This window comes from Pedomonas sp. (assembly GCF_036515995.1).
Taxonomy (GTDB): domain Bacteria; phylum Pseudomonadota; class Alphaproteobacteria; order Sphingomonadales; family Sphingomonadaceae; genus Pedomonas.
This window is the reverse complement of the sequence record NZ_DATBUP010000145.1, coordinates 1-41796: the sequence shown is the minus strand read 5'-3', so window position 1 is coordinate 41796 and position 41796 is coordinate 1. Positions and strand designations below refer to the sequence as shown.

The following is a 41796-nucleotide window of genomic DNA, read 5'->3' as shown; positions in this document are numbered from 1 at the left end:
CCCGCCCCGCCCCAGATTGAGGCACGCCACCGCCGCCGACACATGCCGGGCGCAGAAAGCCGAGGCCCAGCCGCTCATGGAGGCCATGGTGGAATCCCCCACAAGGATGATCTTGTCAGGGTTCAGCGGCGGCTTGTCTTCACGGGCGGGCTCGGCCGCCTGCGCACCGGAAGCCGCCAGCAGCCCGGCAGCAAGGAACAGCGCCCTGCGCATCTTCCGCCTCATTTGCGGCTGCGCAGGTAGGCCAACAGTTCCTCCGGCCGGTCGGTCTGGATCATGGAGACGCCCATGTCGATCAGCCCGCCCCAGGTGGTCTTGGGGTCGACCAGCGCCCGCTCGTCATCCTTGCCGAGCGAGTTGACCCATACCCGCGTATTCTTCGCACGCGGCTGGGAGAGGGTTTTCTTCAGAAAGTCCCGGTTGTCGAAGAAGGAGACCTCATAGGCCACCGGCTTGAAGCGGGCGTAATCCTTAAGCGGGGCCCGCAACTGCGGCGTACAGCCCGGCATTTTCGCGGGCAGGCAGACGCCGACGATCGGCATGTAGTGGGTCTTGCCGTGGAAGGGGGCGTTGATGAGGCGGGCGTCCTGTGGCGTGTCATAGAGCTTCATCAGGATCTGCCCGTTCATGCCCAGCTTCTCGACGAGCGCGAACACCTCCGCCTCGTTCGCGACCTTGAGATCAAGGTTAACGAGGATGCGGTCCCTGGCGGCCAGCAGCGCCTCTTCCAACGTCGGCACGTGCGCGTCCACAACGGCAGCGCCCGGGCCGCCTGCACCTTGCCGCAGCTTCAGCGCCCGCAGGGCATCGAAGCTGATGTCGGACACCTTGCCGGCGCCGGTGGTGGTGCGGTCGATCGTGGTGTCATGCATCAGCACCAGCTTGCCATCGGCGGTGTTGCGGACGTCGATCTCCACCATGTCCGCCCCCAGCTTGATGCAGTTCTCGATGGCGGCGATGGAATTCTCCGGCGCTTCTGACCAGCAGCCACGGTGGGCAACGACCATGACCGGCGCATCCGCCGAGCCGTCCTGAAGTTTACGGGCAAGCGCCCCGGCATCCGCAAACGCCGGAAGCGGCTGCGTGCCTGCAACGGCGAACGCCAGAGCGAAGGGAGCAAGGAGCTTGTGCATGCCGAATAGTCCTTTGTGTTCTTATTTGCGGGCAAACAGCACAATGTGGTTGGCAACCGGGCGCTCTCGGCCCGGGATGCCGGTGTGAACGGGCGTGTTCAGCAGAACCGGCTTGCCGTCGGCTCCCTCCACTGCCAGCGTGGAGGAACCGCCGCCGTCAAGGTTCAGCGCGTCACTTGCGCCGAGGTCGGCGAACAACGCCGCCAGTTCGGGCAGGCTTGCGCCAACGGCATCCGGCTGGCGGCCATCCACCACCACCAGCCAGGCCCGCTTGCGATCGGCGGAGAGGCCGAGGGCCGTGCGCGGCGCAAGCGGTGCCGGAAGCTGCTCGATGCGCCCGCCGGTCAGCAGACGCGGCCCGGCCGCCACGCCATCGCTGAAACCCTTGGGGCACAGCTGCCCGTCCACGATCTCAACGCGGGGACCGGCAAAACACACCATGGCTTCGACCCGATCATCGATGTCCGTCTCGACGGGAGACACCACCTGCCCGCCGCTGAGGGCCGCACCGGAGACGTTCACCGGCTGGCCCTCGTGGGGGTAATAGTCACCCCCGCCCTTGCTGCCGCCTTTGAAGGGCAGGAAATAGTTGGCGTTGATGGCGACCTGCGCGCGGCTCTCGGCCAGCATGGCAGAAGTGCGGCGCGCCACATGCTCCATGCCCTGCGAAGGGTCGCCCGGCGTAACGCCGAAGGCGATGCCCTGCGCTTCAAGATCAACGCTGAGGATGTGGATGCGCTGCGGCGTCTCCCCCGCTTCCGTGCGCTGGACGTAGGAAACGCCGGGGAACAGGCTCTGGCCCGGACGTTCGACCGTGGCGCAACCGGAAAGAAGCACCGCGCCTGCAAGCCAGAGGGCCATACGGCGCAGGGAGACGCGGGGAAACATCACGCAGGCACTCACTGGACGCAAGTCAGAGGGAGTTGGCGTGCGGAGGAGAGGACTGCTCCGCACGCCGGGGTTTTCCGGTTAGAGCCGGAAAGAGGCACCGAGCCAGAAGGACCGGCCGTGATAATTGTGATCGCGGACCGCCGGATCATCGAGGTACTCGTAGTTCACACGCGCCTCGTCCGTGATGTTCTTGGCCTCGGCGATCAGTTCCACCTGCGGGTTGAGCTTGAAGCGAACCTGCGCGTCCAGCTGCTGGTCGGGCTTGTAGTAGCGATCGCCCTTCTCGGCGCTGCCGCCGGTGTTGATGGTGCCCAGGTACTTGGACTTGTAGGCGTAGGTGACGCGCGCCTGGAACGGGCCTTCCTTGTAGAAGACCGAGGCATTGAACAGTCGGCGCGGCTGCTCGCGCATGTAGTTCAGCTCGCGGATGGAGCCGTCGCCCATCACCACCTCGGTCTCGCCCTTCATGTAGGTGAAGTTGGTGGAGAGGCCGAAGTTCGCCAGCCTGCCCGGCAGGAAGTCCAGCCGGTTGAGAACCAGGTTGGCCTCAAGGCCGGTGACGTTCGCACCCGCCGCGTTGACCGCCTGCCTGTAAACTGCCGGCTCGCCGTTGAACTCGCCATCCACGGCAGAGGTGAAGATGTCGTCCTTCACGTCCTTGTGGAACACGCCGATGGAGGCTAGGCCCGAATTGTCAGGGAAGTAGTATTCCAGCGCAGCGCTGTAGTTGTCGGCAGTGCGCGCCTCCAGGTCGGGGTTGCCGCGCGAGATGGAGAGCAGGCCGTCTGTGCTGGTGCTGATGACTTCGCCCGAGGCCAGTTGGTTCGGGTTCGCGCGGCCCACCGCCTTGTAGTAGGAAGCGCGCAGGCGCAGGTTCTCGGTCAGATCGAAGTAGGACGTGACCGACGGCAGCCAGTTGTCATAGCTGGACTTGTGGTTGACGATGTCGATGAGGGTCTGCCCGCCGACGGTCTGGCTCTGCGGACGCTCCACCTTGGTGCGGGTGTGCTCGTAGCGCATGCCGAACACCACCTTCATGAAGTCGTTCTTGTAGGTGGCCGACGCATAGGCCGCCTTCACATTTTCCCGCATCCAGTAGTCGTTCAGGATGTTGTTCTCGACCGCCGAGAACAGGTCGCGATTGGCGGTGAAGAAGTCGTTGAACTTGTCGTAATCGACAATCGGTGCCGGATCGACGGCGTCCAGCGGCGTGTAGGTACCGCCGTAAGCGCCGGACAGATCGAGCGAGTTGCCCGCCAGCAGCTTGTAGGTGGTGTCGTCGTGATCCATGTCACGCGTGGTCTGGCGGAGCTTGGTGCCGACCTTGAAGCCCCAGCCGTCGTCGTCCTTGCCGACGTTCCAGCCGTAGTTCAGCTCGCCTTCCTTCACGGTTTCGACGGAGTCGTCGATGTACGGCTTGAAGTAGTCGAACTTGTAGTTGGCCGGGTTCGCGAAATAGCCCGGGTTGTGCATGGACAGGACCGGGTACTTGCCTGACACGTCGATGGTCGAGCCCAGGTTGGGATCGTTGTTCGGCGTGATGAACCGCACCTCGTTCGAGGTTTCGGTGAAGGCGGCTTCCGACCAGCTGGCGCGGGCGTCGAGGGTCGAGTCCTCGTCCACATCCCAGCGCACGTTGCCGTTGACGGTGGTCATCGGCTTCTCGATCGGGAAATCGTTGTACCGGGAGAAGGCCTGACCGGCAGCGGTGGACGCCGTCTCGCCGTTCTGGACGTTGGCCCCGCGGCGGTTGACCTGGCTGGTCAGGCGCAGCTCGTCCTCATCCTGCTGGAAGTGCGAGCCGGTCAGGGCGGCATAGAAGCTGTCGCTCGGGTTGTACTCCAGCTTCAGGAAGCCGCCGTAGCGCTTGGAGACCAGCGGATAGGCGCTGCTGGCCATGGTGTTGGGCGCGCGGATGCCGTCCAGATCCTGGAAGCTGCTGGGCTGGCTGCGTTCCTGATCGCGCTGGCGGCGCAGGAAGCTGCCGGCGGCCACGATGCCGAACTCGTCGTTGGAGCCAAAGGTGGTCGAGAAGGCGGCGCTGGCGCGGTAGGACAGGCCGTCAGAGCCCGGCGCTTCGTCGGAATCATAGTGACCAAGGAAAACGTTGCCGACCAGATAGGTGCCGTTGGTGTCAAACGCCGAGCGGGTGACGAGGTTGACGTAACCGCCAATGGCATTCCCTTCCATGTCCGGCGTGCGCGACTTGCGCACCACGGCCTGCTTCACCACCGTGGAGGGAATGGCCTCCATGTTGAGGCGGCGGTTGTTGCGCTCCGACGAGCCCATGGTCGCGCCGTCGATGGCACCGGAGGTGTAGTCCGGGTCCATGCCGCGGATGGCGACATAGCGGCCTTCGTCCTCATCGAAGATGGTGTCGACGCCCGGCAGGCGGCGCAGGCTGTCTGCAATGTTGTAGTCCGGCTGCTGGCCGGTCTCGTCGTTGGAGAGGAAGTCGGCTTCGATGTCCGTGCTGCGCTTCTCCAGAATGGAGAGGGCGTTCTGGCGCTGATAGCCGGTGACGATGATCTCATCCATTGCCGCCGTTGCGGCAGCGGCCTCATCGGCCCGAACCTCGGCGCTGCCCAAGGTCAGCGCGGCAACGGACGCACCACCAAGCAACAACCCGCGAGCAACCGTTCCAACAGCCTTGAAGCCGAGCACTTGCACAAACGCAGACATTTCGCTTCCCACAACTCGTTAAGACCAAAGTCGAGGGAGGATGTGCCTGCCGGGCGCGACACTTTCGTTACAGCAATGATAAGCTTTTGTTACATGGCCTTCATTCCCTGGATTTATCCACCCATCGGATAATAAACCGGTCGATCAGACAGTTCGCGAAACGCGGCTCGGGACCAGTCGCCCGAGCAGCGCCGAGAAGAAGCGGCGTGCCGCATCGCGCCGTTTTTCCGTGAGTTCCGCAAGAGCGAAGCAGACGGCCACAATTCCAAGGACGACACCGGTGAAGACGACCCAGTTTTCCCGCGTGTCCACTCCGGCCGCAACGAGGAAATGCGTCATGGGCCGGTGAAACAGGTAGAGGGAGAAGGTTGACCCCGCCATGAACCGCACCGGCCGCTCCATGGCGCGCAGCGCCCCCGTGAACCACCCCGCGCAGGCGTGGAAGCCGATGAAATTGGCCATGACCAGCAGGCCGAGCAGATAATCGGTGAGCACCTTTTCGGACGAAACCAGCCGCCACCAGCCGGGCACCGTGAAATGGAGCCAGGTCTTGAGGCCGTCATCCCAGTCCGCCATGCCGATCCACAGAATGACCGGCCATGTGGCAAGCACAAGAGCAAGGCCCAGCGTCGGACTACGCAGTCGCAGGCGCGGATCGAGCGCGATCCACACGCCCAGCGCCCACACCGGCGCGAGCGCCAGCACACGCGGCCCGGCCACCAATGCGAAGGCGATGAAGAACAGCCAGCGCCACACGCCGCGCCCGAACACGAGGCAGGCGAACAGGGCGTAGTAGAAGACCTCGTAACAAATGGACCAGTACGGGAAATTCCACGGCAGGATCATCCCCGAGTTCCAGCTTTCGTTGAGGAACAGCAGGGAGCCGAACAGGGTGGTGAGGGAATAGTTGGGGTCTTGCGCCCAGTCCGCATCGTTGATGCCGAGCCAGCCAGCCAGCCCATACAGGCCGAAGCTGAGAATGATGGCGGGGATGACGACCGGGTAGATGCGCGCCAGCCGGGCGATCGTGAAGCTGCGCAGGGACCGGCCCTGCCGCACGGTGGTGGAGGCGATCACCAGCCCGGAGAGGACGAAGAACACCATCACCGCTTCGTGGCCGAGGCCGTAAAGGAAGTAGCGGCCCTGATAGAGCCCATCATCCGCGGCGTGGCCGATCAGCACCGCCAGCGCCGCCATGAACCGGACAATGTCCAGATAGACCGAAACCGGTCTGGTCAGGAACCTGCCGTCACCCTCAACTGGTGGTTCGTTTTCCATGGGTCGCCCGCACCCTTTTGCAAGCGGAACGATGCAGCACAGGATTGGTTGCGCGGCCCGCTGCGCCAAATTCCGCAGAACAAGCGGGGGAGGCACAAATGCGCCTGCTCGGGCCTCCCCCAGACATCAGGCAGCCTGGCGGCGGCGCAGCCCGGCAACGCCGAGCAGCCCCATGCCCAACAGGCCAAGCGCCGCGGGCTCGGGTACGGCGGCGGCATCGGCAAGCATGCTGACGTTGTCCACGCCCACGTTCAGGAAGAATTCGGTCTCAACCTGCCCGAAGCGCAGGCGGTAGGTCTCGCCGGGTGTCAGGAAGGCGGTCAGATCAAAAGCGTAGTCGGTGTACTCGTTCGGGTCCTCGCCCTCATCAACACCCAGATAGAGGTTGGTGATGACGCCGTCCTCGGTATCGAAGGGGCTGGCGTCCGACGCCAGGATATCGACCCGGGCGTGCTGATTCGGGAAAACTTCCGGATCAAGGCCGGCAGGGTCCACAATCGGGCCGACGTTCGACCAGTCATTGACGAACATCTGGAACGTCAGTTGCACGCCCGTGGCATCGAAGGGAACGGTGAAGTCCTGAACGAGAACATGGGCGCCGGGATTGAGCATATCGGACACGGCATAGAATGCGCCTCCGGCCGGGTTGGCCGCCGTCGGGTTGTCCGAGAGCGGCGCGGTGCTGCCGGGCGTGTCGATGAACCATGTCCCGGCGCTGCCTTGCGCATCGTTGACGGACCAGCCGGAGAAATCTCCGGTTTCAAAGCCGCCATTCTCGATCAGTTCAACGGGAGCCGCGCGGAGGGGCGTGGCCGAGCCAAGCAGGGCAAGGGTCGCCAACAAAAGTCTCTGCATCAAATTTTCTCCTTTGCCTGCCGCCGGACACCGGAGAAGCAAGTTCCATGCCCGCCAAAGTTCTCAGCGACTTGGCTTCAGGAGGGTGCAGGTTTGTAAGGAATGCCGACTCTGTTGCCGGGAATCCGGCCGAGCACGCTGAATTGATTCGAGCATGCCCAGCCTGATTCGCATTTCAGTTGCGAATCACTGGCTTTCAAGATTCGGAGATCGCGGGGAGAGACCGGAGACTCTCGCGCGGCGCATGTCTGCAAGCTGAGAACCGCTCAAAACGGCCAAAACCGCAGGGTTTCGCTGATATAGGCTTGAGAAGTTTTCTGAAGGACCGCTGAGGGAGGAAGGTGGTGCCCGGGGACGGAATCGAACCGCCGACACAGGGATTTTCAATCCCTTGCTCTACCAACTGAGCTACCCGGGCGCCTAAGCGGTGGCGGGTCTATAGTCGATCTGAATCAGGGTTGTCCAGAGGTCTTTCAGCTTCATCGTCATTTACTTGGCCGGGAACCTTATAAGACTCGCCGAGCCAGTTCAAAAGGTCGCGATCCCGGCAGGGCGCCGAGCAGAACGGACGGAACTGGGGTACTGCGGGCTTGCCGCAGATGGGGCATTTAGACGGGCTGGACATGTACATGCCCATACCCCGGAACCTGCGGCTCCGCCAAGAGGTCGATTCGCGCACCCGCCGCCGTTGCTGCACGGGCCAGCAGTTCCGGCCAGCGATTGAGCACATCGATGACCTCGGGGTGCGCCACAATGCGCCGCACCCCTGCCCCGCGAGCGTGAATCACCTCGCGAATGAGCCGGAGCGCCACAGATTCAGCGGACCACTGGTTGCGCCGCGTCCCGCACAGCAGGTCAATGATGGAGGGGCCGGGGCGCGGGCGAATCACCTGCATCAGGCCATAGCCGTTGATGGCGGTGCGCTCGAAGGGCGTCGGGTCGTTTTGCGCGGCCGCGTCGAAGGCATCGGCCACCGTCACCCGGTCCGACTTGCTGCCGGAGGTGAGGAAGTCGATCATCACCGGCCCTCCGATGGCATAGAGCCGCAGCAAGCGCGCGACGGTGCGCGCCGCCGCCACGTTCACCTCGAGCGCAGGGCCGGAGCCGTCCACATCGATGACCAGCCCGGCGCGGGTACGCTCCAGCGTGAGCAGGCCGCCGGGGAACGCGACCTCGCCAGACACCGCCGCATCCAGCGCTTCATCCACCCCCAGTTCGGCCGGCAGACGCTGAACGTTCCGTGCCGGCGCACCGGCCGGCTGCCAGACGGGAGCGGGTGTGATGAGGCCCGCTTGGTCAGGCACCCGCCCTGTCTGCTCCGGCAATGCGGGGCGGCAATGGGGCAGCTTCATCTTGCCGGGCTCGGGCAAGGCGGGGCGGGTGATCTCCACCACCGCCAGCCGTCCTTCGCTGAGCCCCGCGGGGATGGGTTGGAGGAAAGCTTCCTGCCCGCCCAGATCAACGATCGCGCGGGTCGGGCTGACCTTGCGGCGCAGGCGCGCGGCGAAGATCGCCCCGGTCTGCACCGGGTCGGCCTCATCGCGCAGCAGGCGGATTTCCAGAAGCGTGTCGCCGTTCACAAGCGCCGCCCGCCGTTCACCCGGCAGCGCCTCGATCAGCCATTCAAGCGGCATTACCGGCCAGCGCCATTGGCAGATAAACCGCTGGCGCTCAGCAGCGCGTTCGTCTCGTAAAGCGGCAGACCGACCACGCCGGAGTAGGAACCGGCCATGGCCTTCACATAGGCCGCGAACCGTCCCTGAATGGCGTAGCCTCCCGCCTTGCCCTTCCACTCGCCCGAGGCGATGTAGGCGTTGATTTCCTCATCGGTCAGCCGCTTGACGGTCACGACGGTGTCGGACAGGCGCTCGCGCCGGGTGCCCGCCGCATCGATGACCGCCACCGCCGTATAGACGTGGTGCCTGCGGCCCGACATCAGCTTCAGGCAGGCCCGCGCTTCCGATTCGGTTTCCGCCTTGGGCAGAATGCGCCGACCAACGGCAACCACCGTATCGGCGGCCAGAACGATTGTATCAGGATGCTGGGAAGCCACGGCCTCAGCCTTTTCACGGGCGAGGCGGGCGGCGTAGGGACGTGGAAGCTCGGCCTTGCCGGGCGTTTCATCGATATCGCTGGGGACCACGCGGTCCGGCTGGATGTCCAGTTGGGCCAGCAGATCGAGGCGGCGCGGACTGGCGGAGGCGAGAACAAAAGCCACGTTATTTGAAACGGTACGTGACGCGACCCTTGGTCAGGTCATAGGGGGTAAGTTCCATAAGCACCTCATCTCCCACCAGCACGCGGATGCGGTTCTTTCGCATCTTGCCGGCGGTGTGGCCCAAAACTTCGTGGCCGTTTTCGAGTTTTACGCGGAACATGGCATTGGGAAGCAGCTCGACAACCTGCCCCCGCATTTCAATCAGTTCTTCCTTTGCCATTCGCTTGCCCTGGCAGTTTGGCTCCGAAATGGCGGTCAGATGATCTATTAGCGGGTCAAATGCAAGAGGAAGCGAAAGCCGAATCAAAACATCCTGCATATGAAAGCAGTGTGTTTGGGCGCTCTTTGGCTTTCTTCCGCGAGCTTCACCAGAATAATGCCCCCCATCAGCCGGTTACGGCATGGACGCGGGAGCGCTGCCGCCTTATGAACGGCCCCGCCCGTACATGTGGATGGAATGAAGAAATGACGACCGAAGGACTGGTCATGGCCCTGCCCAAGGGCCGCATCCTGAAGGAAGTAATGCCCGTGCTGCGCGCGGCCGGAATCGAACCGGAAGCCGCGTTTCACGACGACAGCAGCCGGGCGCTCCATTTCGCCACCAACATTCCGGGCCTCTCAATCATTCGCGTGCGCTCGTTCGACGTGGCGACCTTCGTCGCCTTCGGCGCGGCCCAGCTGGGCGTTGCCGGCAACGACGTGCTGATGGAGTTCGACTACCCCGAGATCTACGCGCCGGTTGACCTCGGCATTGGCAAGTGCCGCCTGTCGGTCGCCGAGCCTACCGATCTCAGTGAGGAAGATGATCCGCGCACGTGGAGCCACATTCGCGTCGCCACCAAGTATCCCGGCGTCACCCGCCGCTACTTTGCAGCCAAGGGCGTGCAGGCCGAATGCATCAAGCTGAACGGCGCGATGGAACTGGCTCCGACACTGGGCCTGTGCCGCCGCATCGTCGATCTGGTCTCGACAGGCCGCACGCTGGTGGAAAACGGCCTGACGGAAGTGGAGACGATTGCCGAGGTCAGCTCGCGTCTCATCGTCAACCGCGCGGCGTACAAGACGCGCGGACCTGAACTGATGCCGTGGATCGAGAAGATCCGCGCACTGGTTGAGGAGCAGAAGTAATGCCGTTGCGTCTGAACAGCCGGGATGCCGGCTTCGAGTCCGCCTTCGCCGCGCTGGTCGATGATCGCCGCGAAGCCCCGACGGATGTGCGTGATGTAGTGGCCGGTATCATTGCCGACGTGCGTCAGCGGGGCGATGCCGCCCTTCAGGAGATCACGCAGAAGTTCGACCGCATCGACCTGAACGCGCTTGGCATGCGCGTCACGCCCGAAGAAATCGAGGCCGCCAAGGCCGCGTGCGAGCCCCAGGTGCTGGCCGCCTTGAAACTGGCTGCCGAGCGCATTGCCGCCTTCCACGCCATCCAGAAGCCGGAAGACAAGGAAGTGACCGACGCGGCAGGCGTGACCGCCGGGTTCCGCTGGTCCGCCATCGACGCCGTTGGCCTCTACGTGCCGGGCGGCCTCGCCAGCTATCCGTCTTCCGTGCTGATGAACGCCGTGCCCGCCAAGGTGGCGGGCGTCGAGCGGCTGGTGATGGTGACGCCGACGCCGGACGGCCGCCTCAATCCGCTGGTGCTGGCCGCTGCCGATCTGGCGGGCGTCGATGAGATCTACCGCATCGGCGGCGCACAGGCCGTGGCCGCGCTGGCATACGGCACCCAGACCATCAGGCCGGTGGACAAGATCGTCGGCCCCGGCAATGCCTTCGTGGCGGAAGCCAAGCGGCAGGTGTTCGGCCTCGTGGGCATCGACATGATTGCGGGCCCCTCCGAAATCCTCGTGGTGGCGGACGGCAAGAACAATCCCCTGCACACCGCCGCCGACCTGCTGAGCCAGGCCGAGCATGACGTGACGGCCCAGTCCATCCTCATCACCGATGACGCCGCCTTTGCCGACAAGGTGGCCGCGGCGGTTGAGGAGACCATTCCGACGCTGGCCTCCGCCGACATCGCCCGGCAGAGCTGGGACCGCTACGGCGCGATCATTCTGGTGGACAGCCTTGAGGACACGCCGCCGCTGATCGACCGCCTTGCCGCCGAACACCTTGAGCTGAAGGTGGACGACCCGCGCGCCCTGATGGCCCGCATCCGCCATGCCGGGTCCGTGTTCATGGGTCGCAACACGCCGGAAGCCATTGGCGACTACCTGGGCGGACCGAACCACGTGCTACCCACCGGCCGCCGCGCCCGCTTCTCCTCGGGGCTTTCCGTGACCGACTTCATGAAGCGCACCACCTTCCTGTCATGCAGCGAAGAAGGTCTGGCCGCCGTCGGCCCCGCCGCCGTGCATCTGGCCAACGCGGAAGGCCTGCCCGCCCACGCGCGCTCCGTCGCCGTGCGGCTGGGCGAGTAGATCGTATTCGGGATTACTTGAAGGGGGCCTATAACCCCCTTCACCCCCTTTCCTTTGAAAGGGCCGTGGTTCGGGCGCTTCACCAATCAATTTGCGAACCACGCACGCTGATTTCTCGCTAAGCAAGAAATCGACGCTACGAGGGTTTAAACGCTCTCTGAGAGTTTTTTGCCTATTTCAGCCAGGCAAGTAACTGGAACCCTCGTTTTCGCGCTGTGCGATGCCTTTCCGGGCCAATACGGGGCATATAATGGCGCGACCTTCCCCCGCGCGCTAGAACTCAGCGCCTCATCGTCAGGCGCAGGATAAACCCGCTGTCGTCCTGCCCTGCTGCACCATGACCAGCGTCGAAGCGGTGGAAGCCGTGAACGGCCATGTTCGCGCCCTCCCGCAGCGGCAGGGCGTAGACGGCCTCAACGTCGATCTCCCGCCCGGTGGGCGCCAGGTTGATGCGGGCGGAGCGATGCTCGGTCACGCCGGCATCGTAGCTGTAGGCGGCGGGCAGCGTGACATGGGCCAGCGCCCGCTCCACCCGCAGGGGCTGGGCAAGCATGAAGCCGAACGTATCGCCGGGTCGCCACAGGCTCTCCCCGGTCAGGCTGAAGCGCCAGTTGCTGGTCCAGATGTCGCCGTCTGCCGCCAGCAGCGCCCCGTGCGCCTTTTCAAGCCGGGTGCGACCGGCAGCGGCTTCAGCCGACAGGCTCCAGCGCGGCCCGAGATCAAGCGCGGCGTTGAGCCCTGCCGTTGCAGTATCGGCCCCGGCGTCAAAGCCGAACGCCCCGGCGCTGCGCGCACCGAGCACGCTGCCGCTCTCCTCGATCCAGCCGAAGGACAGGCCGAACGCGCCCCAGCCGGTTTGCCGCTGCACTCTCGCCTGCATGGTGCGGATGGCGGCCTCGCCGTCCGTCAGCAGCGGGCTGGCGCGGTCATCCTGATCGAGGGACGTGCGGCTGGCGGCCATGCTCCACCGCCAGCGCCCCACCGGCAGGCTGACGGCGGCACTCAGCGGCTGCTCGGCGGCAATGCCGAAGGCCTCCCCCACCCGGCCTCCTTGGGAAAGGTATGAGACGGACTGACGCTGCTCCTGCCCCACCGTGCCGAGAAGGTCCGTGGCGCTGCGGCCGTAGCCGAAGGCAAGACGCGCGTCCTTTGTCAGGTTGAGGCTCAGCCAGCCATCCGCCTGCGGCTGTAGCATCAGGGCGAGATGCGTGTCCGCCATGCCGAGGCGGCCCCATACGGCGGCGTCCTGCGCATGATTTGCCGCGAAGCCAAGCGCAGCCTTCTCACCACGCAGTACGCCCGCCGCGCGGCTGTTCTCCAGCCCCAGCCGCTGCACCAGTCCGAGACCGGCGTTGGACGAGCGCACCGTTGGGCTCAGGTCCACGGTGAAGGCGCGGTTGTACATGTCGAGCACGACCGTGTTCGAGAGCGCCGCCCCCAACTGCCCGCCGTCTCCAAAGGCGCTGCCGAGGGAGATGTTCGCGGCGGCGAGCTCCACCGGCTGCTCACTTCCCACCAGCGCGGTTGCCCCCTGTGGCTGGAAGGCCCGGCCGATGTTGATGAGACCCCGGCCATAAACGGCGTCAGTACCCGGAGTGCCGAGATCGGTCGCGGTGCGGAAAATCAGATCGACCAGTTCCCGGCCCGACATGTTGGGAAAGGCGCTGGCAAGCAGAGCGATGGCACCCGTGACGTGCGGTGCCGCGATAGAGGTGCCGCTGACCAGAACATCGGTCTGGCCGATGTCCGTGGTCTGTATCCTCTCGCCCGGCGCAACGACGTACGTATTCTGCGCCGAACCGGCTCGATTGCTGAAGCTGGAGATGGCGTTGCCCGAGTTCACCGAACCGGCGATGAGCACCAGGCCTCGTGCCTGCGTGGAGAGAGCAACCCGCGCCATGGCGTCAGGATCGGCCGCGCCATCGTTGCCCGCCGAGATGACGATGACCGTGCCGCCTGCGGTTGCCCGATCAACGGCGCTCGCGAGCCTCGTGCTTGCTGTCGAGCCGCCCAGGGAAATGTTGATGACGCGTGCGCCCCCGGTGCGCGCCAGATCAATGCCGGCCGCAATGTCATCATCGTAGAACGCGCAATCATTTGCCGCGCAGCTGCCCGGCTCGTCCGTCCGGGCAATCAGCAATGTGGAGTCATAGGCGACGCCATGCGTTCCGGCTGCGTTGCGGGCGGCCCCGATAACGCTCGCAACCCAGGTGCCATGGCCGTCTTCGTCCTGAAGCGAGCGACTGCCCGCCACATCACGGCTGGCGGAATGGATGCGCCCGGAAAATTCGGAGTTGTTCGTGTCGATACCTGAGTCGACGACACCGACGGTCACGCCGCGGCCGGTCGCGCCGCGGCTGTAGGCAGCAATGGGTTGGATATGCGCAAGCCCCCAGTTCCTGCGGTATTCGGCGGTCTCGAACGTCTCCGGCGGAACCGGCTCGGGCACTGGGGCGGGAGGCGGAGACGGCGCGGCAGGTGGCGGCGGCGCGGGCGCAGGTGAGGGATTTCCCCCGCCTCCGCCACCGCAGGCCGCCAGAACCAATGCCGATAACAGAGAGGCATAGCGCCAAGAACGCAAATTCACCCCTGCACCGTCCTTTCCCGATCCTGTCGCAAATATGGCGGAGCATAGCCCCGCCATATTTATGAACGACTTAGATCAAGAAAAGGTGAAGCTGCGTTTTGGGGGGCTTCGTCAGGCCGCGGGTTCCGACATGACGTTCTGGGTTGCCCACAGCGCAGCCTGAGTACGGTTGGCCAGACCCAAGGTCTTGAGAATGGCGGACACGTGAATGCGCACCGTGTTCTCCGACATGCCGAGCGTGCTTGCGATTTCAGCGTTCGGCTTGCCCTGCGCAATGAGGCGGACCACTTCCAGCTGACGACGGGTCAGCAGGCGCAGCGCCGGATTGCGGCGGCCACCGGTTACGCTGCCGCTGCGGCTGACCTGACGGCTGCGCAGCTGCTCGCCAACGGCGGAGATGATGAGATCCGGGCGGGTGCGCCATTCCGTCAGAACGCTTTCACCGGCTTCGGAACCGGCAGCCGGAGACGAAGCGTCAGCCAGAAGGACGGTCCACGGATTGCCGCTGGCAAATCCCGCAGCGGCAGAAGATGGTGCGTCCGACAGCAGGCGGATGCCGCAGATGATGGGAAGGCCATTGGGGCCTGGCGGCGGGGTCGTCGGCAGGCTGTCGACAGTGACGCCGGGGAATGCTGCACTCAGTACGCGGCTAACGGCCTCACGTACCAGCCAGTCCTCCGATGCGACGATCAGCGCATCCCGATAGTCGCCCGACCTGAGACCGGAGCGGTAATCTTGGTCCATATCCATACGCACGTTCCCATACATCCAATTTTTACGCGGTTACACCCCTGCCGAAGGCCGTGCTCGATCCGAACTCGTACTACGGACAGATTGGGTGCATTATTGTGCCCTTCTGTTCGTTGGGTGAAGCACCAATTTCGTTAGGCGAAAGCGCCTAACTGGCCACAACCGTCCGAACGTTCGGGGAAAATCCACAATAGCTCATAGTTACAACGTTCGAAGTGACAAAAGGTGTCATCGAATTGATAAATTTTCTACGACATCTGTCACAACCTAAGGGCGTGCCCTTGACAGCACGCTCGCTTGGTACGGCCAGCGCGTTAATTCTTTCTTAACTTTTCGAATCAGTTTGGGCGAATCAGGCCCAACCTTCGAGCACCTGATCGGGCGGCCGATGGCCATCGCTCCACACCTTGATGTTGCGAATGACCTTCTCGCCCATTGCCAGCCGGCCCTCGATCGTGGCGGAGCCCATGTGCGGCAGCAGGACGACGTTTGGCATCTCAAGCAGCTTGGGGTGAACCTGCGGCTCGTGCTCGAATACATCGAGCCCAGCCCCGGCGATGCAGCCGCTCTCCAGCGCCGCCACCAGCGCCGGTTCGTCCACGATCTCGCCGCGCGCCACATTGATCAGGTAGGCGTGACGCTGCATCAGGCCGATGCGCTCGGAATTGAACAGGTGATGCGTCTCGGGCGTGTGCGGGCAGTTGATGGAGATGATGTCCACGCGGCTCAGCATTGCTTCCAGCCGCGGCCAGTAGGTTGCCTCCACCGCCCGCTCCACCGGCTCGGGCAGGCGGCGGCGGTTATGATAGTGCACCGCCATGCCAAAGGCGCGGGCGCGCTGGGCGATGGCCTGCCCGATACGGCCCATGCCGACGATGCCGATGCGCTTCCCGTGAATGCGGTGGCCGAGCATCATGGTGGGCGTCCAGCCCTTCCATTCGCCCGAGCGCAGCAGGATCTGCCCTTCCGCCAGGCGGCGCGGCACGGCGAGGATGAGCGCCATGGCCATGTCCGCCGTATCGTCCGTCAGCACGCCCGGCGTGTTAGTGACCATGATGCCCCGGGCACGGGCGGCACCCAGATCGATGTGATCGATGCCGTTGCCGAAGTTGGCGATCAGCTTCAGATTCGGGCCGGCGTTGTTGATCAGCTCCGCGTCCACGTCATCGGTCAGGGTCGGCACCAGCACATCAGCTTCGGCCATGGCCTCGGCCAGCATGGCGCGATCGAACGGCGTATCGTCCAGATTCAGCGTCACGTCGAACAGCTCGGCCATCCGGGTTTCAACCGCTTCCGGCAGGCGACGGGTAACAATGACTTTCGGACGCTTGTTGGTCATGGCATGCCCTGTTCGATCAGCCCGGCTTATCATCCGGTTCGGTCACAGCTATGCGGTTCGGGAACAGCCGGTCAAGGGTCGCATAACCCGCCCCCGGGTTCTATAGCTCCGCATAACTCTTGCCCTCTGGCGGCTCTCAGCGCAATGCTTCGGCCCGCCGGAACGGCGAATTAGCCCACTCTGATTAGCGTATCGAAGGTGACGACGCGATGCTCAAACGGCCCACCCCCTCTCTCCCTTCAGTCACCCGGCCTGCCCTGCGCCCCCTGCTGCGCCTCACCTGCGCCGGGTTGCTGGGGCTGATGGCGGCAACAGGCCTGGGACTCGGCGCGGCGCCCGCCTCTGCGCAGGAAGCGGGGGAGAATGACAAGGCCAGCGAAAGCGGCCTGCCGCTGCCGCGCTTCGTGTCGCTGGGCGCCAACGAGGTGAACCTGCGCACCGGGCCGGACCGGCGCTATCCCATCACCTGGGTCTACAAACGGCGCGGCATGCCGGTCGAGATCATTCAGGAATACGGCATCTGGCGGCGCATTCGGGACGTGGACGGCGTCGAGGGCTGGGTGAACCGCCACCTGCTCACCTCCGATCGCACGGCCTTCGTCACCGCGCAGGTGCGCACCCTCTATGCCCGCCCCGAGGCAAGCTCGGCCGCGGTGTGGCGGGTGGAGCCGGGCGTCGTCGCGCGGATCACCCTGTGCGAGGAAGACTGGTGCCAGCTCAACATCGGCGGGCGCACCGGCTGGATTCGCCGCAACGAGATCTGGGGCGTGTACCCGCGCGAGACGATTAACTGACACTGGCAATTGGCGCGCGCAACTGACGCAGGCCCATCTATAAGGACCGGCGAGGGAGGCCGCCGCCGCAAGGCTTCGCCTCCCTCCCTTGACGGCGCGGGCCCGGATCGCCACATCGGAGGCCAGCACCGCGCCCCTTGCCGTCTACCCATGGCACCGCGCGGGTTTCAGGCATCAGAAGCGGAAAAGGCAGCCTCCGGGCGGCTTCCCGCTTGAGGAGTTGACCAGATGTTCATCCAGACCGAGCGCACGCCGAACCCGGCGACCCTGAAGTTCCTGCCGGGACGCACCGTCAGCGCGGCCGACACCGTGGACTTCCCCGACGCGGAATCCGCCGAGCGGTCTCCGCTGGCATCGGCGCTGTTCTCGCTGGGCGATGTGACCGGCGTCTTCTTCGGCGCGGATTTCATTGCGGTGACCAAGGCCGAGGGCTCGGCCGACTGGAGCGAGCTGAAGCCGCAGATTCTCGGCATCATCATGCAGCACTTCACCAGTGGTGCACCGCTGCTGCACGAGGGCGCCGAAGAAGCCGCGCTGGCCGACGCCGATGACCCGGCCGACGAGGACATCATCGTCCAGATCCGCGAGTTGTTGGAGAGCCGCATCCGCCCGGCTGTGGCGCGTGACGGCGGCGACATCATTTATCAGGGTTTCCGCAACGGCGTGGTTTACCTGCGCATGCAGGGCGCCTGCTCCGGCTGCCCGTCTTCCACCGCCACGCTGAAGAACGGAATCGAATCCCTTCTGAAGCACTATGTGCCGGAAGTGACTGAAGTTCGCGCCGTCTAACCAGGCAACCAAATCTTCTGGTTAAATGCTTTACTTGCGCCCGTTGCCTCCGCATACGGGCGCAAGACTTTTTAGTGTCATTTGTTGTGTCGTTTCAGGAAGGGTCGAATTCATGGGCGAGATTGTCAGTGACCGTGATCTGGACATTCTTTTCCGCACCGCGCGCACGCCGCGCGTCTGGCAGGACAAGCCGGTTACAGAAGTGCAGCTGCGGGCTCTCTACGACCTGATGGCCCTTGCCCCCACCGCCATGAACTGCGGCCCGGCCCGCATCGTCTTCGCCCACACCCAGGACGCACGCGACGCGCTGGCTGACTGCGTGAGCGGCAGCAACAAGGACCGGGTGCGCACCGCCGGAGCCGTTGCCATCATCGGACAGGATGAAGCGTTCTACGACAAGCTGCCCCAGCTGTTTCCCCATATGCCGACCGCACGTGACATGTTCGCAGGCAATGCCGCGCTGACGCAGGAGACCATCCTGCGCAACTCCTCCCTGCAGGGGGCCTATCTCATCATGGCCGCCCGCTCGCTGGGTCTGGACTGCGGCCCGATGTCGGGCTTCGATGCCGCCAAGGTGGACGCGGCCTTCTTTGAAGGCACTTCCATCAAGACCAATTTCATCTGCTGCCTCGGCTACGGCGATGACACGGCGCTACACCCGCGCCTGCCCCGCCTGTCGTTCGAGGATGCCTGCCAGATCCGGTAACCGCAGGAAGGAAGGCTGCTCCCATGACCTCCGGCCCCCTGATACTCGGTATCGATACCGCTCTCTCCGGTTGCTCCGCCGCCCTTGTGGACGAGGGCGGCACGGCTCAGGCCATGCGGTTCGAGCTGATTGCCCGGGGTCATGCCGAGCGCCTCGTACCGATGGTCGGCGAGCTTCTTGCGGATGCGGGGATCGACCCCGGTCAGATCAGCGCCGTTGCCGTGGCCGCCGGGCCGGGCAGCTTCACCGGCATTCGCGTGGGCCTTGCCGCCGCCCGAGCCTTCGGGCTGGCATGGGGCGCGCCATGCCATGGCGTCTCGTCTCTCGCCGTGCTGGCGCTGGCGGCCTTGCAGGAGAACCGGGACGCGATCGGAAGCGGGCCATTCCTGGCCGCCATCGATGCCAGCCGCGGCCAAGTCTATGCCCAGCTCTTCCGCGCCGCAGATGATGCTCCCGAAGCCCTCGGCGACGCCGCCGCGCTGTCACCGGAAGAGGCGGCGCGCCTTGCCACCGAACATGGCTGCACTCTGGTTGCCGGCTCGGGCGCGATGCTGGTGCGCGAGGCCAGCGGCCAGACGCTGACCGCCCTCGCGCCTGAATGGACCGACGCCGCATCGGTTGCCCGCCTGTCCCGCATGGCCGGGTTCGCCCTGCCGCCGCAGGCGTTTTATGTGCGCCCGCACGATGCCCGCCTGCCCGGCGGCGCGGTCTTGCCCCCATCATCCAGCGCCTGAGCCCGATCATGGTCCGCATCCTGATACCGGAACGGGTGGAGGCGGAAAGCCTCGGGGCTCTGATCGAAGCCAGCTTCGAACCCCAGTACGGCGAGCGCTGGACAGCGGAGCAGATCATCTCTGCCCTTGCCATGCCCGGCACCACCGCCGCCTATGCTTACGTTGAAGACAATGAACTTCGCCCGGCCGGCTTTTCACTTGTCCGCCAGGTTGCGGACGAAGCCGAGTTGTTGCTGATTGCGGTTGCTCCTGACCAGCGCGGCAAGGGTCTTGGCGGGCGACTTCTGGATTACGCTGTCGAAACATGTTGCTCTTCCAGCATTCGCGACATGTTTCTGGAGGTCAGAGCCGGAAATACTAATGCGATTTGCCTGTATAAATCGCGCGGCTTTGAAGTCGTGGGAAAACGCCCCGGTTATTATCGCGCAGATAATGGTCAACTCCACGACGCGCTAACCATGCGCCTGCGGTTATTCAGAACTTAAATGTCTGAAATTGAGAATTTCCTCTAATAGACCTCTTGTCTTTTCAGCAAAAAAAGAACATACGCTCGTTCAGAGGGGTGTTGAATTCGAGATTGATCACTCGCGCTTTGTAAGGGGAAAGATCCCATGAGCGACCAAGCTACCATCGGCGATGACTTGCTGACCTTGACTGCCGATATTGTTTCTTCTCATGTTGCCAATAACACCGTTGCCGTTTCTGACCTGCCGAACCTGATCGAGAACGTTTATAATGCTCTCTCACGGCTGGGCAGCGCACCTGTTAAGGTGGAAACCAAGCAGGAACCGGCTGTTTCTGTCCGTTCTTCGGTGAAGCCGGATTACATCATCTGCCTGGAAGACGGTAAGAAGCTGAAGATGCTGAAGCGTCACCTGATGACGCACTACAGCATGACGCCGGAACAGTATCGCGCCAAGTGGAACCTTCCCGCCGATTATCCGATGGTCGCCCCCAACTACGCTCAGCAGCGTCGTCAGTTGGCCAAGAAGATCGGTCTTGGTACGCGCCGCAAGAAGCGGGCCTAATACTTAATTCCAGTAACTTATATTTCTGACGTTTTTTTACCGTCAGATCTGATTTTTCAGAAGGCTTTCGCATCGCCTGCCGTTAGAGTTGTGTGTCACCTGCACACTCGAAGCGGCCCGGCGGCTTGCGGGGGCCTTCTTCTCGCTTTAGTCTTTCCGTTCAGCTGAGGAGTACCGGCCATGGGAACCCACGTCGATATTGAGGCACTCTGCGTCGAACGCGGCATGCGGATGACAGACCAACGCCGGGTGATTGCCCGAGTCCTCGGCGAAGCGTCGGACCACCCCGACGTGGAAGAGGTTTATCGTCGTGCAACGGCTATTGATAAGCGCATCTCGATTGCCACGGTTTACCGCACCGTTCGCCTGTTCGAAGAGGCAGGCATACTGGAGCGCCATGACTTCCGCGACGGCCGCTCGCGCTACGAACCGGTTCCGGATGCACACCACGATCACCTGATCGATCTGGAAACCGGCAAGGTGGTTGAATTCCATGATCCGGAAATCGAGGAGCTCCAGAAGCGCATCGCCGAACGGCTGGGCTACCGCCTGGTCGATCACCGGATGGAGCTTTACGGCACCCCTCTGAACGCGAAGGACGCCGGGCAGACCGACAACTGATTTGCCCGCTCCGAAAACCAACACACCGAAAGCGCCATGGAATCCATGGCGCTTTTGCTTTATCAAGTGCACTGACGGCGTACTGTTCCGCTGCGCTGCGGTCAGCGCCGGAACATGGCAGCCTGAACTGGCAGAATTCATGGGTGCCGCCCCTTGTTGAACCCTCATCTACTTAATCCCAGATCCGACACCTTCGATCAGGACTGGCGGGCTATTCGCGCCCTCACCCTGGCATCGCTGGGGCTGTCCGTGCTGGGCCCGTCCCAGGCCGTGTTCATGCGCCTGTTTCCGGATGCGCCGCCGCGCATTCCCCGCTCCTTCCACCGCCTGCTCTGCCGCGCCATGGGCATGAAGGTGGACGTGATCGGCGCGCCCGTGGAGGGCCAGCCGACCCTGTTTGCCGCCAATCACATTTCCTGGGTGGATATCCCCGTGCTCGGAACCCAGATCCTCGGCAGCTTCGTTGCCAAGGCGGAGGTGGGCCAGTGGGGCATGGTCGGCCGCCTCTCGGACCTGCAGCGCACCATCTACGTGGAGCGGGAGCGCCGCACCCGCTCGCGCGAGCAGTCCAACGAAATCGCCGAGCGCATGGCGGCGGGCCACAGCATCATCCTGTTCCCGGAGGGCACCAGCACTTCGGGCCGCACGGTCAAGCCATTCAAGTCCTCCCTGTTCGCCATTGCCGAGAACGATGCGGTGGACGTGACGGTGCAGCCGGTGACGGTGGCCTACACCCACATCAACGGCTTGCCGGTCCTGCGCTCCAGCCGCCACAAGATCGCCTGGGTGGGGGACATGGACCTGGCACCCCATGCGTGGGAGTTGCTGGGCCTGGGCAAGATACGGGCACTCATCCAGTTCCATGAGCCGGTGCAGCGGTCGGACTTCGCCAACCGCAAGGAGCTGGCCCGCTATTGCGAACAGGTGATCGCCGAGGGCCTGCTGCGCGCCAACCGGGGCGAACTGTAAGGTAATGCGGCCATACGGCGAACATCAGCTAATTGAGAACAGACGCACATTGGTTTATTGAGCGGACTGACAAGAAGGCCAAGGGAACGAACAATCCTCCGCTGGCGTTCGACGCACTAGGCAAGAGCGAGCATTATTCCGGTGACGAATTCCACCTCCCCCGGCGGCAAGAAGGTTATGATCAAGACCTTCGGCTGTCAGATGAACGTGTATGACTCCGAGCGTATGGGCGAATTGCTCGGGGGCGAGGGCTATACTCCGACGGACAATGCGGACGAGGCCGACCTCGTTATCCTCAACACCTGCCACATCCGCGAGAAGGCCGCCGAGAAGGTTTACTCCGAGGTGGGCCGCCTGCGTCAGAGCGCCAACGCCCGCAAGGCGCAGGGCAACGAGACGCTGATTGCGGTGGCCGGCTGTGTCGCTCAGGCCGAAGGCCCGGAGATCATGCGCCGCGCCCCCGCCGTCAACATGGTGTTCGGCCCGCAGACCTATCACCGTCTGCCCGAGATGCTGGCCAGCGCTCGCAAGGCGCAGGAGCACGGCCAGACGGCCCGCGTGCTCGACACGGATTTCCCGGCGGAAGCCAAGTTCGACCAGCTGCCGAAGAAGCGCGGCAGCAGCGGCCCGGCAGCGTTCGTGACGGCACAGGAAGGCTGCGACAAGTTCTGCACCTTCTGCGTGGTGCCCTACACCCGCGGCGCGGAAACCTCCCGCCCGGTTGCAGCCATCGAGGACGAAGTGCGCTCGCTGGTGGAAAGCGGCGTCGTCGAGATCAGCCTGCTCGGCCAGAACGTGAACGCCTACCATGGCGTTGACGCCTCGGGTCAGGACGTGTCGCTGGCGGGCCTCGTGCGCCGCCTGGCGAAAATCGATGGCCTTGAGCGCATCCGCTACACCACCTCGCACCCGCGCGACATGACCGATGAGCTGATCGCCGCCCACGGCGAGATCGAGAAGCTCATGCCCTATCTGCACCTGCCGGTGCAGGCGGGCTCGGACCGGATTCTGGCGGCGATGAACCGCAAGCACACCGCCGAGAGCTACCTGAAGATCATGGAGCGGCTGAAGGCCGCCCGCCCCGACCTTGCGCTGTCGGGCGATTTCATCGTCGGCTTCCCCGGCGAGACGGAAGAAGACTTCCAGGCCACGCTCGATCTGGTGAAGGCCGTGCGGTACGCGCAGGCCTATTCGTTCAAGTATTCGCCGCGTCCGGGCACTCCGGCCGCCGACATGGAAGCGCAGGTTCCGGAGGACGAGAAGTCCGACCGCCTTGCCCGTCTTCAGGCGCTGCTGAACCAGCACCAGCTGGAGTTCAATCAGGCCAGCGTCGGCAAGACCGTGCCGGTGCTGTTCGAGCGCAAGGGCAAGCACGCCGGCCAGCTGGTCGGCCGCTCGCCCTGGATGCAGGCGGTCCACGTTCTGGCACCGGATCACGCCATTGGCGATCTGGTGAACTGCACGCTGCTCAGCGCGGGCGCCAACAGCCTTGAAGGCGGTTTGGCAGACCGGCTGGCCGCAGCCTAGAGCCGTTCGTGATCTGCTGGGCAAGCGGATCACGGGCTCTAAGTTGTGAGATGATCCGACTTTCTGAACCGCAGGGCATGGGCCCTGCTGCTTGAAAGCACTCTAGGCGCGAGGGTTGATGGGCAAGAAACCATTCCGAAGCAGTCCTCACACCGGTGACGGCGGCTCCAAGGGCAGTGTGCAGCTGGAGTTTGAAGAAGGGCGGCTTCTCGGCCCGCTCTTCGGGGAGTTCGACCAGAACCTCATTGCTCTAGAAAATAGGCTCGGCGTGTTCATCGCCGCGCGCGGCAACCGGCTCACCATCGAGGGCGAGCATGAATCGGCAACACGCGCGCGTGATGTGCTCATCACCCTGTACAACCGCCTGCAGCAGGGCGGGCAGATCGAACTGGCCGACGTGGAATCCGCCGTCGCGATGACGGACACCCTGCTGGCCCCCAGCGTTCCGCCGGTCGAGGGCAGCAGCGATTCCCCGTTGCAGATCCGCACCCGCCGCAAGGTCATCCAGCCGCGCTCGCCCACGCAGGTGCGCTACATCCAGCACCTGCACAAGAGCGACATGATCTTCGCCCTCGGCCCTGCCGGCACGGGCAAGACCTACCTCGCCGTGGCGCAGGCAGTGCACGAGCTCATCTCTGGCGGCGTTGATCGCATCATTCTCTCCCGCCCGGCGGTTGAGGCGGGCGAGCGGCTGGGCTTCCTGCCCGGCGACATGCGCGAGAAGGTGGACCCCTACCTGCGCCCGCTCTATGACGCGCTGAACGACATGCTGCCGCCGGAGCAGGTGGAGCGCCGTCTCGCCTCGGGCGAGATCGAGGTGGCGCCGCTGGCGTTCATGCGCGGGCGTACGCTATCCGACGCCTTCGTCATTCTCGACGAGGCGCAGAACACCACACCCATGCAGATGAAGATGTTCCTGACCCGCTTCGGCACACGCTGCCGGATGGTCATCTGCGGGGATCCCACTCAGGTGGACCTGCCGCCGCCGCAGCGCTCCGGCCTGGCCGATGCCGTTGCACGACTGGAAGGCGTCGAGGGGATCGCCATGGTCCGGTTCGACCCGAAGGAAGTGGTCCGCCACCCGCTAGTGGGCCGCATTGTAGAAGCTTACGACGCAGAGCGACATGTTGAGAATTGAAACTGAGGTTGAAGCCCCGGTCTGGGACTCCGCGGGGCTTGCCTGGGACCAGCTTGCGGCAGGAGCGATCCACGCTGCCGTTCGGGCGACGCCCTACGCCGCGCTTGACCAGCTGCCGGACACGGTGACGGAAGTCTCGCTGCGCTTCGTAGACGACGAGACCATTCGCGAACTGAACCGGGACTATCGCGGCAAGGACAAGGCCACCAACGTGCTCTCCTTCCCGATGATGGATACGGACGAACTGGACGGCCCGTTCATTCCCGGCATCGAGCAACTGCTGGGCGATATTGTCATTGCCTACGAGACCACGCTGCGGGAAGCGCGGGAGCAGGACAAGCTGCTGGCGGCCCACGTCACCCATCTCATTGTTCATGGCACCCTTCATTTGCTAGGGTATGATCATGAAGACGAAAACGACGCAGAAGCCATGGAATCGCTTGAACGTTCCATTCTCGCAACCCTCGGACTTCCCGATCCTTACGCGAACGGCCCGATAGGCCATGACTGACTCCTCCTCATCCTCCTCGGAGCCTGGAAGTAACGTGGTCAGCCGCTTGCTGGCTGGCCTGCTCCACCGTCTCAACAAGCGCCACGGCGACGGCACGCTGCGCCAGAGCCTTGAAGACGTTATCGATGAACATGAATCCGCCGATGAGCCGGACGATCTGTCCGCCGCCGAGCGGACCATGCTGCGCAACCTGCTGAGCTACGGCGAACTGCGGGTTGACGACGTGGCGGTGCCCCGCCCGGACATCATCGCCTTCGACGCCTCCGGAAGCTTCGACGAGCTGGCCCGGCTGTTCGTGGAGGCAGGCCATTCGCGCCTGCCGGTCTATCGCGACAGCCTGGACGCCATCATCGGCATGGTCCACGTCAAGGACGTGTACGCCCATCTGGTCGAGCCGTCCGAGGGGGGCACACCGAAGGTGGACCAGCTGCTGCGCTCGGTGCTGTTCGTGCCGCCCTCCATGCGGATTCTCGATCTGCTGGCCCGCATGCGCTCCAGCCGCACCCACATGGCCATCGTGGTCGATGAGTACGGCGGTACCGACGGCCTCGTCACCATCGAGGATCTGGTGGAACAGATCGTCGGCGAGATCGAGGACGAGCACGACGAAGCCGAAGAGACCCTGCTGCGGCCCCTGCCCGGCGGTCTGTACGAAGCCGACGCCCGGCTGTCCGTCGCCGATCTCGAGAACGAGCTGAACACCGACTTCTTGCCCGAAGACGATGACAGCGAGATCGACACCGTCGGCGGCCTGATCTTCATGCTCGCCGGACGGGTTCCCGCCATCGGCGAGGTGATCGAGCACCCCTCGGGCTTCCGCTTCGAGATTGTGGATGGCGAGCCGCGCCGCATCACCCGGGTGAGGGTGCATCCGCCCGCCGAGCCCGAAGTTGAAGCCTGAGGTGCATACAGCAGCCCCTGAAGTTCGAGTGCCGACCTTGTCTGAGCCCAGCCGGATCGAGACTGCCGCCGCACATGCGGCAAGCTGGATTGCCTCGCAACCCGCCCGCCACCAGAACACGCTCGCCCTGACCGCAGGCGCGCTGAGCGCGCTGGCGTTCGCGCCGCTGCACCTGCTGCCGCTGCTGCCGCTGGGCTTCGCCGTGCTGTTGTGGCTGCTGGACAGCGCCCCCACGTCCCGCCGGGCGGCGGCGTTGGGCTGGATTTTCGGCTTCGGCCAGTTCGCCATCGGGCTGTACTGGGTCGCCATCGCTTTCCGGTACCAGAGCAACATGCCCCCGGCGCTTGGATTGCCGGCAGTGCTGCTGCTGGTGGGAGCTTTCGCCTTCTTCCCGGCGCTTGCCACGTTCGCGGCCCATCGCGTCTGGAGCGGACGCGCCCGCCGCGCTCTGGTCCTCTCGATTGCCTGGGTGGCGCTTGAATGGCTGCGCGGGCACATCCTCACCGGCTTCCCGTGGAATCTGGCGGGCAACGGCTGGCTGCCGCTGCTTCCGGTGGCGCAGGCCGCCTCGCTGTTCGGTGTCTACGGCCTGTCGTTCCTCATGGTTCTGACAGGCAGTGCGCTTGCCGTGCTGGCGGACCGCACCATCCACGCACGCCGCCTCGTCAGCTTCACGGCCGTCGTCATCGTCGGGCTCGGCGTGTGGGGCTCCGCCCGCCTGCTGCTGGACAGCGCAACGCCGCAGACTAATGTCCAGCTGCACATCGTGCAGGCTGGCATCGGACAGGATGAGAAGTGGGACCCGGCGGCCGAGCGCCGCCATCTGTGGTCGCATCTCGACCTGACCAGCGAGGCGATCAACCGCCACGGCCCGGGCATCGTCATCTGGCCGGAGACGGCCATCCAGAACTTCATCGAGCATGAGCCCAGCACCCGTTACCTGATGGGGCGGCACATCGCCTCGCCGGGGGCGTTGATCACCGGCGGCATTCGTGTGGAGTACGAGCCGGACGGCATGCCGGTCGCCATGCGCAACAGCCTGTTCGTCCTCTCGCCCGATGGCGCGATTCAGGCCTATTACGACAAGTCTCATCTGGTCCCGTTCGGCGAGTACATGCCGCTGCGCCACCTGCTGTCCCCGCTCGGCCTTGACCGTCTCGCCCCCGGCGACATCGACTTCGTGCCCGGCCCCGGAGTGCGCACGCTGCAGGTCCCCGGCATTCCCGATTTCGGACCGCTGATCTGCTATGAAGTCATCTTCCCCGGCAACGTGGTGCAGCGGGCGCATCGCCCGGCCTGGCTGGTGAACATCTCCAATGACGCCTGGTTCGGCCAGTCCTCCGGACCATACCAGCATCTCGCCATCTCCCGCATGCGAGCGATCGAGGAAGGCCTGCCCATCGTGCGTTCGACACCGACGGGCGTCTCCGCCATCATCGACTCCCAAGGCAGGCTGAAAGCCAGCCTTGGCCTCGGGCAGAGCGGCGTTCTCACCGGAGCGCTGCCTGCACCTCAGCCCATCACGCTTTATGCTCGCTTTGGCGATGTGCCCGTGATTTTTGGGCTATTCCTGCTCAGCCTCGGTCTTGCGGTCTTCCGGCGCGCTTCTTAAACGCGCGCCGGAAGACCCCTTCAGGCCAATATTGGCCTGAAGCAATTGCGGCCATCCGGCGGAACCGGTGCTGCCGCGGCAAGACGTGCCGCTGGCCAGTGCCGGAACGTGTAACAGTAGATTTGATCCGAGTTATGTCCGACACACCTCACCCGATCGACATCCATGTTGGCACCCGCGTACGCGCACGGCGACGCCTGCTCGGTATCACGCAGGAAAAGCTGGGAGAGGCCCTCGGCCTGACCTTCCAGCAGGTGCAAAAGTACGAGCGCGGCAGCAATCGCATCAGCGCGAGCCGCCTGTTCGAGTTGTCCCGCATCCTCGCGGTGCCGGTGACCTATTTCTACGAAGGCGCCGAAGCGCTGGACGGCGAAGCCAATGCCGTGCTGCCCGAGGCGGCCGCCGCCCCGTTCGAGGCTGAGCAGCTGTCCTCCCGCGAAACCCATGATCTGCTGCGCTTCTACTACGGCCTGCCTGATCCTCAGGTGCGCCGCCGGTTCCTCGACCTGCTGAAGTCCGTCGCCCCGGCGCCAGCCGAGGAGATTGACGTGCAGGAACAGCGAAAGGCTGCGGCGTAAGACCACGTCGCAGCCGGCATTCCATGCCCGCTTGCGGGAAAGCCTTGCCAGATCCGCCACCCTCCCGGGATGGCGGATCTTTCGTTTTTAAAGCTTTATCAACACCTTGATTATGCATGGAGCCCTTGACTTCCGCTTTCCAAGAACAAGAATTTAAAGACATAAACATAACTTTATATGACTTTGATGTTTGCGGGGGGCTGTGATATGACCCCCTCACGCGATGCAGTATATTCAGCCAAGGATCTGAGCGTGGGCCGCACCAATTACGTCTTTACCAGCGAGTCCGTTTCGGAAGGGCATCCCGACAAGGTTGCCGACCAGATTTCCGACGCCATCGTTGACCTGTATCTGTCAAAAGACCCGGTTTCCCGCGTCGCCTGCGAAACGCTGGTGACAACGAACCGCATCATTCTGGCAGGCGAGGTGCGCTCGTCGGTTGAGGTGACGCCCGAGGAAATCGAGCAGACGGCACGCAACGTGGTTCGCCGCATCGGCTACGCGCAGAACGGATTCCACTGGGAGAACGCCGAGTTCGCCTGCCACCTGCACGAGCAGTCGGCCCACATCGCGCAGGGCGTTGATGAAGACGCGACCAACGGTAAGGACGAAGGCGCGGGCGACCAGGGCATCATGTTCGGCTACGCCTGCGATGAGACGCCGGCCTACATGCCCGCAACCCTGTTCTACTCGCACCGCATTCTGGAAAGGCTGGCTGAGGAGCGTCACTCGGGCCGCGCGCCGTTCCTTGAGCCGGACGCCAAGAGCCAGATTTCCCTCGCCTACGAGAACGGCAGCCCGGTGCGCGCCACCAAGCTGGTTGTCTCGACCCAGCACGCCACTGGTTACGACCAGGCCAAGCTGCGGTCTTACGTGAAGGACATTGTCACCGAGATTCTGCCGGAAGGCTGGCTGCCGGAAGACGCAGGCATCTACGTCAACCCGACCGGCCTGTTCGAGATCGGCGGCCCGGATGGCGATGCTGGCCTGACCGGCCGCAAGATCATCGTGGACACCTACGGCGGTGCCGCGCCCCATGGCGGCGGCGCCTTCTCCGGCAAGGACCCGACCAAGGTTGACCGTTCGGCCGCCTATGCCTGCCGTTACCTTGCCAAGAACGTGGTGGCCGCCGGCCTGGCCCGCCAGTGCACCGTGCAGATCTCCTACGCCATCGGCGTGGCCGAGCCGCTGTCGTTCTATGTGAACCTGCACGGCACCGGCAAGGTGACCGAAGACAAGCTGGAGCACCTGCTGCCGACGCTGATGAAGCTGACGCCCAAGGGTATCCGCACCCATCTCGGCCTCAACAAGCCGATTTACGAGCGCACCGCCGCTTACGGCCACTTCGGCCGCGACCCGGAGGCCGATGGCGGCTTCTCATGGGAGCGCACCGATCTGGTCGATGCACTGAAGGCGGCACTTTAATCGATTGAGTCTAACAGCGTGAGGTGCGGCGCATCGTGCTTCACGCCCAGTATCCAGCGGCTTGCAGTCCCCTGATTTCCAAGGGATTGCGAGCCGTTTTCCTTTGGGCAGCCCCCTGCCCAGCCTCGCTTGATTAGACGGATATTAGACTATAGCGTCCTTTACGCGTCGCCCTGTGTGCCCTTACGTTCCTTCCGAAAGCCTGGCCATAAGAAGGAACTCATAACGATGCCAAGCGTCCTTTCGGGAAAGCACACCTTGTCGGTTCGCCCGGCTGTCTCTTCAAGCGTTGCGTCATTCTGCGCGGTTACTGTTGATGAAGTTGTGTTGACCCGGAAGGCCCTGCACAGACACACAGCAGCCGGAGCCCGCAACGCCATGATTGCCCGGAAACTTCAGCGGCTTTGCCAGCCACAAGGCATCATCAATGTTTTTGGCATGGGAATCTTCATGATCTCGGCAACCGGTGTGGTCGCCGCCGGGTTTGGTTCCGGCCTGTCACTTACCGGTCAGGCCGTGGCCGCCACTATCGGCATGGTCATCGGCGTTCGGGCCACCCTGTCCGCCTGAGCTTTTACCCTTGAGCACCTCCGCCATTGGGGGCCTTCACGGCTTCCTGCACGAGCTCGTGCATACTCATGCTCCGCATACTCCGGCAGAGTTCTACCTCCTGTCGCTGATCGGGGCGGTGCTGTTTGCCGGTGTGGGCGCGGCAATCTCCCTGTCCCGTCGCAGGGGGCGCGCCGGAAACGGGAGCGCGCATTCGGGCTTCACCATCGCCAACCTGAGCAGCGGTTCCAGTTTCGTCATTTACATCCTCATGCCCCTCGTCCCGTTCGATGAGGACTTGCTGGCTCCGCTGGCGCAGTCATGGTTCACCGTCGCCCTGGCGGGCATCATCGGCGCGAGCATTACGCTGCAATCCCTGTGGCGCGGCCCTCACCCTGCGCAGCCGCCAGGTGTGGCCGGAACACGGGATGTGACACCACCCGGCGGCACCGCCAGTCGCGGCACCAGCATCGGGGCCCCGGCGGATACGGAAACGGGCCAGCGCGCCTTTGCAGGACGCCGCTGAGCGCTCCAGGACACGGTGCCGGACATAACGGAAGCCCGGTATTACGGGAGCCGGATTCAATCGGAGCCGGGCTCAACCAGAGTCGGGCACCACAGGAGAGGAGAGCAACGACTGCGGGAGCACTGACAAACGGGCAACGCCTTGGCCGGCATTCGCGCCATTTTTCCTCAAGCGCTGGATTTGCCGAAAAGCGGGTCCCACTTTCCGGTTTGATGCGCTAACAAGACGCCGCCGTGGCCGACAGGCTTCGGCCAGTGTAACGGAATGCAGGAACGGCAAGCAGCCCCATGACCCAGGATCCCACCACCATCCGCCGCCTCTATGGCCGGCGCAAAGGCTTCAAGCTGCGCAATCGCCAGCAGCAGCTGGTGGAGGATTTGCTGCCGCAGGTGGCCGTGCCGGTGCCGCCGGAAGGACAGACGCTGGACCCCGCCACCCTGTTCGACACGCCCGTGACGGATGTGTGGCTGGAGATCGGCTTCGGCAAGGGCGAGCATATGGCGACGCTGGCCGAGGCGAATCCGGACATCGGTTTCATCGGGTGCGAGCCGTTCCAGACCGGCGTTGTCGGCGCGCTCAACCATATCGATGAAAAACAGCTGCCGAATATTCGCATTCACATGGGCGATGCTCTGGAAGTTCTGGAAGCCTTGCCCGATGCGAGTCTGGGCCGCGTGTTTCTGCTGCATCCCGATCCGTGGCCGAAGGCGCGTCACGCCAAGCGCCGGTTCATGAACCAGGGCCCGCTTGACGTGGTGGCCCGCAAGCTTCGCCCGGGCGGTGAATTCCGCGTGGCGACCGATCACCCGATCTACATGCAGTGGACGGTGATGCAGATGAATCTGCGGGACGATTTCGCCTGGACCGCCGAGCGTCCGCAGGACTGGGAGGTTCGGCCCGCCGACTGGCCTGCCACCCGATACGGTACATGGGCAGAATCCGAAGGCCGCCCGATCTGGTATTTCCGCTACCTGCGCCCCTAAAATAGAGGGGTTGCGCCGGGGCCGGATTTGCAGTGGAATTTCTTTTCCACAGCCTGATCAGGCGTGGCCTTGTCTTTCTTGCCATTTAGGCTTATATCCCTTGCAATCTTCCACACGGGTATACCTTGAGGAAGTCGCCACAGGGGCTGCGGCGGCAACCCGAGGGTTTTGTTCCAAGCATTACAGGAAACGATTTTGGTCAATATTGAACGTCTGCGCGAGCTGGTTGAGCCCATCGTCACCAAGATGGGCTATGAATTGGTGCGCATTTCGTTCAGCGGCGGCGCAAGCAATGCCACCCTCCAGGTGATGGCAGAGCGTCCCGATACCGGCCAATTGGTGATTGATGATTGCGCCGCGATCAGCCGCGCCATTTCCGACATGCTGGACGAGCTGGACCCGATCGAAGGCGAGTATCGACTGGAAGTCTCGTCGCCGGGCATCGACCGTCCGCTGACCCGCGCCAAGGATTACCAGACCTGGGCCACCCATGACGCCCGCATCAACACCCGCACTCCGGTGAACGGCCGCAAGCGCCATAATGGCGTGCTTGAAGGGCTGGACGGCGAAGAGGTGCTGTTCCGGGGCGAGAAGGACCAGGAAGCCTACCGCATTCCGCTGGCCGACATCGACTCCGCCAAGCTGCTGCTCACCGACCGGCTGGTGAATGCCACCGTTCCCGAGTGGCGCGAGCAGGTGGAAGCCGAAGCCGCCGCGCAGGCCGAGGAACGCGCGGCCCGCCGCGCAGCCGGCCTGAAGGATCCGAAGCCCCAGAAGGAAAAGCCGCTGAAAGGCGGCAAGGCCCGGGGCTCGAAGGGCAAGTCGCCCAAGGGTAACAAGAGTTGGTTCGCAGCGGTGGACGCCGAGGAAGAAGCGGCCGCCACTGCATCCAGGGATGTCTCTTCGGAGACGGACGACAACTAGGCCAGGTTGTTCCGGAACTCCGGAATAGACGAAAGCTGAGAACAACGACGCGAGGACATCATGGCTACCGCCGTCAGCGCCAACAAAATGGAACTGCTTGCCATCGCCGACGCCGTGGCGCGCGAAAAGGGCATCGACAAGAGCGTCGTGCTCGAGGCGATGGAGGAGGCGATCCAGCGCGCCGCCCGCGCCCGCTACGGTTCGGAAAACGATATCCGCGCCAAGATCGATCCGCGCACCGGCGACATGCGCCTGTGGCGTGTCGTGGAGGTGGTTGAGCAGCCGGACGACCTGTTCAAGCAGATCTCCATCTTCGATGCCCAGTCCCGCAAGGAAGGCGCGGCCATTGGCGACTTCATCGCCGACCCGCTGCCGCCGCTGGACTTCGGCCGCATCGCCGCGCAGACCGCCAAGCAGGTGATCGTGCAAAAGGTGCGCGATGCCGAGCGTGAGCGTCAGTATAGCGAATACAAGGATCGCGTGGGCGAGGTCATCACCGGCGTCGTGAAGCGCGTCGAGTTCGGCCACGTCGTCGTGGATCTGGGCCGCGCCGAAGGCGTGATCCGCCGCGACCAGCAGATTCCGCGCGAAACCCTGCGCGTCGGCGATCGCGTTCGCGCCTACATCGCCAGCGTGCGCCGCGAAAACCGTGGTCCGCAGATTTTCCTCTCCCGCGCTCACGGCGATTTCATGCGCAAGCTGTTCGCCCAGGAAGTGCCGGAGATCTATGACGGCGTCATCGAGATCAAGGCCGTTGCCCGCGATCCGGGCTCGCGCGCCAAGATCGGCGTCATCTCCAACGACAGCTCCATCGACCCGGTCGGCGCCTGCGTCGGCATGAAGGGCAGCCGCGTTCAGGCGGTTGTGCAGGAACTGCAGGGCGAGAAGATCGACATCATCCCCTGGTCGCCGGATCCGGCCACGTTTATCGTGAACGCACTGCAGCCGGCTGAAGTGACCAAGGTGGTTCTGGACGAGGAAGACCGCCGCATCGAGGTGGTGGTGCCCGACGACCAGCTGAGCCTCGCCATCGGCCGTCGCGGTCAGAACGTGCGTCTGGCCAGCCAGCTCACCGGGTGGACCATCGACATCCTCACCGAGGCTGAAGAGTCCGAGCGCCGCCAGAAGGAATTCAAGGAACGCTCCGAGATGTTCATCAACGAACTGGACGTTGATGAAACCCTCGCCCAGCTGCTGGTGGCCGAAGGCTTCACCGAGCTGGAGGAAGTGGCTTACGTTGAAGTCGAGGACCTGGCCGAGATCGAGGGCCTGGACGAGGACGTCGCCTCCGAGCTTCAGAACCGCGCTCAGGAAGCGCTGGAGCGTCAGGCCGAGAAGGCGCGCGAAGAGCGCCGCGAACTGGGTGTGACCGACGAACTGGCCGCCATTGAAGCGCTCACCGAGCCGATGCTGGTGACGCTGGGCAAGGCGGGCATCAAGACGCTGGATGATCTGGCCGACCTCGCCACCGACGAACTGGTGTCGAAGCGGGACGGCATCCTGAAGGAATTTGGCCTCAGCGAGGAAGAGGGCAACGCAGTCATCATGGCCGCGCGCGCCCACTGGTTCGAGGACGAAGCAGAGGAAACGAGTGAACAAGACTGACGCTGATGATATATCTGAGAGGCGCTGTCTTCTCACTGGTGAAAGCGGGGACCGCGCGGGGCTTATACGCCTCGTTGTCGGCCCCGAGGGCGAGCTTGTGGCCGATCTCGGCTCGAAACTCGGCGGACGGGGCGCATGGATTAGCCCCGACCGTCCGGCGCTCGAGACGGCCATCGCCAAGGGCAAGCTGAAAGGCCAGGCCGCGCGCACTCTCAAGGTGGACGCACGGAGTCTGGTCGTTCCGGAAAATTTCCCGGATCAGATTGCCGCGGGGCTGGAGAAGCGTTGTCTCTCTCGCCTTGGACTGGAGAATCGGGCCGGAAAACTGTCTTTCGGGTTCGACCGGATTCTCAGTGCTATCCGCACCGGGCGCGTATATGCTCTGGTGCATGCAGGTGATGCAGCCCACGATGGGGCCGCCAAGCTGGACGGTGCGTTGCGCCAAATCCGGCCTGACGGTTATATGCTGCGGCTGCCCGTCGCCAGAGCCGAATTGAGCTTGGCGTTGGGCCGTGAAAATGTGGTACACGCTGCGATCACCGACTCGGGTGCCGCGCGTCGAATCTTGGAAGACGCGCGCCGCTGGTGTGCTTTTGTAGAATTTCCGGGCTCGGAAATTGGGACGGTTCGTGGATGACTGACGATAAGAAACTCACCCTGGGCTCGCGGCCACCGCTGGGCATCAAGAAAACAATTGAAGCCGGCAAGGTCAAGCAGAGCTTTAGCCACGGGCGCTCCAAGACTGTGATGGTCGAGGTGAAGAAGCGCCGCGTGCTGAAGCGCCCCGGTGAGGACGATCATCGCGAGGAGATGGAGGCCGAGGTGGAAACCTTGGAGCCCCAGACCGAGATTCAGCCGGAAACGGTTGAAGCGGCTCCCGCGCCTGAGCCCGCGCCCGCCCCGGCCCCCGAGCCCGTGGCTGTCGAGCCCGAGCCCGTCCGTGAGCCCGTTGTAGTGGCTCCGGAGCCTGCACCGGCACCCGAGCCCGAGCCGGAACCCGCTCCTGCCCCGGTCGTGGCACAGCCCGAACCGGAGCCCGCACCTGCTCCCGAACCCACCCCGGTCGCCGAGACCCGCCCGGCTGCTCCGGCAGCCCCGGCCGCGCCGAAACCGGCACAGCCGCAGGGTCGTGACGGTCGTGACAACCGCGGCGACAACCGCGGTGGCCAGCCCCAGGGCGGTCGCACGGGTCGTGACGGCGGCCGTGATGGTGGCCGTGGTCCGCAGCAGGGCCGTGGCGGCCAGCAGCAGGGTCGTGGTGGCCAGCAGCAGCGCCGTGGCGGCGCTGGCGGCGGCGGCCCGATCAGCGACCTTGACCGCCTGACCCGTCAGGAACGCGTCCAGGCTGCTCTGCGCCAGGCCGAGGAAGAGCGCATGCGCGCTCTGGAAGAACAGCGCCGCCGCGCCGATGCCGAGCGCGAAGCCGCTCAGCTGGCCGAGAAGGAAGCGCGCGAAGCCAAGCGCAAGGCCGAGGAAGAGGCTGCTCGCCTCGCCGCCGAGGAAGCCAAGCGCAAGGAAGAAGAAGCCAAGCGCAAGGCCGCTCAGCCGAAGCCGGCTGCCGAGGACCGCGCCGCGGCTGCAGCTGCTCCGGCAGCCGGCGCCGAGCGTCCGGCCAAGGCCCGCCCGGTTACGGCCGACGAAGAGGAAGAGGTCCGTCGTGGCCCTGCCGGTCCGGCCAAGCGCAAGCCCGAGGCTCCGAAGGTTGCCCGCCCGCGTACCGATGAGCGTCGCCAGTCCGGCAAGCTCACCGTGGTGCGTGCGCTCAACGACGACGACTCGGTCCGTGTCCGCTCGCTGGCCGCTCTGAAGCGCGCCCGCGAAAAGGAAAAGCGTTCGCACGCTTCGCAGGGTCCGTCCGCGAAGCAGGTCCGCGAGGTGGTCGTTCCGGAATCCATCACGGTTCAGGAACTGGCCAACCGTATGGCCGAGCGCGGCTCGGACGTCATCAAGGCCCTGTTCAAGATGGGCATGGTGGTGACGCTGAACCAGTCGATCGACCAGGACACCGCTGAACTGATCGTCACCGATTTCGGTCACACCGTGAAGCGCGTGGCTGAGTCCGACGTCGAAATCGGCCTGACCGGTGGCGAGGACGCTCCGGAATCGCTGAAGGCGCGTCCGCCGGTGGTGACCATCATGGGTCACGTCGACCACGGCAAGACCTCGCTGCTCGATGCCCTGCGCGGCACCGACGTGGTGCAGGGCGAAGCCGGCGGCATCACCCAGCACATCGGTGCGTACCAGGTGACGCTGAAGGGCGGCGAGAAGATCAGCTTCCTCGACACCCCGGGCCACGAAGCCTTCACCGAGATGCGTGCGCGCGGTGCAAACGTCACCGACATCGTCATCCTGGTTGTGGCGGCCGACGACGGCCTGATGCCGCAGACCATCGAAGCCATCAACCACACCAAGGCTGCTGGCGTTCCGATGATCGTGGCGATCAACAAAGTCGACAAGCCGGCAGCGAACCCGACCAAGGTTCGCGAGATGCTGCTGAACCACAACGTGCAGGTCGAAGCCTTCGGCGGCGAAGTGCAGGACGTGGAAGTCTCGGCGCTCAAGAAGATCGGCCTGGATGAACTGACCGAGAAGATCCTGCTGCAGGCGGAACTGCTCGAGCTGAAGGCCAACCCAGACCGTCCGGCGGAAGGCACCGTCATCGAAGCCAAGCTCGACAAGGGCCGTGGTCCGGTGGCAACCGTGCTGGTCAGCCGCGGTACGCTCAAGGTCGGCGACATCTTCGTCGTCGGCGCAGAGTGGGGCAAGGTTCGTGCGCTGGTGGACGACAAGGGCCGTCAGGTGAAGCAGGCTGGCCCGAGCCAGCCGGTCGAGATCCTGGGTATCTCCGGCGTTCCGGGTGCTGGCGACAGCTTCTCGGTTGTGGAGAACGAAGCCCGTGCTCGCGAAGTGGCCGAATACCGCGCCACCCTCGCGCAGCGGAAGCGTCAGGCCGTGGCCCCGACGACCCTCGAGTCCATGTTCTCGGCCCTCAAGGCCAACAAGGCTCAGGAATTCCCGGTGGTCATCAAGGCCGACGTGCATGGCTCCGTCGAGGCGATCTCGCAGGCCGTGTCCAAGCTTTCCACCGAGGAGATCAAGACCCGCGTTCTGCACGCAGCGGTCGGTGGCATCACCGAATCCGACGTGACGCTGGCCAAGGCCTCCAACGCACCGATCGTGGGCTTCAACGTCCGCGCCAACGCCAAGGCTCGCGAAGTGGCCGAGCGCGACGGCGTGGTGCTGAAGTACTACGACATCATCTATGACCTGATTGACGACATGAAGGCCGCCATGGCCGGTCAGCTGGGTCCGGAGATGGTGGAGAATGTGGTTGGCCGCGCCGAAGTCCGCGACGTGTTCTCGGCAGGCAAGGCCGGTCGCGCAGCAGGTCTTATCGTCCGCGAAGGCAACCTGCGCCGCAACCTCAAGGCTCGCATCCTGCGCGACGACGTCATCGTCTACAACGGCGCGCTCTCTTCGCTGCGTCGCTTCAAGGACGACGTCAACGAGGTCCGCGCAGGCCTCGAGTGCGGTGTCACGCTGGAAAACTTCCAGGACATCAAGGTCGGCGACATCATCGAAGCCTACGAAATCGAGCAGCGCGAGCGCACGCTCTGATGACTTGCGGGGGTTCTGGCAACAGAGCCCCCGCTTCCCTTTCGTCACGCCCGCGGGCGGTTTTTCCAGGGCCTGTGGCAACAGGACCAGGAGAAGCCGCCCGCAACGGCGTTCAGGGCTCGAGTTTTGGCAGGGCCTGAGATTTGGCAGGGCCTGAGATCTGGATTTTTGTCAGCTCCCGGGCTTTGATAGGGTTTTGCCGCAAAGGGCTTCCCCTTTGCACTTCCATTCGTTTTTCAGGAACGCGCGAACGGCACGGCTTTACCCCGCCTGATGCGCGCTGCCCAAACACCCCGGCTCACGAAAGGGCGCACCGGCCATGAACGGCGCGCACCATCGAAACGGACGGGGCGCAGGGGCTCAAGCCCCCTGCAAAAAGCAGAGAAAATGTACTAACGCAGGGCTCACAGAGCCGAAGGACACGAACCATGCGCCAACAATCCACAGACACCGGCCGCTCCGTGCGGTTGCTGCGCGTCGGCGAGCAGATTCGCCATGCGCTCTCCGAGGTGCTGGCACGCGGCAATGTGCAGGATGACGTGCTTGCGAAGCATCTGGTGACGGTGACCGAAGTGCGCGTGTCGCCCGACCTGCGCCATGCCACCGTGTTCGTCGTGCCGCTGGGCGGGACCGACGAGCCCGAGGTGATGGCGGCCCTGCGCCGCAACGCCCGGTTTCTGAAGGGCGAAGTGGGCCACCGCCTCCGCACGATGAAATACACGCCCAATCTGGTGTTCCGGGTGGACGAGAGCTTCAACGAGGCGAGCAAGATCGACTCGTTGCTGCGTGACCCGCGCGTAGCGCAGGATCTGGGCCGCTACCAGATCCCGGAAGACGACGAAGATGAAGACGGCGAGGACACTGGCCCGCGCATGCTCTCCGGCGGCAACGACGACCAAGACCGGGACGCATGAGCGAGCAGCAGGCCCGCCCGCTTGAGGGTTCCTCCTTGCAGCGCCCCCTGCACGGATGGCTGAACATCGACAAGCCGCTGGGCATGAGCAGCGGTCAGGTCGTGGCTGCCTGCAAGCGCATCCTGCGCGGGCGTCTGCCCAAGGGCTGGAAGATCGGCCACGGCGGCACGCTCGATCCGCTGGCGACGGGCGTTCTGCCTATCGCTCTGGGCGAGGCGACCAAGCTGACCGGCTACATTCTGGACGCCACCAAGGGCTATGACTTCACGCTCCGCTTTGGCGAGGCCCGCTCGACCGACGATGGCGAGGGGGAAGTCATCGCCACGTCGGACGTGATACCGGATGAGGCGGCCGTTCGCGCCGTGCTCCCCCGCTTTACGGGTGAGATCGAGCAGGTGCCCCCCATCTACTCCGCGCTGAAGGTGGACGGCGAGCGCGCCTATGCCCTCGCCCGCGCCGGGGAGACGGTGGAGCTGAAGTCCCGCCGCGTCACCATCCACCGGCTGGAACTGGTCGGCATGAGCGAGACGGAGGCGCGTTTCTCCTGCCTGTGCTCCAAGGGCACCTATATCCGCTCGCTCGCGCGGGACATCGCCAGGGCGCTGGGGACAGTCGGATACGTCTCTGTTCTGCGCCGCACCAAGGCGGGGCCGTTCGAGTTGAAAACCTCGATTCTGCTGGACAATCTTGCGACTCTCGTTCAAGAGCAGCAACCGGAACAGGCGCTTTTGCCTGTGACCGCAGGGCTGGACGACATCCCGGCTTTGGCGGTCGCCCCCCGCGAAGCCCTCCTGCTGCGGCAGGGTCAGAGGCTGGACGGGTCTTCCCTTAGTCCGGGGACCTACATGGCGATGGATGGGCAGACGCCCGTTGCCATCGTCGAGGCCGTTGACGGCCAGGTTCGCGTGCTGAGGGGCCTAAACCTGATTTGATAAGGAGACCATGATGTCGGTTACGGCTGAAAAGAAGCAGGCAATCATTTCTGACTTCGCCCGCGCGGGCAACGACACCGGTTCGCCGGAAGTCCAGGTCGCGATCCTCTCCGAGCGCATTGCCAACCTGACCGAGCACTTCAAGACCCACAAGAAGGACAACCACTCCCGTCGTGGCCTTCTGATGCTGGTCAACAAGCGTCGCAAGCTGCTCGACTACGTGAAGTCGCGCGACGTGGCTCGCTATCAGGCTCTGATCGAGCGCCTGGGTCTGCGCCGCTAATTGCGGATACAGAACCAAAAGCGGTTTTAGCAGGCGGGGAGGAGACGGCCATTGGCCGCTTCCTCCCCGTTTTGCTTATTGAACCGTTTTGCTTATTGGGCCGTACGAAATATAAGCCGGGTATATTTTCCGGCGAACGGGCCCCTCATGGGCCTTTGAGTTTGTTGCGTCTTGAGGCACAGTCCTTGCCCGGAGCGTTTCCCGCCGCGCTCACTGGACGACACCTTTTCCCACAGGCGGATACCGGGGACGATCGCAGGCGTTGATCAGCAGCGACCTGCGGGAATTGATCCCGACAACTCACCAGCTGTGCGGCTGGGCAATAGGGCCCGGTTGCGGATGAGAAAGACATTCAATGTTTGATATTCAGAAGAAAGAAGTGATCTGGGGCGGGCGCAAGCTCACTCTGGAAACGGGCCGTATTGCCCGTCAGGCCGATGGCGCTGTGCTGGCCACCTACGGCGAAACCGCCGTTCTCTGCACCGTGGTCGGTGCCAAGAGCGTCAAGGAAGGTCAGGACTTCTTTCCGTTGACCGTCCACTATCAGGAAAAGTTTTTCGCCGCCGGCAAGATTCCGGGCGGCTATTTCAAGCGCGAAGGCCGCCCGACCGAGCGTGAGACCCTGATCTCCCGCCTGATCGACCGCCCGATCCGCCCGCTGTTCCCGGAAGGCTTCTATAACGAAGTCCTCGTGATCTGTCAGACCATGTCCTACGACGGCGAGAACGATCCGGACGTGGTGGCGATGGTTGGCGCTTCGGCCGCCCTCACCCTCTCTGGCATTCCGTTCCTGGGCCCGATCGGCGGCGCTCGCGTTGGTTACATCAACGGCGAATACGTGCTGAACCCGACCGTCGAGCAGATGCAGGAATCCGCTCTGGATCTGGTCGTCTCCGGCACCCGCGACGCCGTGCTGATGGTTGAATCCGAAGCCAAGGAACTGCCGGAAGACGTGATGCTCGGCGCCGTGATGTTCGGCCAGAAGGCCGCTCACCCGGTCATCGACGCCATCATCGACCTGGCCGAAGCCGCTGCGAAGGAACCGTGGGTTCTGGCCGAGAAGCCGGACACCTCGGCTGTCGAGAAGGCTCTGCGCGATCTGGTGGAAGCCGACCTGCGCGCCGCTTATGCCATCACCGCCAAGTCGGAGCGCCGCGCGCTCATCGACGCCGCCAAGACCAAGGCCGTTGAGGCTCTGGGCGAGGAGCACGGTAGTCAGCTCATCGGCAAGCTGCTGAAGAAGCTGGAGCAGGACATCGTCCGCACCGCCATCCTGAAGGACGGCAAGCGCATCGACGGCCGCGACACCAAGACGGTTCGCCAGATCGACGTGCAGACGCAGGTTCTGCCGCGCACCCACGGTTCGGCGCTGTTCACCCGCGGCGAGACCCAGGCGATCGTCACCACGACGCTGGGCACCGGCGACGACGAGCAGATGATCGACAGCCTGGACGGCACCCGCCACGAGCATTTCATGCTACACTACAACTTCCCGTCCTATTCGGTCGGCGAAGTGGGTCGCTTCGGCTTCCAAGGCCGTCGTGAAGTGGGCCACGGCAAGCTGGCCTGGCGCGCCCTGCGCCCGGTTCTGCCTGCGAAGGACGCGTTCCCGTACACCCTGCGCGTGGTCTCGGACATCACCGAGTCCAACGGCTCCTCCTCCATGGCGACCGTCTGCGGTGGTTCGCTATCGATGATGGACGCTGGCGTTCCGCTGGTGCGCCCGGTTTCGGGCATCGCCATGGGCCTCATCCTGGAAGGCAAGGACTTTGCCGTCCTGACCGACATTCTGGGTGACGAGGACCACCTCGGCGACATGGACTTCAAGGTGGCAGGCACCTCGGAGGGCATTACCGCCCTGCAGATGGACATCAAGGTTGCCGGCATCACCGAAGAGATCATGAAGGTGGCGCTGGAGCAGGCTCACGCGGGCCGCGCTCACATCCTTGAGAAGATGAACGAGGCTCTGGGCGGCA

The 41796-nt window shown here is 64.2% G+C and carries 39 protein-coding genes, 1 tRNA gene and 2 pseudogenes; 28 read left to right on the top strand and 14 right to left on the bottom strand.

Going from position 1 to position 41796, the window contains the following annotated elements; translation table 11 throughout:
* From VIG90_RS11540 to infA, 11 genes and pseudogenes are all read right to left on the bottom strand, one after another.
* Window positions 1-213, bottom strand: a pseudogene (locus tag VIG90_RS11540) (lysophospholipase); the annotation flags it as partial.
* An 8-nt stretch (window positions 214-221) separates the two neighbouring features.
* Window positions 222-1133 (bottom strand): glycerophosphodiester phosphodiesterase family protein, encoded by a 912-nt coding sequence (locus VIG90_RS11535; RefSeq protein WP_331593664.1) that lies wholly within the window; start codon window positions 1131-1133, stop codon window positions 222-224.
* Between the two features lie 21 nt (window positions 1134-1154).
* Entirely contained in the window at window positions 1155-2021 is an 867-nt protein-coding gene (locus VIG90_RS11530; protein WP_331593667.1) for a phosphodiester glycosidase family protein, read from the bottom strand.
* 81 nt (window positions 2022-2102) lie between these two features.
* A complete protein-coding gene (locus VIG90_RS11525; RefSeq protein ID WP_331593663.1) occupies window positions 2103-4706 on the bottom strand; it encodes a TonB-dependent receptor in 2604 nt (867 codons plus the stop codon).
* Window positions 4707-4850: 144 nt separating this feature from the next.
* On the bottom strand, window positions 4851-5984 hold the full coding sequence (locus VIG90_RS11520) for an acyltransferase (RefSeq protein ID WP_331593662.1): 1134 nt from the start codon (window positions 5982-5984) through the stop codon (window positions 4851-4853).
* Window positions 5985-6110: 126 nt separating this feature from the next.
* The gene (locus VIG90_RS11515; RefSeq protein ID WP_331593661.1) at window positions 6111-6839 is read right to left on the bottom strand and encodes a PEP-CTERM sorting domain-containing protein; all 729 of its coding nucleotides are present in this window, start codon (window positions 6837-6839) and stop codon (window positions 6111-6113) included.
* Window positions 6840-7181: 342 nt separating this feature from the next.
* Window positions 7182-7257: transfer RNA gene (locus tag VIG90_RS11510), tRNA-Phe, on the bottom strand.
* A gap of 18 nt (window positions 7258-7275) precedes the next feature.
* Window positions 7276-7464, bottom strand: coding sequence for a DNA gyrase inhibitor YacG (locus VIG90_RS11505; protein ID WP_331593666.1), 189 nt, complete (start codon window positions 7462-7464; stop codon window positions 7276-7278).
* Entirely contained in the window at window positions 7448-8473 is a 1026-nt protein-coding gene (locus VIG90_RS11500) for a ribonuclease E/G (protein ID WP_331593660.1), read from the bottom strand. Before VIG90_RS11500 ends, VIG90_RS11505 begins: the two co-directional genes overlap by 17 nt.
* Window positions 8473-9057 carry a nucleoside triphosphate pyrophosphatase gene (locus tag VIG90_RS11495; protein ID WP_331593659.1) on the bottom strand — a complete coding sequence of 195 codons (585 nt, stop codon included), beginning with the start codon at window positions 9055-9057 and terminating at the stop codon, window positions 8473-8475. The genes VIG90_RS11500 and VIG90_RS11495 overlap by 1 nt, the downstream gene beginning before the upstream one ends.
* Before the next feature lies 1 nt (window position 9058).
* A complete protein-coding gene (gene infA / locus VIG90_RS11490) occupies window positions 9059-9277 on the bottom strand; it encodes a translation initiation factor IF-1 (RefSeq protein ID WP_259276691.1) in 219 nt (72 codons plus the stop codon).
* Window positions 9278-9522: 245 nt separating this feature from the next.
* Here infA and hisG point away from each other — a divergent pair, with 245 nt between their 5' ends.
* Together hisG and hisD are read left to right on the top strand one after the other, a co-directional pair.
* The gene (hisG, locus tag VIG90_RS11485; protein ID WP_331593658.1) at window positions 9523-10185 is read left to right on the top strand and encodes an ATP phosphoribosyltransferase; all 663 of its coding nucleotides are present in this window, start codon (window positions 9523-9525) and stop codon (window positions 10183-10185) included.
* Entirely contained in the window at window positions 10185-11477 is a 1293-nt protein-coding gene (gene hisD, locus VIG90_RS11480; RefSeq protein ID WP_331593657.1) for a histidinol dehydrogenase, read from the top strand. The genes hisG and hisD overlap by 1 nt, the downstream gene beginning before the upstream one ends.
* Before the next feature lie 280 nt (window positions 11478-11757).
* Here the strand turns inward: hisD and VIG90_RS11475 are convergent, their stop codons facing one another.
* The 3 genes from VIG90_RS11475 to VIG90_RS11465 form a co-directional block, all read right to left on the bottom strand.
* Complete coding sequence (locus tag VIG90_RS11475) at window positions 11758-13926, bottom strand: S8 family peptidase (RefSeq protein WP_331593655.1); 2169 nt, start codon at window positions 13924-13926, stop codon at window positions 11758-11760.
* A 249-nt stretch (window positions 13927-14175) separates the two neighbouring features.
* Window positions 14176-14814, bottom strand: coding sequence for a response regulator transcription factor (locus VIG90_RS11470; RefSeq protein WP_331593654.1), 639 nt, complete (start codon window positions 14812-14814; stop codon window positions 14176-14178).
* A 352-nt stretch (window positions 14815-15166) separates the two neighbouring features.
* Window positions 15167-16153, bottom strand: coding sequence for a D-glycerate dehydrogenase (locus VIG90_RS11465; protein ID WP_331593653.1), 987 nt, complete (start codon window positions 16151-16153; stop codon window positions 15167-15169).
* Window positions 16154-16362: 209 nt separating this feature from the next.
* Here VIG90_RS11465 and VIG90_RS11460 point away from each other — a divergent pair, with 209 nt between their 5' ends.
* From VIG90_RS11460 to pnp, 26 genes and pseudogenes are all read left to right on the top strand, one after another.
* Window positions 16363-16947: an SH3 domain-containing protein gene (locus tag VIG90_RS11460; RefSeq protein ID WP_331593652.1), complete on the top strand. Its 585-nt coding sequence runs from the start codon at window positions 16363-16365 to the stop codon at window positions 16945-16947.
* A 228-nt stretch (window positions 16948-17175) separates the two neighbouring features.
* Window positions 17176-17736 carry a NifU family protein gene (locus VIG90_RS11455; protein ID WP_331593651.1) on the top strand — a complete coding sequence of 187 codons (561 nt, stop codon included), beginning with the start codon at window positions 17176-17178 and terminating at the stop codon, window positions 17734-17736.
* A gap of 112 nt (window positions 17737-17848) precedes the next feature.
* Complete coding sequence (locus VIG90_RS11450) at window positions 17849-18442, top strand: malonic semialdehyde reductase (RefSeq protein ID WP_331593650.1); 594 nt, start codon at window positions 17849-17851, stop codon at window positions 18440-18442.
* A 23-nt stretch (window positions 18443-18465) separates the two neighbouring features.
* Window positions 18466-19176 (top strand): tRNA (adenosine(37)-N6)-threonylcarbamoyltransferase complex dimerization subunit type 1 TsaB, encoded by a 711-nt coding sequence (tsaB, locus tag VIG90_RS11445; protein ID WP_331593649.1) that lies wholly within the window; start codon window positions 18466-18468, stop codon window positions 19174-19176.
* Window positions 19177-19184: 8 nt separating this feature from the next.
* On the top strand, window positions 19185-19661 hold the full coding sequence (gene rimI / locus VIG90_RS11440) for a ribosomal protein S18-alanine N-acetyltransferase (RefSeq protein WP_331593648.1): 477 nt from the start codon (window positions 19185-19187) through the stop codon (window positions 19659-19661).
* A 126-nt stretch (window positions 19662-19787) separates the two neighbouring features.
* Window positions 19788-20204 carry a MucR family transcriptional regulator gene (locus VIG90_RS11435; protein ID WP_331593647.1) on the top strand — a complete coding sequence of 139 codons (417 nt, stop codon included), beginning with the start codon at window positions 19788-19790 and terminating at the stop codon, window positions 20202-20204.
* Window positions 20205-20384: 180 nt separating this feature from the next.
* Window positions 20385-20825, top strand: a complete 441-nt coding sequence (locus VIG90_RS11430) for a Fur family transcriptional regulator (RefSeq protein ID WP_331593646.1) — start codon at window positions 20385-20387, stop codon at window positions 20823-20825.
* Window positions 20826-20978: 153 nt separating this feature from the next.
* Window positions 20979-21794: a lysophospholipid acyltransferase family protein gene (locus VIG90_RS11425; RefSeq protein WP_331593645.1), complete on the top strand. Its 816-nt coding sequence runs from the start codon at window positions 20979-20981 to the stop codon at window positions 21792-21794.
* Between the two features lie 177 nt (window positions 21795-21971).
* Window positions 21972-23321, top strand: coding sequence for a tRNA (N6-isopentenyl adenosine(37)-C2)-methylthiotransferase MiaB (miaB, locus tag VIG90_RS11420; protein ID WP_331593665.1), 1350 nt, complete (start codon window positions 21972-21974; stop codon window positions 23319-23321).
* 118 nt (window positions 23322-23439) lie between these two features.
* Window positions 23440-24459: a PhoH family protein gene (locus tag VIG90_RS11415; RefSeq protein ID WP_331593644.1), complete on the top strand. Its 1020-nt coding sequence runs from the start codon at window positions 23440-23442 to the stop codon at window positions 24457-24459.
* Window positions 24446-24970 (top strand): rRNA maturation RNase YbeY, encoded by a 525-nt coding sequence (gene ybeY / locus VIG90_RS11410; protein WP_331593643.1) that lies wholly within the window; start codon window positions 24446-24448, stop codon window positions 24968-24970. The genes VIG90_RS11415 and ybeY overlap by 14 nt, the downstream gene beginning before the upstream one ends.
* Window positions 24963-25871: a hemolysin family protein gene (locus tag VIG90_RS11405; protein ID WP_414695495.1), complete on the top strand. Its 909-nt coding sequence runs from the start codon at window positions 24963-24965 to the stop codon at window positions 25869-25871. The genes ybeY and VIG90_RS11405 overlap by 8 nt, the downstream gene beginning before the upstream one ends.
* A 37-nt stretch (window positions 25872-25908) precedes the next feature.
* Window positions 25909-27483: an apolipoprotein N-acyltransferase gene (lnt, locus tag VIG90_RS11400; protein ID WP_331593641.1), complete on the top strand. Its 1575-nt coding sequence runs from the start codon at window positions 25909-25911 to the stop codon at window positions 27481-27483.
* Window positions 27484-27617: 134 nt separating this feature from the next.
* Entirely contained in the window at window positions 27618-28061 is a 444-nt protein-coding gene (locus VIG90_RS11395) for a helix-turn-helix transcriptional regulator (protein ID WP_331593640.1), read from the top strand.
* A 207-nt stretch (window positions 28062-28268) separates the two neighbouring features.
* The gene (gene metK / locus VIG90_RS11390) at window positions 28269-29486 is read left to right on the top strand and encodes a methionine adenosyltransferase (protein WP_331593639.1); all 1218 of its coding nucleotides are present in this window, start codon (window positions 28269-28271) and stop codon (window positions 29484-29486) included.
* 258 nt (window positions 29487-29744) lie between these two features.
* A complete protein-coding gene (locus tag VIG90_RS11385) occupies window positions 29745-30056 on the top strand; it encodes a hypothetical protein (RefSeq protein WP_331593638.1) in 312 nt (103 codons plus the stop codon).
* Window positions 30057-30066: 10 nt separating this feature from the next.
* Window positions 30067-30561, top strand: a complete 495-nt coding sequence (locus tag VIG90_RS11380) for a hypothetical protein (RefSeq protein WP_331593637.1) — start codon at window positions 30067-30069, stop codon at window positions 30559-30561.
* 287 nt (window positions 30562-30848) lie between these two features.
* On the top strand, window positions 30849-31544 hold the full coding sequence (trmB, locus tag VIG90_RS11375; protein WP_331593636.1) for a tRNA (guanosine(46)-N7)-methyltransferase TrmB: 696 nt from the start codon (window positions 30849-30851) through the stop codon (window positions 31542-31544).
* 195 nt (window positions 31545-31739) lie between these two features.
* A pseudogene (gene rimP / locus VIG90_RS11370) lies at window positions 31740-32297 on the top strand (ribosome maturation factor RimP); the annotation flags it as partial.
* Window positions 32298-32528: 231 nt separating this feature from the next.
* Window positions 32529-34073, top strand: a complete 1545-nt coding sequence (nusA, locus tag VIG90_RS11365; protein WP_331593634.1) for a transcription termination factor NusA — start codon at window positions 32529-32531, stop codon at window positions 34071-34073.
* Entirely contained in the window at window positions 34060-34710 is a 651-nt protein-coding gene (locus VIG90_RS11360) for a DUF448 domain-containing protein (protein ID WP_331593633.1), read from the top strand. The genes nusA and VIG90_RS11360 overlap by 14 nt, the downstream gene beginning before the upstream one ends.
* Window positions 34707-37691 carry a translation initiation factor IF-2 gene (gene infB, locus VIG90_RS11355; RefSeq protein WP_331593632.1) on the top strand — a complete coding sequence of 995 codons (2985 nt, stop codon included), beginning with the start codon at window positions 34707-34709 and terminating at the stop codon, window positions 37689-37691. Before VIG90_RS11360 ends, infB begins: the two co-directional genes overlap by 4 nt.
* Before the next feature lie 428 nt (window positions 37692-38119).
* On the top strand, window positions 38120-38605 hold the full coding sequence (gene rbfA, locus VIG90_RS11350) for a 30S ribosome-binding factor RbfA (RefSeq protein WP_331593631.1): 486 nt from the start codon (window positions 38120-38122) through the stop codon (window positions 38603-38605).
* Window positions 38602-39537, top strand: a complete 936-nt coding sequence (gene truB / locus VIG90_RS11345) for a tRNA pseudouridine(55) synthase TruB (protein ID WP_331593630.1) — start codon at window positions 38602-38604, stop codon at window positions 39535-39537. Before rbfA ends, truB begins: the two co-directional genes overlap by 4 nt.
* A 13-nt stretch (window positions 39538-39550) precedes the next feature.
* Window positions 39551-39820, top strand: a complete 270-nt coding sequence (rpsO, locus tag VIG90_RS11340; RefSeq protein ID WP_331593629.1) for a 30S ribosomal protein S15 — start codon at window positions 39551-39553, stop codon at window positions 39818-39820.
* Between the two features lie 355 nt (window positions 39821-40175).
* On the top strand, window positions 40176-41796 hold a 1621-nt coding region (pnp, locus tag VIG90_RS11335; protein ID WP_331593628.1), incomplete at its 3' end, for a polyribonucleotide nucleotidyltransferase.

Coding starts and splice junctions, on each gene's coding strand:
- VIG90_RS11500 (WP_331593660.1), bottom strand. CDS start 8,473: ATGCCGCTTGAATGGCTGATCGAGGCGCTGCCGGGTGAACGGCGGGCG.
- VIG90_RS11430 (WP_331593646.1), top strand. CDS start 20,385: ATGGGAACCCACGTCGATATTGAGGCACTCTGCGTCGAACGCGGCATG.
- miaB (WP_331593665.1), top strand. CDS start 21,972: ATGATCAAGACCTTCGGCTGTCAGATGAACGTGTATGACTCCGAGCGT.
- VIG90_RS11525 (WP_331593663.1), bottom strand. CDS start 4,706: ATGTCTGCGTTTGTGCAAGTGCTCGGCTTCAAGGCTGTTGGAACGGTT.
- VIG90_RS11435 (WP_331593647.1), top strand. CDS start 19,788: ATGAGCGACCAAGCTACCATCGGCGATGACTTGCTGACCTTGACTGCC.
- VIG90_RS11505 (WP_331593666.1), bottom strand. CDS start 7,464: ATGTCCAGCCCGTCTAAATGCCCCATCTGCGGCAAGCCCGCAGTACCC.
- VIG90_RS11415 (WP_331593644.1), top strand. CDS start 23,440: ATGGGCAAGAAACCATTCCGAAGCAGTCCTCACACCGGTGACGGCGGC.
- hisD (WP_331593657.1), top strand. CDS start 10,185: ATGCCGTTGCGTCTGAACAGCCGGGATGCCGGCTTCGAGTCCGCCTTC.
- VIG90_RS11530 (WP_331593667.1), bottom strand. CDS start 2,021: ATGTTTCCCCGCGTCTCCCTGCGCCGTATGGCCCTCTGGCTTGCAGGC.
- VIG90_RS11455 (WP_331593651.1), top strand. CDS start 17,176: ATGTTCATCCAGACCGAGCGCACGCCGAACCCGGCGACCCTGAAGTTC.
- hisG (WP_331593658.1), top strand. CDS start 9,523: ATGACGACCGAAGGACTGGTCATGGCCCTGCCCAAGGGCCGCATCCTG.
- VIG90_RS11405 (WP_414695495.1), top strand. CDS start 24,963: ATGACTGACTCCTCCTCATCCTCCTCGGAGCCTGGAAGTAACGTGGTC.
- rpsO (WP_331593629.1), top strand. CDS start 39,551: ATGTCGGTTACGGCTGAAAAGAAGCAGGCAATCATTTCTGACTTCGCC.
- VIG90_RS11520 (WP_331593662.1), bottom strand. CDS start 5,984: ATGGAAAACGAACCACCAGTTGAGGGTGACGGCAGGTTCCTGACCAGA.
- trmB (WP_331593636.1), top strand. CDS start 30,849: ATGACCCAGGATCCCACCACCATCCGCCGCCTCTATGGCCGGCGCAAA.
- infB (WP_331593632.1), top strand. CDS start 34,707: ATGACTGACGATAAGAAACTCACCCTGGGCTCGCGGCCACCGCTGGGC.
- tsaB (WP_331593649.1), top strand. CDS start 18,466: ATGACCTCCGGCCCCCTGATACTCGGTATCGATACCGCTCTCTCCGGT.
- infA (WP_259276691.1), bottom strand. CDS start 9,277: ATGGCAAAGGAAGAACTGATTGAAATGCGGGGGCAGGTTGTCGAGCTG.
- VIG90_RS11450 (WP_331593650.1), top strand. CDS start 17,849: ATGGGCGAGATTGTCAGTGACCGTGATCTGGACATTCTTTTCCGCACC.
- VIG90_RS11470 (WP_331593654.1), bottom strand. CDS start 14,814: ATGGATATGGACCAAGATTACCGCTCCGGTCTCAGGTCGGGCGACTAT.
- metK (WP_331593639.1), top strand. CDS start 28,269: ATGACCCCCTCACGCGATGCAGTATATTCAGCCAAGGATCTGAGCGTG.
- VIG90_RS11395 (WP_331593640.1), top strand. CDS start 27,618: ATGTCCGACACACCTCACCCGATCGACATCCATGTTGGCACCCGCGTA.
- VIG90_RS11535 (WP_331593664.1), bottom strand. CDS start 1,133: ATGCACAAGCTCCTTGCTCCCTTCGCTCTGGCGTTCGCCGTTGCAGGC.
- VIG90_RS11465 (WP_331593653.1), bottom strand. CDS start 16,153: ATGACCAACAAGCGTCCGAAAGTCATTGTTACCCGTCGCCTGCCGGAA.
- rimI (WP_331593648.1), top strand. CDS start 19,185: ATGGTCCGCATCCTGATACCGGAACGGGTGGAGGCGGAAAGCCTCGGG.
- VIG90_RS11460 (WP_331593652.1), top strand. CDS start 16,363: ATGCTCAAACGGCCCACCCCCTCTCTCCCTTCAGTCACCCGGCCTGCC.
- ybeY (WP_331593643.1), top strand. CDS start 24,446: ATGTTGAGAATTGAAACTGAGGTTGAAGCCCCGGTCTGGGACTCCGCG.
- rbfA (WP_331593631.1), top strand. CDS start 38,120: ATGCGCCAACAATCCACAGACACCGGCCGCTCCGTGCGGTTGCTGCGC.
- VIG90_RS11515 (WP_331593661.1), bottom strand. CDS start 6,839: ATGCAGAGACTTTTGTTGGCGACCCTTGCCCTGCTTGGCTCGGCCACG.
- truB (WP_331593630.1), top strand. CDS start 38,602: ATGAGCGAGCAGCAGGCCCGCCCGCTTGAGGGTTCCTCCTTGCAGCGC.
- nusA (WP_331593634.1), top strand. CDS start 32,529: ATGGCTACCGCCGTCAGCGCCAACAAAATGGAACTGCTTGCCATCGCC.